We start from the raw sequence: 57,245 nt of genomic DNA, 5'->3' as shown, positions 1-57,245 counted from the left end.
TGGCCGCGGCACGCTCCGCGTTCGAGAGCTGGAGCCAGACGAGCGTGCAGGAGCGGCTCGATGTGCTCGGCCGGATCATGACCGAATATAAGGCGCGGATGCCCGACCTGGCGAAGGCGATGTCGCAGGAGATGGGCGCACCGATGGCGCTCGCCTCGATGGCACAGGCACCCACGGGCCTCGCGCATTTCTCGGCGACCGCCAAGGCGCTGGCGGCGTTCGAGTTCTCGGAAGTCATCGGCAAGGCGACCGTCGTGCACGAGCCGCTCGGCGTTGTCGCGATGATCACGCCGTGGAACTGGCCGCTGAACCAGATCTGCGCGAAGGTCGCTCCCGCGATCGCCGCGGGCGACACGATGATCCTGAAACCGTCCGAGGAAGCGCCGTCCTGCGCGGTGATCCTGGCGGAGATCATGGATGCGGCAGGCGTGCCGGCGGGCGTCTTCAACCTCGTCAACGGCGACGGGCCCGGCGTCGGCGCGGCACTCTGCGCGCATCGCGACGTCGACATGGTCAGCTTCACCGGCTCGACGCGGGCGGGCATCGCGGTCGCGCTGGCGGCAGCACCGACGGTCAAGCGCGTGCATCAGGAGCTTGGCGGAAAGGCGGCGAACCTCGTGCTGGAGGGATCCGATCTCGCCACCGTGCTGCCGCCGACGGTGGCGGGCGTGCTCGCCAATTCGGGGCAGAGCTGCATCGCGCCGACGCGGCTGCTGGTGCATGCGAGCCAGGTGGCCGAGGCGACCGCGATCGTGAAGTCGATGATGGAGCAGACCAAGGTCGGAGACCCCGCAGAGATGGGCCAGCATATCGGCCCGGTCGTCAACAAGGCGCAGTTCGACAAGATCCAGGGCCTGATCCAGTCGGCGATCGACGAAGGCGCGACGCTGGTGACGGGTGGCGTCGGGCGGCCGGACGGACGCAACGCGGGATATTATATCCAGCCGACGCTGTTCACCGACGTACGTCCCGACATGCGGATCGCCCAGGAGGAGACGTTCGGCCCGGTCGCGACGATCACGTCGTACGCCGATCAGAACGAGGGCATCCGCATCGCCAACGCGACCGAATACGGGCTGTCGGCGACGATCTCGGGCGATCCAGCGGCGGCGGCGAAGGTCGCGCCGAAATTACGCGCGGGGCTGGTGACGATAAACTCGTGGAGCCCGGACATCGGCGCGCCGTTCGGGGGGTATAAGCAGTCGGGTAACGGTCGCGAGAACGGCCGCTATGGCCTCACCGACTTCATGGAGGTGAAGACGATAACTGGCCTGCCGGGCGACGTTCGTGAAGGAAAGCCGGCGGAAGCTGGCGCCTAACGCCTGAAATCACCCGTCACCCTGACTTTCGTCAGGATGACGGGTGACTCAATGCACCGGCCAGACCGCGACGATCAGGGGGGTTCCAACCAGTAGCACGAGCAGCGACAGCGGTGCCCCCAGACGCGCGTAATCGCCGAACCTGTACCCGCCCGGACCCATCACCAGCGTGTTGCACTGGTGCCCGATCGGGGTCAGGAAATCGCACCCCGCGCCGACCGCGGTCGCCATCAGGAACGCCTCGGGCCGAAACCCGAGATCGCCGGCAAAGGTCGCGGCGATCGGTGCCATCACCAGCACCGTCGCGGCATTGTTGAGGAACGGCGTCACCGCCATTGCCGCCGCCAGGATCAGCGCGACCGCGCCCCAAGGCGGCAACGTCGCCGCGGTCGACGACAGCCACGTCGCGATCACCTCAGATGCGCCGGTCGTACGCAGCGAATCGCTGACCGGAATCAGCGCGCCGAGCATGATCAGGATCGGCCATTCGACATGATCATACGCCTCGCGCACCGGCAACACGCCGGTCGCCATGATCAGGCCCGCCGCCGCGAAGAACGCGACCGCCACCGGCACGTACCCCATCGCCGTCGCGCTCATCGCCACCGCGAGGATGGCGATCGGCAGCCACGTCCGCTTCGACAGGCCGAGCCGCAATTCGCGCTGCGCCAGCGGAAGGCACCCGAGATCGCGGAGCTTGCTCGGCAGTTGCTCGAGCGGCCCCTGCAACACCAGCACGTCGCCGGCGCGCAATTCGGTGTTGGCGAGGCGACGCGACAGATGCTCGCCCTGTCGCGAGATCGCGATCAGGTTGACACCGTAGCGCGCCTGCAACGCCAACCGCGCGGCGGTGCGCCCGACGAGTTGCGAGCCGACGTTGATCACCGCCTCGATCACGCCGACCTCGTCGTCGTCCGCCTCATCGGCCTTTTCGCGATCCTCGCCTTCCAGCTTCAGCCGGTCGCGTGCGATGACGCGTTCGAGCGCATCGGGATCGCCGCCGAGGATCAGCGTGTCGCCGGCGCGCAAATGCGTATTTTCGTGCGGCGCGCTGCGCATCCCGGCGCGCAGGATGCGGGTGATCGTCACCTCGTGGTCGTGGCGGTCGAGAAACGCATCGACCGTCTCGTCGACCGCGGGCGATGCGTCGGGGATCATCGCCTCGGTCACATAGCCCTTGATGTCGAGCGCCTCGCCCATCGTCGGCGCCGCACGCCGATCGCGCGGCAGCAGCCGATACGCGAACCGCAGGTAGACCAGCCCCATCAGCGTCAGGCCCAGCCCGACCGGCGCATAGTCGAACATGCCGAACGGCTGCCCGGTCATCTGTTCGCGCACGCGGCTGACGATGATGTTCGGCGACGTCCCGACCAACGTGATCAGCCCGCCGAGCAGCGACGCCGACGCCATCGGCATCAGGAATACCGAAGGCGACGTGTCGTTCTTCTTCGCCATCTGGAACGCGGCCGGCATCAGCATTGCCAGTGCGCCGATATTCTTGACCAGCGCGGAGGCGAACCCGACCGACGCGGTCAGTACGAGCAGTTGCGAGCGGACACGCGTCACCCGCTTGGCAATCTTGGCGAGCGCGAGTTCGATCACGCCGGAGCGTTGCACCGCCGCCGAGATCACCAGCGCCGAGCCGACGATGATGACGATGTCGTCCGAGAAGCCCTTGAACGCGTCCTTCGGGCTGACGATCCCGACCGCAATGCTGGCGAGCAAGGCCAGGATCGCGGTGACGTCGTACCGGAACCGACCCCAGATGAAGAGCGCCATCATGCCGATCAGCGTGGCGATCGAAAGATACTGGGGAAGGGTCATCGGGTCTCCGCGGATTGACCTGATGTAAGCGCGGGCTCGCGGCGGATGTTCCGCTCGCGCGCCCGCACCTTAGTCCAGGTTAGGACGAAGCCAGCGCTCTGCGGTCTTGAGGTCTGCGCCGCGTCGCACGGCATAGTCCTCGAGCTGGTCGCGACCGACGCGCGCGACGCCGAAATACTCGGCCTGCGGGTGGCCGAAATAGAAACCCGAGACGGCCGCGGTCGGGAACATCGCGAAGCTCTCGGTCAGTTCCAGCCCGGTCGCGGTCTCCGCGTCGAGCAGGTCGAACAGGATCGGCTTCAGGCTGTGGTCCGGGCAGGCGGGATAGCCCGGCGCCGGGCGGATGCCGCGATACTGTTCCTTGATCAGCGCGTCGTTGGTCAGCTGTTCCTCGGGCGCATAGCCCCACAGTTCCTGGCGGACATGCTTGTGGAGCCGTTCGGCGAACGCTTCGGCGAACCGGTCGGCCAGCGCCTTCAGCAGGATGTCGTTGTAGTCGTCATGCCCAGCCTTGAAGCGCGCGATGTGGTCGTCGATCCCGTGGATGCCGACCGCGAACCCCCCGAACCAGTCGTCTTGCGTGTCGACGAAATCAGCGAGGCACATGTTGGCGCGGCCTTCGCGCTTGGCGATCTGCTGGCGGAGCATGGGGAGCCTTACTTCTTCCCCCCCGCCCGCTTGCGGGAGGGGGTTTGGGGGTGGGCTCGCGCCATCCGCAGGCGTGCCGGTCGAGGAGAGCGCGAGCCCACCCCCGGCCCCTCCCGCTTGCGGGAGGGGGGAAGCGAGAACGACGACATCATCGCCTTCGCGGCGCGCCGGCCACAGTCCGACCACACCGCGCGGCGTCAGCCATTTCTCCGCGACGATCGTGTCGAGCATCGCCTGGGCATCCGCGTACAGCGCACTCGCGCTTTCGCCGACGACCTCGTCGGTCAGGATCGCCGGGAAGTTGCCCGCCAGTTCCCAGGCGCGGAAGAACGGCGTCCAGTCGATATACTCGCGAAGGTCGGTCAGGTCCCAGTCCGCGAACACGTGCACGCCGGGCTTCACCGGCGCTGGCGGCTTCATCGCGAAGTCTGCCACGAACCCGCGCTCCCGTGCCGTCGCCAGCGGCAAAAGCTCGCTCTGCCCCTTGTTGGCGCGCGAGATCCGCACCGCTTCGTACTCGTCCGCCGTCTTCGTCACGAAGTCGTCGCGGATCGTGTCGCTGACGAGCGTCGACGCGACACCCACCGCGCGACTGGCGTCGAGCACATGCACCACCGGCCCGTCATACGCCGGCGCGATTCGGAGCGCCGTATGCACCTTCGAGGTCGTCGCGCCGCCGATCAGCAGCGGCATCGTCATCCCCGCGCGCTTCATCTCCTCGGCGACCGTCACCATCTCGTCGAGCGACGGCGTGATCAGCCCGCTAAGCCCGATCATGTCCGCGTCGTTCTCGTTCGCGGCTTCGAGGATCTTCGACCACGGCACCATGACGCCGAGATCGACCACATCGAAGCCGTTGCACTGCAGCACCACGCCGACGATGTTCTTGCCGATGTCATGGACGTCACCCTTGACGGTCGCCATGATGATCTTGCCCTTGCCGCGCGCGCCGGGCTCCTTGGCCGCCTCGATATACGGCAGCAGATGGGCGACCGCCTTTTTCATCACGCGCGCCGACTTGACGACCTGCGGGAGGAACATCTTGCCGCTGCCGAACAGGTCGCCGACCACGTTCATGCCGTCCATCAGCGGGCCCTCGATCACCTCGATCGGGCGTCCGCCATTGCCGGCGATGATAAGCCGCGCTTCCTCGGTATCCTCGACGACGTGGAGATCGATGCCCTTGACCAGCGCATATTCGAGCCGCTTGTTGACGCCGAGCGAACGCCATTCCGCCGCCGCCTTCTCCGCCACCACGTCGGTGCCGCGATAGCGTTCGGCGAGCGCGACGAGGCGGTCGCCAGCTTCCGGGTCCTTGTTGAGCACGACGTCCTCGACCGCCTGGCGCAGTTCGGGATCGATGTCGTCGTAGATGTCGAGCTGGCCGGCGTTGACGATCGCCATGTCCATGCCCGCGGGGATCGCATAATACAGGAACACGCTGTGCATCGCGCGACGAACCGGCTCGTTGCCGCGGAACGAGAAGCTGAAGTTCGAGAGCCCGCCCGAGATATGGACGTGCGGACAGCGCGTCTTGATCTCCTTGCACGCCTCGATGAAGTCGATGCCGTAATTGTTATGCTCCTCGATCCCCGTCGCAACCGCGAACACGTTGGGATCGAAGATAATGTCCTCGGGCGGGAAGCCGATGCCGACGAGCAGTTTGTAGGCGCGCTCGCAGATCTCGACCTTCCGGTCCTTGGTGTCGGCCTGCCCGACCTCGTCGAACGCCATCACGACGACGGCAGCGCCGTACGCCATGCACTTCTTGGCCTGCGCCAGGAACTGCTCCTCGCCCTCCTTCATGCTGATCGAATTGACGATCGGCTTGCCCGAGACGCACTTCAGCCCTGCCTCGATCACGCTCCATTTCGAGCTGTCGACCATGAACGGGATGCGCGCGATGTCGGGTTCGGCGGCAATCAGTTTCAGGAACGTCGTCATCGCGTGATGCGCGTCGAGCAGCCCCTCGTCCATGTTGACGTCGAGCACCTGCGCGCCGCTTTCGACTTGCTGGCGCGCAACCTCGACCGCGGCGGGATAGTCGCCGGCCATGATCAGCTTCTTGAAGCGCGCCGAGCCGGTGACGTTGGTGCGTTCGCCGATGTTGACGAAAGAGGTGGAGGAGGTGGTGGTCATCTGTCTGGTTCTTCTAGCTCCCTCTCCCCTCCGGGGAGAGGGTTGGGGTGAGGGGTAGTTGGGGAGGGTAGCGTTTGCGGCGCCCCTCACCCCGGCCCTCTCCCCGACGGGGAGAGGGAGCGGTGGCCTAAGCCGCCATCGTGAATGGTTCGAGGCCGGCGAGCTTGGTCCGCACTTCCGGCCGCGCAACCGCGCGCGGTTCGAGCCCGCGCACACCGTCCGCCATCGCCTTAATATGCGCCGGCGTCGACCCGCAGCAGCCACCGAGCACGTTGACCTGCTTGGCCACCGCCCACTCGCCGACCAACCCGGCCGTCGTCTCGGGCATCTCGTCATATTCACCGAGTTCGTTGGGAAGCCCGGCGTTCGGATAGATCATGATCAGCGTATCGGCGATCGCCGACAGCGTCTTCACATGCGGCCGCAGCTGCTCCGCGCCGAACGAGCAGTTCAGCCCGATCGTGATCGGCTTCGCATGCCGGACCGCGTGCCAGAACGCCTCGACCGTATGCCCCGACAGGTTGCGCCCGCTAAGGTCGGTCAGCGTCATCGACAGCATGATCGGCACGTCTCGGCCCAGTTCATCGCCCGCCTCGATCGCGGCCATGATCCCGGCCTTGGCGTTCAGCGTATCGAACACCGTCTCGATCAGGATGAAGTCGACGCCGACCCCCTCGCCGCCCTCCAGCAGCGCGTCGATCTGTTCGCGGTACACGCCCTTGAGGTAATCGAAGTCGATCTCGCGGTAGCCGGGATCGTTGACGTCGGGCGACAGCGACAACGTCTTGTTGGTCGGCCCGATCGCACCGGCGACGAAGCGAGGACGGCCGTCCTTGGCTTCGTATTCGGTCACGAGACGCCGTGCGATCTTGGCGGACTCGACGTTGATCTCGCGCACCAGATGCTCGGCACCGTAGTCCGCCTGAGAGATCACGTTCGCGCTGAACGTGTTGGTCGACACGATGTCCGAGCCGGCATCGAGATACTCGCGGGTGATCGTCTCGGGCACTTCCGGCTTGGTGATCGCCAGGATGTCGTTGTTACCCTTCTGATCGTGGGTGAGCGTCAGGTCGCCCGCATAGGCCGCCTCGTCGAGCTCCCAGTTCTGGATCTCGGTCCCGAATGCGCCATCGGTGATCAGGATGCGCTTGGCAGCTTCCGCGTTGAAACGTTCACGTACATTCATCGTTTTCACTCCCCCCTCCCGCAAGCGGGAGGGGCTGGGGGTGGGCGCCCGCTATCCTCGGGCGGTAACGTTGGAGGCGAGCGCGAGCCCACCCCCGGCCCCTCCCGCGCGCGGGAGGGGAGAAGAATTACGCCGCAGCGACCTTCTCGCTCGGCTTCGCACGTACACCCAGCATGTGGCAGATCGCATACGCCAGCTCCGCACGGTTGAGCGTGTAGAAGTGGAAATCCTTCACGCCGCCCGCATACAGCCGCCGGCACATCTCCGCCGCGATCGTCGCCGCGACCAGTTGCCGCGCGGCGGGGTGATCGTCGAGCCCCTCGAACAGCCGGTCCATCCACGCCGGAATCTCCGCACCGCACAACCCCGCGAATTTCCGGGTCTGCGCGACGTTCGACACCGGCAGGATTCCCGGCAGGATCTGCGCCGTGATCCCCGCCGCCGCGACCCGGTCGCGAAACCGGAAATACGCCTCGGGCGAGAAGAAGAACTGCGTGATCGCGCGGGTCGCACCGGCGTCGATCTTGCGCTTCAGATTGTCAATATCCGCGTCATGCCCGCCCGATTCCGGATGGCATTCGGGATACGCCGCGACCGAAATCTCGAACGGGTGCAGCTTCCGCAGACCCGCCACCAACGCCGCCGCATTCTCATATCCGCCCGGATGCGCCTGATAGGGCTGGCCCAAGGTCGGCATGTCGCCACGCAGCGCGACGATGTGACGCACGCCTGCCGCCCAATATTCCTCGGCGACCTGATCGATCTCCGCCTTGGTCGCCTCGACACAGGTCAGGTGCGCGGCCGCGTTCATCGACGTCTCGCGTTGGATTCGCGCGACCGTCGCATGCGTCCGCTCGCGCGTGGACCCGCCCGCGCCATAGGTCACCGATACGAAGTCAGGGCCGAGCGGCTCCAGCGAACGGATCGCCTCCCAAAGCTGCGTCTCCATCTTCTCGGTCTTCGGTGGGAAGAATTCGAAGCTGATACCGACATCGCCGGCAAGATCCGCAAACAACGGTTCTTCGAGCGCGCGGCGCGCTTCTGCCAATTGGGGGATCGAAATGTTCGTCATGCCGCCTTCACCTCACGCAAGCTCGCGCCGATCTTCCGGCCGAGCCACAATTTCACCGTCAATTCACCGCCCTCGAGCGTCTCGATCCGCGCCGTCTGCAGACCCGCCGCCTCGAACCATGCCGCCATCTGCTCGTCCGCGAACCCGAGGCGCGTGTGCGCGTCGCGCACCCGCAGGTCCTCTCGGTCGTGGCTGGCGAAATCGGCGATCAGCAACCGGCCGGCCGGCGCAAGGACACGCGCGGCCTCGCTCACCGCGGCGCCGGGTTGCTGCGCGAAATGCAGGACATGGTGCAGGATCGCGACGTCCGCCGCAGCATCCGCCATCGGCAGCGCGTATAGGTCCGCCTGGCGCAGCTCGGCATGGGTCATGTCGTGCAACTTAGCCCGCGCCAGACGCAGCATCTCCGAACTCCGATCGATCCCGAGAGCCACGGTGGCCTGTCCGCCGAACAGCTCAAGCATCCGCCCGGTGCCCGTGCCGATATCGATCAACGTGCCCACCGGCGCGTCGCCGAGCACTGCTGCCATAGCCGCCTCGACCTCGCTGTCGGCGACATGCAGCGACCGGATGGCGTCCCACTCATCGGCATGCCCTTCGAACCAGGCCGCCGCACTCGCCGCACGGTCCGCGCGCACTGCCGCAAGCCGCGCCGCATCCGCCACCGCCCAATGATCCGGCTCGGCCTTCGCCCAGGCGTCGAGCGCGCCCGCGACCGGCTCGACCACGTCCGGCGCACCCAGTGCGACGAACACCCAGCTCCCCTCCTTGCGACGCTCGGCAAGCCCGGCATCGCAGAGGATCTTCACATGGCGGGAGACGCGGGGCTGGCTCTGCCCGAGCACCTGCGCGAGTTCGCCGACCGACAGCTCCATCCGCCGCAGCAGCGCTAGGATCCGCAACCGAGTCGCGTCCGCCAATGCACGGAAGATTTCGAGCGCCATCGTCATGACTCATCATATAAAGAAATCTTTATATGAGGTCAACGCGGGCGTAAGCGTTTGCAACTTACCGCATACCGTTCGATCGTGACGGATCGGAAACGCTTTATCCGCGTTCGATTGCGCTATGGGCCGGGAACTTGCTGGTCCACAAGACAACATCCACGGGAGTTGATACCTATGAAGAAGTTCCTGATCCCCGCCCTCGCCCTGACCGCCGGTCTCGCAGCCTGCAGCAACAACGCACAGGACCAGAGCGCACAGGCCGCCAACGCGATCGCCGCCGATGCGAGCGCCACCACTACCAACGCCGTCGACGACGTCAGCGCCGCCAGCGATCGCGCACTCGGTTCGGCCGAGCGCTCGCTCGACAACGCCGGCGCCAAGATCGACAACTCGACTGACCATCTCGACGTCAAGGCCGACCGTGCAGGCGACCGGATCGAAGCCGGTGCGGACCGCGCAGGCGCATCGATCGCCAACGGTGCCGACCGCGCCGCCGACGCAACCGGCAACGCACTGACCCGCGCCGGCAACGCGATCAAGGACTAAGCTTTGCCAAGGCGCCCCCCCTCCTCCGTCACCCCGGCGAATGCCGGGATCTTCCGGTTCTGGTCGCGACGACCTTTACGTAAAGATGCCCGCTTTCGTTGGCATGGCGGTGTGATGGTGGGGGCGCTGTTCGCTACTTCAGCGCTTGCGGCGTGCTCGCCCGCGAGCGAACCCGGCGCGGTCACCGCCGACGAAGCGCACCAGTTGAACGAAGCCGCCGCAATGCTCGATGCGAACAGCGTCGACCTGAACGCCGTGGCTACCGCTCCAAGCGATGCCGCGCCCGATACCGAAACACTCTCGAATCAAAGCGATCAGACCCGATGACCCTTCGCCGCCTCGGCTCGACCGATCTGAAGATCGCCCCCCTCGTCCTCGGCGGCAACGTTTTTGGTTGGACCGCCGACCGCGCGGCCAGCTTTGCCGTACTCGATGCGTTCGTTGCCGGTGGCGGGACGATGATCGATACCGCAGACGCTTATTCCGCATGGGTCGACGGTCACACGGGTGGCGAATCCGAGAGCATGATCGGCGAGTGGTTGAAGGTCAGCGGCAAGCGCGACGACGTGCTGATCGCGACCAAGGTCGGCATGCTTCCCGGAGAAGGCGGCGAGAAGCTCGCCCCGGCTCGCATCGCCGCCGCTGCGGACGCGTCGCTGAAGCGTCTCGGCACCGACCGCATCGACCTCTATTACGCACACCAGGACGACGACTCGGTCTCGCAGGACGCCGTGCTCGAAGCGTTCGGCAAGCTCGTCGACGCCGGCAAGGTCCGCGTCATCGGGGCGTCCAACTTCCACGCCGCACGCCTGAAGTCCGCGGTCGAGGCCGCGAAGACGTCGGACCTACCGCGCTATCACGTGCTCCAGCCCGAATATAACCTCGTCAGCCGCACCAAATTCGAGGGCGAATTGCAGGATTACTGCGTCACCGAGAACATCGGGGTGCTGCCCTATTACGGGCTCGCTTCGGGGTTCCTGACCGGCAAATACCGTAGCAAGGACGACCTAGGCCAGAGCGTCCGTGGCGGCAGGATGGGCGAACTGCTCGACGGCAAGGGCAAGGCCGTTCTCGACGCGATGGATTCGGTAGTCGAAGCCACCGGTGCGACGCACGCTCAAGTCGCGCTGGCATGGCTGATTGCTCAAGCCGGCGTCACGGCGTCGATCGCCAGCGCCACGAGCGTCAAGCAGATCGAGGACCTCCTGCCGGCAATGACCCTCGAACTGTCGAAGGACCAGATCGACGCCCTGACCGACGCGGGCGCCTGACCTAGTCGCCGGCGAACGTCAGTGCGGACGTCCTGCGTTCGCGCTCGTTGATCAGCAGCGCCCGCCCCGCTGGAGCGACCGAGCGCTGCGGGCAATCGTTGCGGAAACACGCGCGACAGCCAAGCCCGATCGGCATAGCCCGCCCCGCCAGATCGATCCCGCTCGCCGCCGCCAGCACGCCCGCCTGCGCCGCCGCGACGCCAAGCCCGATCGCGAACTCGGCATGCACCGCCCCGAACCGACTACCCTGAGGCGTCACTGTCCGCGCCATAGTGAGCCACCGCGCACCATCTTCCAGCTCGACCAGCTGCACCATCAGGCTGCCCGGCCGGTCGAACGCATGATGCAACCGCCACAACGGACAACGCCCGTCTGCCTCGACCAGCGCTGCGCCGCTCGCACCGGGATAGCGCTTCGAGGCTTGCCCCGCGCGATCGATCCGGATCATGAAGAACGGCAGGCCCCGCGCGCCGACTCGCTGTAACGTCGTCAGCCGGTGCGCGACCTGTTCGAACCCCGCGCCGAACCGCCGTTGCAACAGCTCGATGTCGTACCCGGTCGTTTCGCAGGCACGGAGGAAGCGGGCGTAGGGCATCATCAGCGCTGCGGCGAAATACCCTAGCAGGTGGCGGCGATACAGCCGTTCCGCCGCGCGGTCGATAAAGCCGGCGCCCTTGGCCAGCGCGTCGATCTCCGCCTTCGCCTCGATCTGGCCGAGCTGAAACGCGACGGCGAACGTCCGCGAGGCGGGGTCGAGCATCTCGCTGAGCTGCAACTGGCGCGCATGCAGGTCGAGCCGACGCAACATGTCCGGGAGCACGTCGGCGGGCAGGACGCGGATGGTGAGGCCGTGTCGTGACCGCAACCGCTCTGCGATCGCGCCGTACAGGTCGCCCGCACCGAGCCGCAGTTCGTCCGCCAGTGCTTCGGCAGCGGCGTCGAGATCGGCAAAATGATTGCGCCAGCGCTCGATCTCGCGGCGGACCAGCGTGACCGGATCGTCGCCCGCCTCGACCACCGCGCCGCCGCCGATCCGGTCGAACACGCGCGCGAACGCCGCCGCGCCGCCGGGGGCGCTCGCCAGCCACTCCTCTACTTCGTTACGGTCTATCTCGAGATCGGCGAACATCGGGTCCGCCAGCCGCCGCCGGATCGCATCCGCGCCGCCGCCGGGCTCGGCCGCGGAGAGCGATCGCGGATCGAAATCGAAGCTCTCCGCGAGCTTGATCAGCAACGTCGCGGAAATCGGCCGTTGGTTGCGCTCGACGAGATTGAGATAGCTGGGGCTGATCGCGAGCATGTCGGCCATCGCCGCCTGGGTAAGCCCCGCGCTGCGCCGCAAGCGCCGGATCGCGTGCCCCGCCAGCAATTTCCGTTCCGCCATTGCAGATCCTCCTGTCACGATGTTTACAGATCGACAGCCAATGCACAAGGCTGGCCGACACCGCGACGCTGGCACCGTGCGATGGGACATTCCAACTCACCCGCATCGGCCGCTATTACCGTTGCATCGCCTCTCTCGGTACGCAATCGTTGTAAAGAGAGAGACAAGCTCGCCATTCACGGAGGCACGCCATGCAGACCACGACCGAACAACCCCGCGCCCGCGCCGTCTTCTCGACCAACGACTTCGCATTGATGAAGGAAGTGCTCGGCGAGATGATCAGCAAGACCTCCATCGACGATGAGCGGCTGACGCGGATGAGTGCGTTGTACCACCGTCTCGGCCGGCTCGGTTAAACCCGTTCAAGAGTTTCCTGGGGAGGAAAGGTACCCGCCGATGGCTCGTCCATCGGCGGGTATTCCTTATTAAGATGACGGTGAACCCGTCGTAGCTCGTCATCCTGACGAAAGTCAGGATGACGGAGCGGGGGTGCCGGGTACGTCCGCCTACCAGAGCACCGTCGACCTCACGCCCGACTATGCATATCGCGCGGCGAAATGCCGGCCCCTTTCCAACCCCGCCCTCTCGTGTAGGACCGCGGGATGGCCAAGACACTGACCGCTCGCATCAAGGACGACATCGTCCTGTACGGCGCCCTCGCCGCCAATCTCGGGATCGGCGTGGCGAAATTCATCGCCGCCGGGCTGACCGGATCGTCCTCGATGCTGACCGAAGGTTTCCACTCGGTGGTCGACAGCGGCAATCAGGTCCTGCTGCTCTACGGCCAGCGCAAGGCCAAGCGTCCCGCCGACGAGGCGCACCCGTTCGGCTATGGTCGCGAGCTGTATTTCTGGGCCTTCGTCGTCGCGATCCTGATCTTTGCGATCGGCGCCGGCGTGTCGATCTTCGAAGGCTGGCGGCATATCCAGGACCCCGAACCATTGACGAGCCCGACGATCAACTATGTCGTGCTCGCGATCTCGTTCGCGCTCGAGGGCAGCAGCTGGACGATCGCGGTGCGTGAATTCTCGAGGACCAAGGGCGATATGGGCTGGTGGTCGGCGATCCACCGGTCGAAGGATCCGGCGGGCTTCATCGTGCTGTTCGAGGATTCCGCGGCGCTCGCGGGGCTCGTCATCGCCGGGATCGGCATCTGGGCCAGCCACGCGTTCAACGATCCGCGGATCGACGGCGCCGCGTCGATCGCGATCGGGCTGATCCTCGCATTGGTCGCGGTGCTGCTCGCGCGCGAATCGAAGGGCCTGCTGATCGGCGAGCGCGCCGACCCGGCGGTGATCGCCACGATCCGCGGCATCGTTGCCGCGCACCCCGCGATCGTCTCGGTCAACCATGTCCGCACGATCCACACCGCACCCGACAGCATCTTCGCGGCGATCAGCGCCGATTTCGACGATGCGGTGACGATGGGTGAAGGCGAGACCATGATCGAGGCGATGGAGACCCAATTGCGCGCAGCCGTTCCGACGCTGTCGTCAATCTATATCCGACCCGAAAAACGCGAGAACGCGACCTTGGCCGCCGTTTCTAAGACCGCGCCAGCGGAAGCCAAAACTACCATGCCACGCTGATCCAAATCAGACGTATCTCGCTGGCAACGCTGATACTTCGGCGATAGCATCGGCGCATGAGACACATGTTCCGCCTGATCGCCCTGTTCTGCCTGTGCGTCGGGTACGCGCTTCCCGCGCAGGCCGCCGTCACGATCACGTTCTGGAGCCACGAACTCGGCAACAGCTTTCCGCATACGTTCTTCACCTTGCGCGGCATACCCGATGGCGGCGGCGCGGCGGTCGATGCGAATGCCGGCTTCACCGCGAAATCGGTGTCGCCTGCATTGTTGATGGGCCCCGTTGCGGGGAAGCTCGATATCGCCAGGCCGACCTATATCGCCGGCAGCGACGCCCAGTTCTCGGTAGTGATGACCGACGCGCAATATTTCGACGTGTTGCGGCTGGTCGAGGCGTGGAGCGAAGGCAAGCCCGACAGCGTGTACCGTCTCGGCGACCATAATTGCGTACACTTCGTCAAGGAAGCGGCGCGGCTGGTAGGCCTGTCGGCGTTGGAACAGCCGAAACTGATGAAGAAGCCACGCTCGTATCTGAAGGCCGTGATGGCGGGAAACGGTGGCCGCGTTACCCCGGTTGGGATGCGGGGCGCAGCCTATCTGGCAAGCCTGCGCCCGATCGGATCGCCTGGCGTAGCGGGGCCCGCCGGGACCGTGCCCGAGATAGCAACGGCAACCGCTCCCTGACGCTGGCCGCCACCCGCTAAGTCGCGGGTACGAGTTCGACCACGTCGAGCAGCGATTCGAACTTGGGATACGGCAGCACCACGCGCCAGCGCTTTGCGGCGATCCGCTCGATCAGCCCGGCCATGTCGCGGTTCGCGTCGCGGCCATAGCGCAACGGTCGCGTCTCGTCGCCGAGCTCCATCGTCCCCAGGAAGATCGCTCGCGCGTCGGTGTCGGCAAAGACCGTGCCGACCGGGCGCTGCGATCCGTCGAGCTTGACGAGGCTGACCACGCGCTCGTCGTCGCCTTCGTCGCTCGCACCGATCCGGCACGCGAACCACCCAGAGATCGTGAAGGTCGGCCCGATGCCCGCGCGCGCGCCGAGCTTGTACGTGCGGCAACGATACGCACCCGCGGGCGGCAGCGGATCGACCAGCGATCGGTCCGGGTCGAAGAGCACCCGATCGCGCGCGACCTCCTGCCGATCAACCTGCGCCAGCGCATCGACCCACGCCGTACGCCAACCGCGCAGCCGGGCGCGATCCGCGGGGGTGGCCACCCGGCGCCAATCCAGGCTGGACTGCGCCCGATCGGCGCTCGCGCTCCCGGCACCGACGACGGTCGATCCGCAAGCCATCACCATCATGCACGCAGTTCCGACCCAGGTTCGCATCGTCTCATGTCCCGTTGGCATACCCGGAGTTATGCGCGTATCGCCTTGAACGGCAATGGTTTTCACGACCCGAGCGCCCTGGCTGCTCATGCCGCGGTCCATCCGCCATCCATCGACAGGTTCGCGCCGGTGATCGCCTTTGCCTCGTCCCGGCACAGGAACAGCGCGAACGCCGCGACCTGTTCGGGCGTGACGAATTCCTTGGTCGGTTGCGCCGCCAGCAGCACGTCGTTCATGACCTGGTCGCGCGTCATCCCGCGTGCCGCCATCGTGTCGGGAATCTGGTTCTCGACCAGCGGCGTCCAGACATAGCCTGGCGAGATGCAGTTGACCGTGATCCCGTCGGTCGCGGTCTCCAGCGCGATCGTCTTGGTCAGGCCGGCGATCGCGTGCTTGGCCATGACGTAGGCGGACTTGTTCGGGCTCGCGACCAGCGAATGCGCCGACGCGGTCGAGATGATCCGCCCCCAGCCCTTCGCGCGCATGTGCGGCACCGCGGCACGCATCATGTGCCACGCAGACGACAGGTTGATCGCGATGATCGCGTCGAACTTGTCGACGGGGAAGTCGGCGATCCCCGCGACATGCTGGATACCCGCGTTGTTGACGACGATGTCGACGCTGCCGGTCTCGGCCGCCGCGCGCGCGACCATCGCGGCGATCTGGTCGGGCTTGGTCATGTCGGCCGGATCGTACAGCGCCGCCGCCCCGCTGACATCCGCCAACGCCGCCCGCTCTCGCTCGATCGCGTCGGCATCGCCGAAGCCGTTGAGCATCACCGCCGCGCCTTCGGCCGCGAACGCCTTGGCGTAGGCGAGCCCGATACCCGACGTCGATCCGGTGATGATCGCGGTCTTGCCCTTCAGGAACATGCGCACTCCCTCGCGTATCTCGTTCGGCCGATACAATGACCTTGCAACCCTAGCGCCACCTTGCGCATTTCGTTCCCAATCAGAAACGAAAAGGGGCATATCATGCGGCTCGACGACTACGATCCGAACATCAACGTCGAGGACCAGCGCGGCTCGGGCGGCGGAGGCGGCGGCTTCGGCGGCGGCGGAGGCCTACTGATGGGGCTGTTGCCGATGATCGGCAGCCGCTTCGGATGCGGTGGGATCGTCGTCGTGCTGATCCTGATGGCGGTGTTCGGCGGCATGGGCGGCCTCGGCGGGCTGCTCGGCGGCGGACAGTCCTCGGCGCCGACGACGCAAGGCGGATCGCCGCGTGCCGGCACCGATACGGCATCGAGCTGCAACCTGACGCCTGAGAGCAAGGCGGCGTGCAACGCGTTCAGCTCGGCCGACAACACCTGGGAGGCGATCTTCCAGAAGAACGGCCAGCGATTCGAAGCACCCAAGCTGGTGTTCTTTGACGGCAACGGCCGTTCGGGCTGTGGCGCAGCGCAGTCGGCGATGGGGCCGTTCTATTGCCCGACCGACCAGGGCATCTACCTCGACACGAGCTTCTTCAACGAGCTGTCGACTCGCTTCAAGGCAGAGGGCGACTTCGCGCAGGATTACGTGATCGCGCACGAGTTCGGCCATCATATCCAGAAGCTGCTCGGCACCAACGCGCAGGTCCAGCAGGCGCAGCGGCAGGCGAGCGAGACCGAGGGCAACGCGCTGTCGGTTCGGCTGGAGCTCCAGGCGGATTGCTATGCCGGCGTGTGGGCGGCGGCGAACAAGTCGCGGCTCGAGGCGGGCGATATCCAGGAGGGGATGACCGCCGCGCAGGCGATCGGCGACGATACGCTGCAGAAGGAAACGCAGGGTCGCGTCGTACCGGACAGCTTCACCCACGGGACGTCGGCACAGCGCCAGTCGTGGCTGAAGCGCGGTCTGGACAGCGGCGATCCGCAGCAGTGCGACACGTTCTCGGGTTCGATCTGAGCTGATTGCGTTCGGTTACCCTGTTCCCCCGCGAAAGCGGGGGGCCAGGAACCACGAACGAGCGCTGCTTGATCCTGGGCTCCCGCCTTCGCGGGAGAACAGTCTAGACAGCGCTACACATCAGGCGACCGTCACGCCCTTCCAGAACGCGTACCGGCCTTCGATCTCGGCCGCGGCGGACTTGGGGTCGGGATAATACCAGACCGCGTCGACGTTCCGCTTTCCGTCGACGACCAGCGTCTTGTAGCTCGCGACACCCTTCCACGGGCAGTTCGAGTGCGTAGGGCTGTCCTCCAGCAACGACGGATCGATGCTGTCCGCGGGAAAATAATGATTGCCCTCGACGACGACGGTATCGTTCGATCGCGCAATCTCGTGGCCATTCCATGTAGCGACAGGCATATCAGTCTCCTTTAGGCGCGCCCCAGCCCCGCCGCCTCATACGCCTCGGGCTTGAACCCGACCAGCAGCGTCTTGCCGGTGTCTAACACGGGCCGCTTGATCATGGACGGCTGCGCAAGCATCAACGCCACGGCCTTGTCCGCGTCGAGATCGGCGCGCTCCGCCTCGGGTAGCTTCCGGAAAGTCGTGCCGGCACGGTTCAGCACCGTCTCCCAGCCCACCTGATCGATCCAGTCGCCCAGATGCGCCGCATCGATTCCTGCACTCTTGTAGTCGTGGAACACATAAGCGACGCCGTGCGCGTCCAGCCACGTCCGCGCCTTCTTGATCGTGTCGCAATTCTTGATGCCGAACATCGTGATCGTCAAAATGGCCTCCTGTGTCGTCGCGTCCGCCGAGCAGTCTACCCCGCCCTGCCCGCGTAGATCATGCGTGCGTCGCGCTTGAACGCCGCGCCGCTATCCTCGCGGCTGTAGAACATGTGCCCGCCGGGATAGACGTTGAGCTTCACGCGCTCTGCCGCGCCGAAGCTCGGCATCTGGTCGACGATCAGCCGCGAGGCGAAGAACGGGCAGGACAGGTCGTCCCAGCCGTGGACGATCATCACCGCCATCTTCGGATCGTTGGCGATCGCTTTCCGCAGGTCGGTGACCGGCGTGTCGTCGGGCTTGCCGCGATCCCACGCCTCGTTCACCGCATAGGATAGCGCGTGATAGCGCGCGTCGGTCTTCCACCCGACGACACGCGTGACGAAATCGACCATCGCGCTGGTCGTCGGTGCGATCAGCGCGTCGAGAATCGGGTCGTTCGACTGGCGCTGCGCGGACCAGGGAAACGGATCGAACGCGGTCACGTTCGAATCATAGACGCTGCCGATGGTCCCGTCCGCGCGGTGGATCTCGCGCAGGAACGTCGCGGAATCGACTCGCCCGCCCATCCGCTGCACCAGCGCCGGATCAAGTCCGGTCAGGCGGCTGACATTGGCGACGAGCCGCGAAACCGCCTGCGGATCGGTCCGTCCTCGCAGCAGATCGGTCGCGAACGCCCCTCGCGTGTACGCCTCGACGTCGACCATGGCCGCGGGAGTAAGCTGATGCTGTTGCTCGAGATGCGCCGCCGCCATCGACGGTAGGTCGATCATCCACGGCAACGGCGAGAGCGCAGTCGCGCCGTCGCCGGAGGCGGGGTCGAGGTAGGGCGAGACCATGACGATCCCGTTGACCCCGACGCCGATCTGCGACTGAAGCTCGTACGCGATCCGCGGCGCGCGGTAGCCGCCATAACTTTCGCCCATCACGTATTTCGGCGAGCGCAACCGCCCGGCCTTCACGAGCCAGTCGTAGACGACCTTGGACAGATATTTGATGTCGGGGTCGTTGGCGTAGAACGCCTTCTTCGTCTTCTCCTCGTCGACCAGGCTGCGGCTGAACCCCGTGCCGACCGGGTCGATGAAGACCAAATCAGTGAAGTCGAGCCAGCTGTTCGGGTTGTCGGTGGTGATCGGCGCGTCGGAGGGCGCGTTGCCTTGCGCGCCGAACTGGACGCGCTTGGGCCCGACCGCGCCGAGGTTGAGATACACCGACGACGCACCGGGACCGCCGTTGAAGGCGAAGGTGACGGGCCGGTTGGTGGCGCCGTCTCCCTTGCCGGAACCGGTCGCGACATAAGATGTGTAGACGACCTGGCCGATCTCCTTGCCCTTGTCGTCGCGTACCGGGATCGTGCCGATGGTGGCGTCGTACGCGATGCTCCGGCCGCCGATCGTCGCCGACTGGCGTACCGTCTTGTCCGCGGGCAGCGGCGGGAACCTGACCTCGTCGTCGACCTTCTTCTCGACCGTCGAGGTTTCTTTCTTGTCCTGTGCCGCGATCGGCGTGGCGAGCAAGCTGGTTGCGGCCAGCGCGATGACGAGGCGCGCGATCACTTGGCCGCCCCGCCGCCAGCAGCGATCCAGGCGTCGATCTTGCGTTCGAGCACCGGCATCGGCAGCGATCCGGTGTCGAGCACCTGAGCATGGAAATGGCGTGGATCGAACTTCGCGCCGAGCGCCGCCTGAGCCTTCGCCTTGGTCCGCGCGATCGTCAGCTGGCCGATCTTGTAGGCGAGTGCCTGGCCCGGAATCGCGATGTAGCGCTCGACCTCGGCGGTCGCGTCGGTCCGCGCCATCGGCGAATTCGCGAGCATGTAGGCGATCGCCTGATCGCGGGTCCAACCCTTGGCGTGGATGCCGCTGTCGACGACCAGTCGCATCGCGCGCAGCATCTCGTCGTTCAGCCCGCCCATCCGCTGATACGGATCGGTTTCCATGCCGAGCTCCTTCCACAGGCTCTCCGCGTAGAGCGCCCAGCCCTCAACATAGGCGGTGTTGCCGCCGAACCGCATGAAGGCGGGCAGCGCGGTATTCTCCTGCGCGAGGCTGATCTGAAAATGATGCCCCGGCACGCCCTCGTGGAGGAACAGCGTCTCCATCTCCCACATGTAGCGCGAGGGCAGATCGTAGCTGTTGTAATAGAACACGCCCGGACGCGATCCGTCCGGCGTGCCACCCTCGTACGAGCCGCCCGCCGCGGTCTTCTCCTTGAATGCCGGGACCGGCCGGATTTCCAGCGCGGTCTTGGGCGTCAGTGAGAATTGCTCGGGAATCCGCTGATAGATGCGCTTCTCGATCGCCTGATAGCCATTGCGCAACTGGGCGACCGAACGCGGCTGGAACTGCGGATCGGTGCGCAGGAACGTGAAGAACGCAGGCAGGTCGCCGTTGAACCCGACCGCCTGCTTCTGCGCCTCCATCCCCTTCAAAATCCGCGTGACCTCCGAAAGGCCGAGCCGGTGAACTTCCTCGGCGGTCATCGGCAAGGTCGTGCGCTGCTGGATCAGATAGGTGTAATAGGCGTCGCCGCCGGGCAGCGCGGACAGGCCCACCGTGTCGCGCGCGACCGGCAGATACGTGTTGGCGAGGAAGTCGCGCATCCGCCGGTGCGCGGGCGTGATGACGTCGCGGATCTGCGCCGCATACGCTGCCTTCAACCGCGTCTGATCTGCCGCCGGGATCGTCGCGGGGAAGGTCTTCACCGGGCCGTAGAACGTCGAACCCTCGACGCCTTCCGCGATCAGATTGTCGAACTCATGGATCATGTTGGTCACGACCAGCTTGGGCTGGACGATCCTGTCCTTCATCCCCTGCTGGAATAGAACGATCGCACGGTCGAGCACCGCCGCATATTGCGCGTTGCGCTTCAGGTTGTTCTCATAGTCGGCGAGCGTCTTGAACGGTGCCGCGCCCTTCCCTGACGCGAAGTCCGGATAGAAGGTCTGGAACCCCTGGAAATGGTCGATTGGCAGGTCGCGCTGGACCTTGAGGATGGCGGGCGCGTAGCCGGCGAGGTCGGTCTCGTTGCGCGTCTTGAACACGTCATACGCGATCTGATCGGTCGCGGTCAGCTTCGTCCGGTCGATCGTCTTGAGCGCGGCAAGGTCATGCTCGATCGCCGCGCGCTCGGCCGCCAGATAGGCATCGGTCAGATAGTCGCCGAGCCGGTCTGCGTAGCGCAGGTCGCCACGGAAGATCGCCTCGACCGGATTGCGCTTCAGGCTTGCTTCGTCGCTGTCGTAGAACAACCGCTTGAGACGGGCATCGTCCGCGCTTTCACCGGGTAGCGCGACCGGCGGGGGCAATGCCTGCGCCGTCGCGGCGGCGGCGAGCGTGGTGGACAACAGGGCAGCGATCACCAATTTAACCGACAACAGGCGTTCCTTCGAATACGACGACACGGGGGTAGATCGCGACGGATATGCCCGCAAGCATCCGCCAGCAGAATGCGACCTTTGCCGAAGCGTTCTGGCCGCCGCGTATTCGCTGGCAACAGCTTTTGGCGCGTTTCGCGGTGCAAGCCGGTGGCGCGATGCGGCCTCGGCGTTTATCGGTGTGCCATGACGCATCCATTCTACGCGATCCATCGTCACGGCTTCATCCGGGTCGCCGCCGCGACGCCGCGGGCGTCGGTGGGGGATACCGGCGCGAACGCCGAGGCGACGATTGCCCTGGCGCGGGAGGCGGATGCCAGGGGCGTCGACCTCGTCGTGTTCCCGGAACTGAACCTTACCTCCTATGCGATCGACGACCTGCATCTGCAGACCGCGCAGCAGCGCGCGACGCTGGCGACGATCGCGACGGTCGTCGCGGCGACCGCGACGCTGAGGCCGGTGTTGCTGGTCGGTGCGGCGCTGGTGCGGAACGGGCGGCTGTATAATTGCGCGCTGGCGATCGCGCGGGGCAAGGTTCTCGGCGTGGTCCCCAAGACGTTCCTGCCCAACTACCGCGAGTTCTACGAGAAGCGCTGGTTCGCAAGCGGGGCGGGTCTCACCGGGCTTACGATCACGCTCGACGGCAAAGAAATACCCTTTGGGACCGATCTGATCTTCGCCGCGCGCGACCTGCCCGGCTTCGTGTTCCATGCGGAAATCTGCGAGGATTATTGGGCCCCCACCCCGCCCTCGACCGCGGGTGCGCTCGCCGGGGCGCTGATCTGCTGCAATCTGTCCGCGTCGAATATCGTCATCGGCAAGGCGCGCGAGCGGGCGACGCTCGCCGCCGCGCAATCGGCGCGTGCGGTCTGCGCCTATGTCTATTCCGCCGCGGGACCGGGCGAAAGCACCACCGAAGTCGCGTGGGATGGCCAGGGCCTGATCCACGAACTCGGCGAGCAGATCGCGGAATCGCAGCGGTTCGCGACCGAGCCCGAGCTGGTCGTCGCAGATGTGGACTGCGAACGCATCACGCAGGAACGTCTCCGCTTCGGGACGTTCAACGATGCCGCTGTGTTCGCGGGCAACCCCGAGACCCGTTTCCGCCGGATCGCGTTCGATCACGCGTCGGTGCTCGCAGACGGCGGCTTGGAACGTGCCGTCCGTCGCTTCCCGTTCGTGCCCAACGACCCGTCACGCCGGGACGACGATTGCTACGAAGCGTTCAACATCCAGGTGGAGGCACTGTCGAAGCGGCTTATCTCCGCTCACGCGGAGACGATCGTCATCGGCGTATCCGGCGGGCTCGACTCGACCCACGCGCTGATCGTCGCGGCGAAGGCGATGGACCGGCTGGGACGCCCCCGCAGCGCGATCCTCGGCTTCACCATGCCCGGTTTTGCGACCGGCGAAGGGACCAAGGCGAACGCGTGGGCGCTGATGCGCGCGCTGGGTATCACGGCGGAGGAGATCGACATCCGCCCCGCCGCCACCCGCATGCTGGAGGATATCGGCCATCCCTTTTCCGAGGGCGAGCCCGTCTACGACATCACGTTCGAAAACGTGCAGGCGGGGCTGCGCACCGATTACCTTTTCCGCCTTGCCAACCAGCGCCGCGGGATCGTGCTCGGCACCGGCGATCTGAGCGAGATGGCGCTCGGCTGGTGCACCTACGGCGTCGGCGATCAGATGAGCCATTACGCGGTCAACGCGGGCGTGCCCAAGACGCTGATCCAGTTCCTGATCCGCTGGTGCATCCGCACCGACCAATACGACGCGGCCACCGACGCGATCCTGTCGACGATCCTCGCGCAGGAAATCTCGCCCGAGCTCGTGCCCGCGGGCGCGGATGGCGCATTGCAGAGCACCGAGTCGATGATCGGGCCGTATGCGCTGAACGATTTCTTCGCGCATTACGTGATCCGCCACGGCCTCGCGCCGTCGAAGATCGCGTTTCTCGCGTGGCACGCATGGCGCGATGCGAGCGTCGGTGCATGGCCGAAGGACCTGCCCGCCGACGCACGAGTCGCCTACGATCTGCCGACGATCCGCCACTGGCTGGAAAAATTCCTGTTCCGGTTCTTCGCCACGAGCCAGTTCAAGAGGTCCGCCATGCCCAACGGGCCGAAGGTCTCGGCGGGCGGCGCGCTGTCGCCCCGTGGCGACTGGCGTGCGCCATCGGATGGGACCGGAACGATCTGGATCGACGAATTGCGTTCAAGCGTTCCCTAGTCCGCGTCGCGCCACCTTGCATAAATCGGCCGTTCGGCGCATTGTGAAAATCCTATGACACTGGCTCCACCGGATGGATCGCGCGATCGCCGGATCGAGATCCCATCTAACCTTTGGCTGATTCACCCGGCGGGCCGTGCGCTCTTGCCGTTCGCGCTGGCGCGTGGAATTTCGGCCAATGCGGTGTCGGTCGCCGGACTTTGCCTCGGAGGTGCCGCGGCAATCGCCTATGCGCAGTGGGATAACTGGGCGTTCGCCGTCGTCGGTCTGTTGCTGTCGTTGGGCTGGTTGATCGCCGACGGACTCGACGGGATGGTGGCGCGCGCGACCAAGACCGCGAGCCCGCTCGGGCGGATGCTGGACGGGCTGTGCGATCACGGCGTGTTTGCGCTGATATACACCGCGCTGGCGATCACCGTCGACACGCCCGAGGGCTGGATTCTCGCCTTTGCCGCCGGTGGTGCGCACGCGGTGCAGTCGAACATGTACGAAGGCGAACGCTCCCGCTTCCATCGCCGGGTCAAGGGCGTGGCGCTCGATGCGCCGCCCGTGCCGACCGGCAATGCGCTCGTCCGCTTCTATGACGGTATCGCCAGCAGCATCGACCGGATCGCCATGCCGTTCGAGCGCACGCTCGGCCAATCGGCCGATCCGGTCGCGTTCGGTGCCCGTTACGGCGTCCGGGCCGCCGCACCGTTGCGCCTCATGGCCTTGCTTACCGCGAACGTCCGCGTATGGGCGATCTTCGTCGCCTGCTTCGCAGGCAATCCACGCATCTTCTGGTGGTTCGAGATCGTCGCTCTGACGCTCGTCGCCATCGTCGGGCTCGTCTGGCACCGTCGTGTCGAACGCGCTTTCGTCCATAGCACAACGTCGCGACCAAAGACCGCGTCGCGCATGCATCTTTCGTAAGGAACAGGGTCAGTAATGAATAGCATTCGGATCGCCGTGGTCGGCATCGGCAACTGCGCGAGCTCGCTCGTCCAGGGTCTCGAGCATTATCGCGAGGGGGCAAACGACCAGGTTGGCCTGATGCATTTCGACATGGGTGGCTACAAGCCGAGCGACATCAAGGTCGTCGCGGCGTGGGACGTCGATCGTCGCAAGGTCGGCAAGGACGTCGCCGAGGCGATCTTCGCCAAGCCGAACTGCACCGCGGTGTTCGCACCGAACGTCGGCAACACCGGCACGATCGTGAAGATGGGCAAGAAACTGGACGGCGTCGCCGACCACATGGCCGACTTCAAGGACGACCGCACGTTCCTGCTCGCCGACGCCGCCGAGCCGACCCGTGAAGAGGTCATCGCCGACCTGAAGGCATCGGGCGCCGACGTGCTGATGAACTATCTGCCGGTCGGTAGCCAGGAAGCCACCGAATTCTACGCCGAATGCGCGATCGAAGCGGGCGTGGCGTTCGTCAACAACATCCCCGTGTTCATCGCCTCCAACCCCGTCTGGGCGAAAAAGTTCGAAGACGCCGGCGTGGCGATCATCGGCGACGACATCAAGGCGCAACTCGGCGCGACGATCGTCCACCGCGTGCTGACCGACCTGTTCGCCAAGCGCGGCGTGAAGCTGGATCGCACCTACCAGCTGAACACCGGCGGCAACACCGACTTCCTCAACATGTCGAACCATCGCCGTCTCGAGTCGAAGAAGATTTCGAAGACCGAAGCGGTCCAGTCGGTCGCGGCCGAGCGCATGGACGACGACAACGTCCATATCGGCCCGTCGGATTACGTGCCCTGGCAGAACGACAACAAGGTCTGCTTCCTGCGCATGGAAGGCCAGTTGTTCGGCGGCGTGCCGATGAACCTCGAACTGCGTCTCTCGGTCGAGGACAGCCCCAACTCGGCGGGTGTCGCGATCGACATGATCCGCTGCGCCAAGATCGCCAAGGATCGCGGCATCGCCGGCGTAATCGACCCTGCCTCGGCCTATTTCTGCAAGCACCCGCGCACGCAGATGACCGACGATCTCGCACAGATCGAAGTCGAGCGGTTCATCAAGGCCGCCTGACATGATCAATACGCCCCGGATTCAAACGGCGATCATCCTCGCCGCCGGGGAAGGCAGCCGCCTTCGCAGCTCCGCCCCGTACAAGCCGCTCTGCGCGGTGGCGGGGCGGCCGCTGATCGCACATGCGCTCGAAGGGCTGGCCGAGGCCGGCCTTTCGCGCGCGATCGTCACGGTCAGCTACGGGCGCGAGGCGATCGAAGCGTATCTCGCGAGCCGGAGCTGGCCGCTGGCGGTCGAGACGGTTCTCGCCGATCACCGCGAGCCCAACGGCGTTTCGGTGCTGGCCGCGCGCGATGCGCTGGCCGGCAGCGAAGCGATCCTCGCAATGTGCGACCACCTCGTCAGCCCCGAAATCTATGCCCGCATGGCGAAGGCCGGAGCAGGCGGTGGCCTTCGCCTCGGCATCGACCGGCGTCTCGGCCACGACTGGGTCGACCCGGCGGACGTCACCTGCGTCGCGACCGAAGGCGACCGCATCGTTGCGATCGGCAAGGGCCTCGAACCGCACGATTGCTACGACACCGGCGTCTTCGCGATCGGCCCTGCGCTGTCGGATGCGCTGGCGACGTTGGCGAGCCCCTCGCTCACCGAGGGCGTCCGCCTGCTCGCCGCGCAGGGCCTCGCCCGCATCGTTGATTGCAGCGACATCGACTGGATCGACGTCGACGACGCCCCTGCGCTCGCCAAGGCCGAGGCGTGGATGGCGACCAAGGCAGACGCTGTAGCGGCTTAGTTAAAAAGAGATGGGCGCTCGCATCATCGGCCCATTTTCAAGCGAGCTTGGCTTTACCACCCTCCCGTCATCCTGACGAAAGTCAGGATCCAGAGTTACGAGCGGCGGCACTGTTGCACCCTGGATCCTGACTTTCGTCAGGATGACAGTGAGAGTGAATGTTCCAGTCACGGGGATCGGGAGTCGATCCCGACCGGCCCCTATGCGGCCTCCTCGACCCGTGGATCGACGATATCCAACGTCGCGCACGTGCCCGCCGCGGCGTTCTCGATCGTCACCGTCCCGCGCAGCTGCCGCGCGAGGCTGCCAATCATCCGCATCCCCAGGCTCTTGCGCGACGCCGCCGTCAGATCGAAATCGGTCGGCAATCCGCCACCCTCGTCCGACACCGTCAGGACGATCCGCCCATCGCCGCTGCGGACGGTGATCAGGATCACGCCACCGTCCTCGCCATAGGCGTATTTGATCGCGTTGGTGACGAGTTCGGTGACCAGCAGGCCGACCGGGATCGCCACGTCCGCGCTGATCAGGATGGGTTCGATATCGCAGTCGATCCGGTGGTTGAGCGACTGCTCCCCCAGCCCGCTCGCGATGCCGCAAACCAGGTCGTTCAGCGCGACGATACCGACCTGATCGCCGCGCCACAGCTGATCATGCGTCTGCGCGATCGCCGTGATCCGCGCCTGCGCATCGCCGAGCAGCCGCCGGATTCGCGGATCGTCGTCCTCCTGCATCTGAAGGTTGAGCATCGCCGACACCAGCGCGAGGCTGTTCTTTACCCGGTGGCTGGCCTCCCGCGTCAGCAACTCCTGATGCTCCATCGCCTCGCTCAGCCGCTGTTCCGCCTGCTGCCGCTCGATCGCCACGCCGATGAGGTTGGCGAACCCCTGCATGAACGCGAAGTCCGCGGGCTCGAACTGGCCCTCGTCCGGACTGTCGACCTCGAGCACGCCGAAGCGCTTGCCCGACGTCTCGACCAGCACGTTGATTGCGCGGCGGATATTGTGCTGCGCCATGAATTCCGGCGTCCGGAAGCGCTGTTCGTTCTCCAGATGGTTCGAGATCACCGGCTGGCCGGTTTCCAGCGCAAATCCCGCCGGCGATCCGAGATCGGTCCGCATCTCGGTCGAGCCCACCACGCCCGGCGCCCAGCCGACGCCGGCGCGCACCAGCAAGGTGTCGCGCTCCGGCCGATATTCGAGGAACTTGCAGTATTTCGATCGCATCCCTTCGCCGCATAGCTCGGTCGCGCGTTGCAGCATCGGGTCCAGATCGCGCGCGCGCAGCGCCTCGATCCCGAAATCGGCCAGTATCGATTGTTGGCGAAGACGATATTCAAGCTCGCCTGCGACCGGAGGAGTATCTCCGCCGGGCGAAGGTTCGACGACTGCCACTTTGAACTCCACTCTGTTGCGTACGCCTTGGGCGCGCGTGCCGATCGTGCTACGGCAACACCATGACCGAGATGGTACCTCTTACCACCGTACCGCTTCCCGTAAAGCTTCGGGTCGAGGACTATCTCATGTTAGACGCCGCCGGCGCGTTCGAGGATTACGGCAAGACGGAGCTGCTCGACGGGGAAATCGTCTACATGAACGCTCAGCATCGCCCGCATGCCCGGATCAAGTCGCGGCTTCATATCCTGCTGGCAACGGCCTTACGGAACGCAGGCGGCAAATTCGAGGCGTTGGTCGAAGGGTCGGTTGCGATGCCGCCCCACAATGTCCCCGAACCCGATATCGCCGTGACCGCCGAGCCGGAGGGCGAAGGCCTCATCCCGCTCGCCTCGCTCGCACTGGTGATCGAGATCGCCGACACGACGCTTCGCAACGACCTCGGCCGCAAGCGCAAGATCTACGCGCGGGAGGGCATTGCAGAATATTGGGTGCTCGATGTCCGTGCCCGGGTGATCCACCAGATGTGGGCCCCGATCGAAGACCGCTTCACGCAGATGCGCGAGGTCTCGTTCGACACAGGCATTGGGGCTGCGACGATCTCGGGTCTGACGGTAGAGACAGCGACGCTTTGACGCACGGCCGTCGCAGGCCAATCCCGTCCGGCGAGCACGATGCTTGCAAACTCTTCCGTAACTTCGGACGTGTTCGGTAGCTGTCGCAGGCGGACAAATATGCGCTTGTGCATGCGACGCTACCCTTGCCGTGTTCTCCCGCGAAGGCGGGAGCCCAGTCTGGGTCCCCGCCTTCGCGGGGAAACAAGGTTCTCAGGTCGGCGAGGGATAGCATTGGCGGTCGCCATTCGCATGACGACCGCGCTCCCTCAGCGCGTCAGCTTCTTGTACGCCAGTCGCGTCGGCCGATCCGCCGCGTCACCCATGCGGCGACGCTTATCCTCCTCGTACGACGCGTAGTTGCCCTCGAACCACTCGACATGGCTATCGCCCTCAAATGCGAGGATGTGCGTCGCGAGGCGATCGAGGAAGAAGCGGTCATGGCTGATGACCACCGCGCAACCCGCGAACGTCTCCAGCGCCTCCTCCAGCGCACGCAGCGTCTCGACGTCGAGATCGTTGGTCGGCTCATCGAGCAGGAGGACGTTGCCACCCTCCTTGAGCATCTTGGCCATGTGCACGCGGTTGCGCTCACCGCCCGACAGCTGGCCGACCTTCTTCTGCTGGTCCGGCCCGCGGAAGTTGAACGCGCCGACATACGCCCGCGTGCCCATCTCCTGCTTGCCGAAACGGAAGATCTCGAGCTCGTCGGAGATTTCCTGCCAGACGTTCTTGTTCGGATCGAGATCGTCGCGGCTCTGGTCGACATAACCGAGCTTCACGGTCGAGCCGACCTCGATCGTGCCCTCGTCGGGCGTTTCCTGGCCGGTGATGAGCTTGAACAAGGTCGACTTGCCCGCGCCGTTGGGGCCGATCACGCCGACGATGCCGCCGGGGGGCAGCGTGAAGTCGAGACCGTCGAACAACAGCTTGTCGCCGTACGACTTGGTCAGGCCCTTCGCCTCGATCACCTTGCCGCCAAGACGCGCGGGCAGCTGGATCAGGATCGCAGCCTTGCCGGCGACCCGGTTCTCCTGTTTCTCCATCAGTTCGTCGAACGCGCGGATACGGGCCTTGGACTTGGTCTGGCGCGCCTTGGGGGTCTGGCGCATCCACGCCAGCTCGTCGGCGATCGCCTTCTGCTTGCCCTGTTCCTCGCGCTCTTCCTGGCTCAGGCGCAGCGCCTTCTTCTCCAGATAGCCCGAATAGTTGCTTTCGTAGGTGTAATAGCGCCCGCGATCGAGCTCGAGCACCCAGTTGACGACGTTGTCGAGGAAGTAGCGGTCATGCGTCACGAGGATGACGTTGCCGGTATATTCCTTGAGGTAGTTCTCCAGCCACGACACGCTTTCGGCGTCGAGATGGTTGGTAGGCTCATCGAGCAGCAGGATCTGCGGCTTTTCCAGCAACAGCTTGCAGAGCGCGACGCGGCGCTTCTCACCGCCCGAGAGGTTGACGACCGAGGCATCGCCCGGCGGGCAGCGCAGCGCTTCCATCGCCTGTTCGAGCTGGCTGTCGAGCGCCCAACCGTCGACCGCGTCGATCTTCGCCTGAAGCTCGCCCATCTCCTCCATCAACGCGTCGAAATCGGTGTCGTCCTGCGGATCGCCCATCTCGGCCGAGATCGCGTTGAACCGGTCGACCAGATCCGCGACCGGGCGTACGCCGTCCTTGACGTTGCCGATCACGTCCTTGGTCGGATCGAGCTGCGGCTCCTGCGCCAGATAGCCGACGTTGACGCCTTCCGCCGCCCAGGCTTCGCCGGTGAAATCAGGGTCCATGCCGGCCATGATCTTCATCAGCGTCGACTTGCCCGAGCCGTTGGGGCCGATGATCGCGATCTTCGCCGACGGAATGAACTGCAGGTGGATGTTGTTGAGAACGGGCTTGTTGGCACCGGGGAAGGTCTTCGACAGACCCTTCATGACGTAGGTATACTGGACGGCCATGTGGGTGCCGAGCTCCGTTCTGAATAAGGGCGGGATTTGACGTGCGCAGATAGCGATGCGGCGGGCCGTTGGCAAACGGGGAGCGCCGACATACGCTGCCCCGATGATGAAACGCACCCTGCTCGCGGCGCTGGCCGCCTCCGCCCTCACCTCTCCTCTGTCGGCGCAGCGTGCCGCCGCCCCGGCGACCACGGTCGACGCGAAGGTCGCCGCGCTGCGCGACAAGGCGCTGACCGACGACACCGCGTACAAGATCGTTGCGGGGATCACGACCGAGGTCGGCCCGCGGATGACCGGCACCGAGGCGGCACCGCGGGCGCGGGCCTGGTCGGTCGCCAAGCTGAAGGCGCTGGGGTTCAAGAATGTGCGGGTAGAGCCGTACCAACTGCCGGTCTGGTCGCGTGGCACGGAAAGTGGAGAACTGGTGGCGCCCTATACGCAGACGCTGCATCTGGTCGGTCTCGGTAACTCGGGCTCGACGCCGCCTGACGGGCTGACCCTGCCGATCGCGTATTTCCCGACGTACAATGATTTGGCGCTCGCTGCCGAAGGCAGCCTGAAGGGCAAGATCGCATTCGTGTCGAACGCGATGCAGCCGACCCAGGACGGATCGAGCTATGGATCGCAGGGCACCGCGCGCTTCGTCGGGCCCAACGTCGCCGCGAAGAAGGGCGCGGCGGCGATCGTGATCCGCTCGATCGGCACCGATCACGGCCGCGGGCCGCACGCCGGCAACACCAATTTCGAAGCCGGCGTGACGCCGATCCCCGCAGCGGCGCTGTCGGTCGCGGACGCCGAGCATGTCGAGCGGCTGGTGAAGCTCGGCAAGCCGGTGACGCTGAAGCTGGTGCTCGAAGACAAGCAGGTCGGAATGCGCGCATCCGGCAACGTCGTCGCCGAGGTTCCGGGTACCGATCCCAAGGCAGGGATCGTGCTGGTCGGTGGCCATCTCGACAGCTGGGATCTCGGCACCGGCGCGATCGATGACGGCGCCGGCATCGCGATCACTGCAGCTGCCGCCAAGATCGTGATGGACAGCGGCCAGCGCCCACGCCGCACGATCCGCGTCGTCTGGTTCGGCGACGAGGAGAGCGGTGGGTTCGGCGGGATCGCCTACGCCAAGGCGCATGCTGGAGAACGTCACGCGACCGCCGCCGAATCGGACTTCGGTGCAGATCGGGTCTGGCGGTTCGAGAGCAGCCTGCCCGCCGCCGCCAAGCCTATCGAGGACCGCCTAGCCGTCGCGCTCGCGCCACTCGGGATCATTCGCGGTGCCGATGCGCCCCACGGCGGGACCGATGTCGGCCCGACGATCGCGACAGGCGTTGCCGGGATCGACCTCAACCAGTCGGGCCTGCGCTACTTCGACTATCATCACACGCCCGAGGATACGCTGGAACGGATCGATCCCGAACAGCTTCGCCAGAACGTCGCGGCATGGACCGCGATGATCGCGACGGTAGCCAATGCACCCGAGGAAATCGGTCCGATCGTGCCCGGAAAGTGACCAGTTGCAGCAACCGATCTGTCATCGTTCTGCCGCAAAGCTTGCGGAGAGATGAATTTAGCGGATTGACCGCCCGCCGGGGTCCGCTATTTGACGTGACTTCGCGACGGCAATCGGGTCGGCCGCGAGTGAAACTATGCTTGGGAGCATTCGAATGAAGAAGATCGTTCTGATCGCTGCTGCCGCCGGCCTGATGTCCGTCGCAGCCTGCAGCAAGTCGCCAGAAGCCGCCGCCGTAGAGAACAACGCGGACATGCTGGCTGACAACATGGAAATGCAGGCTGACAACATGGACGCAATGGCGGACAACACCTCGAACGGCGTCGCAACCGACGTTCTCGAGAACGCTGCTGACAACATGAACGCAGCTGCCGACAACGTCCGTGACGCTGCCGACGAGAAGACCGACAACATGAACTAAAACCCTGTCGGGCGTTTACGCTCGACGGCGTTTTATTGTCGGAAAGGGCGCTCCTTCGGGAGCGCCCTTTTTTCTTTGTGTCTTTTGCTTTGCGCCCTTTTGCCGGCTGGGCGCTTGCGCTAACGCGGGCGACGGTGGGGCCTGTAGCTCAACGGTTAGAGCTGGCCGCTCATAACGGCTAGGTTGCGGGTTCGATTCCTGCCGGGCCCACCAACCTCCTCCCGCGCATCACCCCGGACCGCCGGCATGGACCGGTTCGTCACGATACGGGGCCTACAGGCGCTATAGCGTCACCACCGACAGCGGGCGCGCTGCGGCCTTGGTCAGCGTGTTGCGCAGCGGCAGGGTGAAGGGTGCCGCCTCGATCTCGAAGACATCCCCCTCGCGCGTCGCCACACCGTCTGCGAACGACAACGTCGCCGTCCCGAAGAAATGGACGTGAACGTCGCCGGGGCGGCGGAACAGATCATATTTGAAATGATGCGCCTCGAGATTGGCGATCGTGTGCGACATGTTCGCCTCGCCCGACAGGAACGGCTTTTCCCACAGCAGCGCGCCGTCGCGGTGGATGCGGCTCGCACCCTCGATATGCTCGGGCGGCGTGCCGACGAGCAGTTCGGGGCCCAGCGCCGCCTGACGCAGCTTCGAGTGTGCCAGCCACAGGTAATTATGTCGTTCGGTCACATGGTCGCTGAATTCGTTGGCGAGGCACAGGCCGAGCCGGAACGGCGTACCGTCGGGACCGATCAGGTAGATCCCCGCGAGTTCGGGTTCCTCCCCGCCATCCTCGGCGAAATCCGGCATCGTCAGCGCAGCGCCCGGCGCGACCAGCCCAGAGCCATCGCCCTTGTAGAACCATTCGGGCTGCTGGCCGCGCTGGCCAGGCGCTGGCTTGCCGCCCTCGACACCCTCGAGGAACATCCGCATCGAATCCGTCTGCGTCGCCGCATCGGCCGCCGCGCGGTGCATCTTGTCGCGCCCCTCGGCCGAGCCGAGATGCGTGAGGCCGGTCCCGGTCATCACCAGATGCGCCGGATCGACATGGTCGATCGGCGACAACAGCCGCCCGGCATCGAGTTCGGCTGCGATGTCGACGGTTGCGCCGGTCCCGCAGGACGCCACCGCCGCCGCAAGGTCGCTGCCGTCCGCGATCGCCTTGGCAGCGAGTGCGCGGACGCTGTCGACACCCTTCACGAACATCGCACCCTCCGCCGTGGCGGCGATCACCGACCGCGTACCGTCGGCGCCGAGATGCTGCAGCAAACGTAACGTCATCACTCTCTCCTCACGGACCTAATTGCCGACGGTACGCCGACCAGTCCTAGATCATCAAATATCATATAATTAAACGTGATGTTCGAGTCGGACATATCGGGCTCCAACTAGACGGTCCTGCACGCAATAATCCGCCGTGAGGATGCCACTCATACCAGCCAGCGCCCCCATCCCGCGATCACGCGATCGTCTGGCCGGGCACCTGGTCCGGCAGCGGATCGGTAACCTTCGATCCCCACACCGCATAGAACAGGACATAGAGCTCGCACGCTGCGGTCAGCAGGAACGAGATCTGCAAGCCATAGGTATCCGCAAGCCAGCCCTGCACGATCACCAGCGCACCGCCGGCGATCGCCATGATCAGCAGCCCCGACCCTTCCTCGGTCAGCGGCCCCAGGCCCTTGATGCCGAGGGTGAAGATCGTCGGGAACATGATCGAATGGAACAGGCCGACCGAAATGAGCGCCCACATCGCGACGTGACCGGTGGTGAAGGTGGCGATCAGCATCACGACGCACGCGCCGACGCTTGCGAACGCCAGCACGCGTTCGGCAGGCACGGTGCGCATGACGTAGCTGCCGACGAGTCGGCCGACCATCATGCCGCCCCACAGGATGAACAGGTAATGCGATGCCTGTTCGTGGCTGAGATTGCCGATCTCCGGCTGGCTGACGAAGTTGATGAAGAGGTTGGCGACGCCGATCTCGGCGATCAGGTAGATGAAGATCGCCGGGATGCCGAACACGAGGTTGCGGTGCGACCAGAGCGACAGGCCTTTGCGCGCGTCCTTGGCGGAGCGCTGCGTCGCCGATCCCATCGCCGGCAGCGGGAACCGGGCGATCACGACCGCCAGCAGGACGAGCACGCCCGCGACGATCAGATAGGGCAGCACAACCGACTGCGCATCGGCAAGTCGCTCGGCGGCAGTCAGCGTTGCGGTGGAGCCCGCCGCCGCGGTACCCGAGGTCGAGCGACCCAGGATCAGATAGCCGCCGAACAAGGGCGCCAGCGTCGCACCGGCCGAGTTGAACGCCTGCACCAGGTTCAGCCGTGACGAGGCGGTCTCGGGCGGGCCGACGACTGCGACATACGGGTTTGCCGCGACCTGCAGCAGCGTGATCCCGCTGGCGATGATGAACAATGCGACCAGCGTGACGCCGTAGGACGGGATCCGCGCGGCCGGCACCATCAGCAGCGCGCCACCCGCCATCAGCGCGAGGCCGAACACCATCGACTTCTGATAGCCGACCCGTTCGATGAGCTTGGCGGAGGGGATCGACGCGAAGAAATAGGCGATGAACCAGACGCTCTCGATCAGCGTCGTCTGTGTGTAGCTCAGGTCGAACACGCTGCGCAGATGCGGCAGCAGCGTGTTGTTGATGACCGTGATGAAGCCCCACATGAAGAACAGGCTGGCGAGCAACGTCAACGCCGAGCGGTAACTTGGCCCCGCCTGTTGCGTCCCCTGGCCGGTATGCCCGGTATGTACGTGCGTCGGCTGTATCGGCATCGCCATGATCGTCCATCCTCCGTGCCAGGTCGGCGACCGATCGACAGTCTTTTACCGCATGGCTTGCTCAGAAATATATTGTCGGACTATATACGACAACAAGGCGCGTCAACGGCGTCGGACGATTAAGGATGGGAACCGGAATGCGCGGACTGGGGAAGACGGGGATCATCGTGGCGACGTTACTGGCCGTTGTGCCGACACAGGCCGCGCACGCCGCCGATGCGAGGCGATCGCCGGCCGGTACTTTGCAGGACGGCACCGCGATCGAGGCGATCACGCTCAGCAACGCGCACGGCGTATCCGCGCGCATCCTGTCCTACGGTGCGACGCTGCAGTCGCTGATGGGTCCCGACCGGGCGGGCAAGATCGCCGACGTCATGCTGGGCTATGACGACTTGGCCTCCTATGTCGATCACCCCAATTTCTTCGGCGTAACGGTCGGCCGTTTCGCCAATCGCATCGCCGGCGGCCGCTTCACACTCGACGGCAAGGCCTATCAGTTGCTGCTGAACGACAAGGTCAACTCGCTACACGGCGGCACCAAGGGCTTCGACAAGGTCGCGTGGAAGGTATTGTCCGTGAAGAGCGGCCCGACCGCGACGCTGGTGCTGGGCCGCCGCAGCCCCGATGGCGAATCCGGCTATCCCGGCAATCTCGACGTCACCGTCACCTACACGCTCGACGAAGCAGGGAATCTTGGCATCGCGTACGACGCCAAGACCGACAAGCCCACGGTCGTCAACATGACCAACCACGCGATCTTCGATCTCGGCGGCGAAGGCTCGGCGGTCGGCACCTACGCCCACCGGCTGACGATCCCCGCCAAGGCGATCACCCCGGTCGACGACAAGCTAATCCCGACCGGCGCCCTGCAACCCGTCGCCGGCACGGTGTTCGATTTCCGCGGCGGCCGCATCGTCGGCGACGGCATCCGCGACGGCCGCGACCAGCAGATCCGCTACGGCCACGGCTATGATCACAACTTCGCGCTCGACAAGGGGCTGACCGCCAAGCCCGAACTGGCCGCGCGGCTCGAGGATCCGGCATCGGGCCGCGTTCTCGAAGTGCTCACGACCGAGCCCGGCGTGCAGTTCTACACCGGCAACTTCCTTGACGGGACGTTCGTCGGCAAGCACGGCCATCTCTACCGGATGGGTGACGGGATCGCGCTCGAACCACAGAAATTCCCGGACGCCCCTAACAAGCCCAACTTCGTCTCCGCCCGCGTCGATCCGGGCAAGCCGTATCATCACGCGATGATCTACCGCCTCTCCGTCGCCCGCTGACACCAGAAAGCTCCCGATGACCGACATGCCAAAACTTCCACAGAAGCTCCGGAGCCGCGCGTGGTTCGACAACCCCGAGAATATCGACATGACCGCGCTCTATCTCGAGCGCTATCTGAACTTCGGGCTTAGCCTGGAGGAACTGCGTTCGGGCAGGCCGATCATCGGCATCGCCCAGACCGGCAGCGATCTGAGTCCGTGCAACCGCCACCACCTCGTGCTCGCCGAGCGCCTGCGCGAAGGCATTCGTGAAGCCGGCGGCATCGCGCTCGAATTCCCGGTCCATCCGATCCAGGAAACCGGCAAGCGCCCGACCGCAGGGCTGGATCGCAACCTCGCCTATCTCGCGCTGGTCGAAGTGCTCTACGGCTATCCGCTCGACGGCGTCGTGCTGACGATCGGCTGCGACAAGACCACGCCGGCGTGCCTTATGGCGGCTGCGACGGTCAACATCCCGGCGATCGCGCTGTCGGTAGGGCCGATGCTCAACGGCTGGCACAAGGGCGAGCGCACCGGTTCGGGCACGATCGTGTGGAAGGCGCGCGAACTGCTCGCGACCGGCGCGATCGACGACGAGGGCTTCATCAAGCTGGTCGCGTCGTCGGCGCCGTCGACCGGCTATTGCAACACGATGGGTACCGCGACGACGATGAACAGCCTGGCCGAGGCGCTCGGCATGCAGTTGCCCGGCTCGGCCGCGATCCCCGCGCCGTACCGTGACCGCCAGGAAGTCGCGTATCGCACCGGCAAGCGGATCGTCGACATGGTCGCCGAGGACCTGAAGCCTTCGGACATCCTGACCAAGGACGCGTTCCATAACGCGATCGTCGTCAATTCGGCGATCGGCGGCTCGACCAACGCGCCGATCCACCTTGCCGCGATCGCGCGCCATATCGGCGTCGACCTGCCGATCGACGACTGGCAGACGCACGGCCACAAGGTGCCGCTGATGGTCAACCTCCAGCCCGCCGGCGAGTATCTCGGCGAGGATTATTATCATGCCGGCGGCGTTCCAGCGGTGGTCGCCGAATTGATGAAGCAGGGCCTGATCCACGAAGACGCGATGACCGCCAACGGCAAGACGATGGGCGACAATTGCCGCGATGCGACGATCGAGGACGAGCGGGTCATTCGCCCCTTCGCGACGCCGCTGCTCCAGGACGCGGGCTTCATCGTGTTGCGCGGCAACCTGTTCGACAGCGCGATCATGAAGACCAGCGTAATCTCGCCGGAATTCCGCGCGCGCTATCTCAGCAACCCCGACGATCCCGAAGCCTTCGAAGGCCCGGCGGTCGTGTTCGACGGCCCCGAGGATTATCACGCGCGGATCGACGATCCCGCGGTCGGCATCACCACCGACACGTTGCTGTTCATGCGCGGCGCCGGCCCGATCGGCTATCCGGGTGCCGCCGAAGTCGTCAACATGCGCCCGCCCGCCTATCTGATTCGCGAGGGCGTCCATGCGCTGCCGTGCATCGGCGACGGCCGCCAGTCGGGTACATCGGGATCGCCGTCGATCCTCAACGCCTCGCCCGAAGCCGCGGCAATGGGCGGTCTCGCGCTGATACGCACTGGCGACCGGGTCCGCATCGATCTCGCCAAGGGGACCGCCGACGTCCTGATCTCCGCCGAGGAACTGGCCGAACGGCGCCGGACGCTCACCGCCGCTGGCGGCTATGCCTATCCCGGCTCGCAGACGCCGTGGCAGGAAATCCAGCGCGCCACCGTCGGGCAGATGCAGACCGGCGCGATCCTGGAAGGTGCCGAGAAATACCAGCGCATCGCGCAGACTATGGGCCTCCCCCGCGACAACCACTGATCGGGCTATATTCCTTCCCCCCTCCCTGAAAGGGAGGGGTCGGGGGTGGGTCGGCTTCCGCATCAAGGAACGCCGGCGGTACAAGCGGGCCTACCCACCCCCAGCCCCTCCCTGCCAGGGAGGGGAGCCTGCATCGTTCGGGGCTAAGCCACGGCATATCGATCCGCTCCAACCCCAGCGAAACGCGTAATCTTACCGATTGCCCAAGACCTTCGCCGATGCGACACGATGCCATGGGGCACGGACAAGATCGACGGTGAAACGGGTCACGATACGCGACGTCGCGACCGCCAGCGGAACGTCGATCAAGACCGTCAGCCGCGTCCTCAACAAGGAACGCTATGTCGGCGCCGACACGCGCGAGAGGGTCGAGCGCGCGGTTGCGGACCTGAACTTCCGCCCCAGTTTCGCGGCCCGCTCGCTCGCCGGGCATCGCTCGTTCCAGGTCGCCCTGGTCTGCGACAACCCCAGCCCGGCCTATGTCTATGCGATGCAGCAGGGAATCCGCGACCGGTGCGAGGTCGACGGGGTCCGGGTGCTGACCCAGCCTTACGACCGCGGGTCGCCGCGTCTGCTCGCCGATCTCGACGCGTTGATCGCCACGAGCGGTCCCGACGGGATCATCCTGACGCCGCCCCTGTCGGATAACGACGAGGTCCTGGCGCTGCTTGCGGCGCGCGCGATCCCCTTCGTCCGCGTATCGCCCGGAACGCGGGCAGGTCTCGCGCCGGCGACGTTCATCGACAACGTCACTGCCGCGCACGAACTAACCGCGCACCTGCTGGCGCGCGGTCACCGCCGGATCGCACACATCGCCGGCCCGCGCGACTATGCGACGAGTGCGCAACGCCGCGCCGGCTACGAGGCTGCGCTTCTGCAGGCCGGCATCGCACCCGATACCGATCTGATCGTCGCCGGCCGTTACGACTTCGCCAGCGGTGCGGAGGCCACCGAAGCGTTGCTAGCGCTCCCCTCCCCGCCGACCGCGATCTTCGCGGGGTCGGACGAGATGGCGGCAGGCGCGCTGATGGTCGCGCATCGCCACGGCCTGGCCATTCCCGGCGACATCGCGATCGCCGGATTCGGCGACGACGCGCTCGCGAGCTATGTCTGGCCGCCGCTGACGACGGTACGCCAGCCCGTCCGCGACCTCGCCTGGCAGGCGGCGGACCTTTTGCTAAGCCGTGCGGAGCCGGACGAACTTCGTGCGGTGGCGCATGCGCTGGTGGTCCGCGCCTCGACCTAGCCGATCAGCAGTTCCGCCGCCGCGAGCGACAGCACGAACGCGGTTACGGTCGCCGCCAGAATCACCAGCAACGGCCGCGGCCCCGCCTTCAGCAACTGCGCCATCGGTGAACGGATCGCTGTCGCCGTCACCGCCGCCGCCAGCAGCCCGGTCGCCAGTGCCTCGGCGCCGCCGATCACCACGGTTGGAATGACGCCCAGCGAATTGACCCCGGCGAGAACGAAGAAGCCGACGACGAACCACGGGATGCCGACGCCCTTCCCCGCCGTCCCGCGCGGCAGGAACAGTGCGACGATCGCCAGCACCGGCGCCAGCAGCGCAACGCGGGTCAGCTTGACGATCGCCGCGATCTGGCCTGCGCCTTCCGAATAGGAATAGCCCGCGCCGAGCGCCTGTGCGACGTCATGGATCGACGCGCCGAGCAGGAACCCCGCACGCAGATCCGACATTCCGAGCGCATGCGCAGCAAGCGGGTAAAGCACCATCGCGGTCGCGCTCATCGCCGAAATGCCCACCAGCACCAATGTCAGTTGCGCCTGGCTCGCGCGGCGCTCGCCGAGCAACGTCGCCAGCGCCAGCGCCGCGGACGCGCCACAGATCGCGACCGCGCCGCCCGCCAGCGTCCCGAACGCAGTGTCGTAGCCAAACCGGCGCGCGGCGAGGATACCGACGCCCATCGTCGCCGCGACGATCGCCAGCACCGCCAGCAGCGCCACCGGCCCCAGCGCGGCGATCTGCCCGAAGGTGATCCGCACGCCGACCAGCACGATGCCCCACCGCAGCAACGACCGCGAGGCGAAGGCGAGCCCCGGCGTCAGCCGCGCATCCGCCGACAGGAAATTGAGCGCGAGCCCGATCAGCAGTGCCATCAACGTCAGCGGCGCACCGTAGCGATCGGCGAGGAACCCGGCGGCCAGCGTACCCGCGGCGACGACCGTCAGGCCGGGCGCAAAACTGCGCCACGTTACCTGCGGACTCGGCTCCAGGTCGCCGTAGAGATCGGCGGCGGCAGGCGGCGGACGATGCGGAGCGACTCCAGGAGTTGCACGAGCGTTCATGCGACAAAGGTCTAGCGTGATCGAACGCGCTATGACAACGCTATCGGAAAGACGGATTCAGGAGAGACTATGGCTGCCGATCGCAAGCGCTGGATCATCGTCGCGCTCGTCTTCGTGGCGATCATGCTGAACTATGTCGACCGCCAGATTCTGTCGCTGCTGAAGCCGACGCTGGAGGCCGAGTTCCATTGGTCGGACCAGGATTACGCCAACATGCTCTCGGCGTTCCAGGTCGCTGCTGCCGTCGCGTTTCTCGGCACCGGCTGGTTCATCGACCGGGTCGGGCTGAAGCTCGGCTTCGCGCTCGGCGTCGCGGTATGGAGCCTCGCAGGCATGGCGCATGCGGTCGTCAGCAGCGTCGGCGGGTTCATCGCCGCGCGCGTCGTGCTGGGGGGTGCGGAATCGATCGGGACGCCCGCCGCGGTCAAATCGGCAGCAACCTACTTCACGCAGCGCGAACGTTCGATCGCGCTCGGGATCGGCAACACCGCGCCGAATATCGGTGCGGTGATCACGCCGCTGGTCGTGCCCGCGCTCGCCGTCGCCTATGGCTGGCGCGCGGCGTTCCTCGCGGCGGGTGCGCTCGGGCTGGTCTGGGTCGTGGTGTGGTTTTCGGTACGGATTCCTGCGGTCGCCGAGAGCAGCGTGCGGCCTGCGCCGATCCGCTGGGGCGACCTGTTTAAGCGTCGCGAAACCGCTGCGATCGCGATCGCCAAAGTGCTGTCGGATCAGGTCTGGTTCTTCATGCTCGCCTGGCTCCCAGACCTGTTCCACCGGATGTTCGGCCTGCCGCAAGGCACCGTCGGGCTGCCCGTCGCGCTGGCCTATGCGATGGCGGCGGCGGGCGCGCTGACCGGTGGCTGGCTACCGACGCGGCTGATGGCGTGCGGCTGGAGCGTCGATCGCGCGCGCAAGGGGACGATGATGCTCTACGCACTGCTCGTCCTGCCCGTGACGTTGGTTCTGGTGGTCGACGATGCCTGGTCGGCGGCGCTGCTGCTCGGCCTGGGGCTGTTCGCGCATCAGGGGTTTTCGACCAACGTCTTCGCGCTCGCCACCGATATCGTGCCCGCACGCGCGGTGGGTTCGACGATCGGGATCGCGGCGTTCTGCGGCAACATGTGGTCGATCGTGCTGATCCAGCTTGCCGCGGTGTCGTTGGCGGCGGGCTATGGCTACGGCCCGCTGCTCGCCGTCTGTTCGGTGTCGTACCTGCTCGCGCTGGGAATGGTGCAGTTGATCATCCCCACCATCGTGGCGGTGCCGGATGACGGGTCGGACGTCGTGGTGATCGCGCACTGACGCCCGACCCGCCGTCCGACCCTGGCGGTCAGAAGTTGATCCGCCCGGTGACGCCATAGTAGCGGTCCGCGTCGCGCGGGATAATGTAGCGATAGGCGCCGCCGGGCCCGCCGCTCGTGATCGCCGAGGCAAAGCTCGTGTCGAACACGTTCTTGACCGCGAAAGTGACGCGGAACAGGTCGTCGCGTTGGACGATCCCCGCCGACAGGTCGAGCAGGCCGTAGCCCTTGATCGTCGTCGCCTCGCGGATCGCCGCACTCGCGTCGAGCTGCGAGATCTGCTTCGATTGGTAGCTGCTCTGCGCCCCCAGCGCCAAGTCGATCGCCCCACCGGTACGATAGCGATAGTCCGCGCCGAGCGACCCCTTCCATTTCGGCGCATAGCCGAGCGGCGTGCCCGATGGCACCACGCCCGTCGTCACGCCGTTGGTCGGGACATTGAACTGATCGATGTGCGCGTCGGTATAGGCGAGCCCGCCCGAAAAGCTGAGGTCGCGAACCGGCTGGAACACCAGATCCAGTTCGCCGCCGCGCGTCGAAACCTCGCCTGCATTGGTGAACCGCGTGACCAACACGCCCGCGACGATGTCGGGATTGTTCGCCTGGAAATTATGGTATTTGGCGTAATAGGCGGCGAGATTGACGACGAGTTTACCGCCGAACAGCGTGTTCTTCAGGCCCAGTTCGTAGCTGTCGGCGGTCTCGGGATCGATCACGTTCGTGCCGGTCGCGGTCAGATTGTAGAAGATGTTGAACGCCGGCCCCTTATACCCGCGCGAATAGGTAGCGTAGGCGGTCGACTGCCGGACGATGTCGAACTGCATCCCGCCCTTGCCCGACCAGTTGTCGTTCGTCGTCTTGCCGGTGAACGGCCCAAAGCTCGGCTGAATCCCTGGCCCCGCCAGCTGCGTCACGCGGCTGTGGAAGACATCGAGCTGGTCGGCGGTGTAGCGCACGCCGCCGATCAACCGCAGCCGATCCGTCAGGTTCAGCGTCGACTGGCCGAAGAAGGCGAGGTTCTTGAACGTCGAGCCGAACACCGCGGTGCCCTGCGGCCGCGTCACCGTCAGCCCCGGCGTATTGCACGGCGTCAGTACGCTCGGCGTCGGCGTCGCGGTGCAGACGATGTCCGATCGGGTGAAGCTCCGCTCGGTATAGGCGCGCGAATAGAACGCGCCGACGACGTAGCTGAAGAACTGGTTCGCGGGTGACGTGATCCGCAATTCCTGCGTGATCGTGTTGCTGACCTGCGGCCCCACATCGTGCAGCTGGTTGAACCCGACATAAGCTTGCGGCAACCAGTCGCCGTCGCGGATCTCCTCATTGTCGTATTCGCGATACGAGCCGATGTACGTGATCGTCTGGTTGCCGAGCGTCCAGTCGGCCTGGCCCGAGACGCCCCAGCTTTTTTCGTTCGACCGCGTCACCAGATCCTGGTCGATCAGCCGCGACTTGTCGCCCCGGGGCGTCGGCAGGACGCTGGCCGAAAGGCCCGTCGGCACGGTGCCGATCACTTCGGCGCAGCAATTGTCCTTGCTCCGGCGGTAATCGGCGATCAACGTGAGGGTCAGGTCGGGCGTCGGATCGGCGACGACGATCCCGCGCACGCCGTAATGCTCATAGCCGTTCACGCGGTCGCCGCCCTGCGCGAGGTTGCGGATATTGCCGTCGTAATGGCCGTAAAAACCCGTGATCCGGCTCTTGATGATCCCCGAGATCGGCAGGTCGACTGCGCCGCGCACGCGATATTCGCTGCCGTTGCTGTAATAGCCGCCCTCGACATAGCCGCCGAAATCGTTGCCGGGCCGCTTGGTGACGATGTTGATCACGCCCGCGCTGGTGTTCTTGCCGAACAGCGTGCCCTGCGGCCCGCGCAAGACCTCGATCCGGTCGACGTCGATCAGGTCGCTGAACGCCTCCCCGGCGCGACTGTAGACCACGCCGTCGACCACCGTGGAGATCGAAGGCTCGCCCGCAATCGAGAAGGTCGACGTGCCGACCCCGCGCAGGAACAGCGACTGGTTAATCGCGGTGCCCGATTTGCGGAAGTTCAGCGTCGGCACGAGATATTGCGCGCTTTCGAGATTGGTGCCGCCCTTCGCGCTGATCGCATCGCCCGAAATCACCGACACCGCGACCGGCACGTCCTGCAACCGCTCGGACCGCTTCTGCGCGGTGACGACGATGTCGCCAGGCTGGTTCTGCGCGCCGGTAGCCGGTGCCGCAGCCTCGGCAGGCGGCGCAGGTTCACTTGCACCGGTTGGGGCGGCGGTCGGCGGGGCGGCCGGCGCCTGCTGCGCGAATGCGGGCGCGGCGATCGCCAACGCGATCAGGCCGACGCCCGTCAACAATCCCGTGTTCATCTCTGCTCTCCCTTTTCCTACCTGTTCGATAGGTTATATTTGAAATCCCGCTCTGTCGTCGGCGGTTCGTCTTTGGTCCGGGCAAGGCCCGCTATCGTCAAAAAAACCCGGCGCCATAACCGGCGCCGAAAGTTCGGCCTTAGAACCCCAGCTCACGCATCTCCACGACGCGGTGTTCGCGCGCACTGATCTCGGCGGCGGTGCCGATCGCGACCGCCATCAGCCCGTCGCGCGCGGTGACCTCGACCGGCCCCTCGCCGCGCACCGCCGCGATGAACTTCTGATGCTCGTAATAGGTCGATCCGTGATGGCTGCCGGCGTCGAGTGCGAGCGGGTCGACCTCGACGATGCGGCGCGTCACCTGCTTCGGGTTGCGGAAACCCACGCGCGGCGACCGGACCAGCGCGCCCTCGGGGATCAGCACCTCGAGCCGCGCCGCGTCGCCGACCGCGGCGATCTCCTCTTGGTTCTCGGCACCGTCGGCGAACATCGACAGATCGAGCATCGCGCGCACGCCGTTGGCGAAATCGATCGTGGTATAGCTGTTGTCGATGATGTCGGGGCGCGCGCCGTCGTACAGTTCGTCGAGATGGTTCACGTCCATCGCGCCCGAGCAATAGACGCGGACCGCCTCCGACCGCGTGATCAGCCGCATCAGATCGAAGAAATGGCAGCATTTCTCGACCATCGTGCCGCCTGTGTTGCGCGCGAAGCGGTTCCAGTCGCCGACCTTGGGCAGGAATGGAAAGCGGTGTTCGCGGATCGACAGCATCTTGAGCGCGCCGATCGTGCCGCCATGAACCTCGTCGATGAATGCGGCGGCGGGCGGCATGTAGCGATATTCCATCGCCGTCCAGAACGGTGCGTCGCTCGCCTCGGCCTGGTCGACGATCCAGCGCGCGTCGTCGATCGTCGTCGCCAGCGGCTTTTCGCACAGGATCGCGATCCCCTCGCCGAACAGCGGGGTCAGCACGTCGCGGTGCGTGTTGTTCGGGCTCGCGACGATCACCGCATCGACCAGCCCGCTGGCGGCCAGCGCCTTGGAGTCCGCAAACGCCGCGACCCCGGCGGAACGCTCGGGCCCCAGCGCATCGCGCGCCCAGCTCAGCGACGCCTCGGTCGGATCGGCAATCGCGGTCACCACCGCGCCGGGCGTGATGGCGAGGTTGGCGAGATGCTCGACCCCCATCATGCCGGTGCCTACCAACCCGTAACGGACTTGCTCAACCGGCATTCGTATCCCTATCATGACAACGATGTCTGATATCCATCTTACACCTGATTCGCGTCCCCTCGGCAAGAGCGGAATCCTCGTCTCACCGGTCGCGTGGGGCATGTGGCGGTTCGCCGGCAACACGCTCGACGAAGGTCGCGCATTGATCGAGGCCGCGTTCGATGCCGGGATCACGTTGTTCGACACCGCCGACATCTACGGGTTCGACGGCAGCGGCGGGTTCGGCGATGCGGAAACGTTGCTCGGACGAATCTTCGCCGCCTCCCCCGGGTTGCGCGATCGCATGGTGCTCACGACCAAGGGCGGCATCACCCCGCCGGTGCCGTATGATTCGAGCCGCGACTATCTCATGGCCGCGCTCGATGCGTCGCTCGCGCGGATGCAGGTCGACCATGTCGATCTCTACCAGATCCACCGTCCCGACATTCTCGCGCATCCGCACGAAGTGGCCCGCACGCTCGAGGACATGGTATCGTCGGGCAAGGTGCGCAGCATCGGCGTATCCAATTACACGCCTGCACAGACCGCGACGCTCGCATCGTTCCTGAAGGACGTGCCGCTTGCGACGCAGCAGCCCGAATTTTCGCCGCTGTTCCTTGATCCGATGACCAACGGGCTGTTCGATCAGGCTATCGAGCGCGATATCGCTGTCCTCGCGTGGTCGCCGCTCGGCGGTGGGCGGATCGCGAAGCCGACGACGCCGCACGAGACTGCCGTTGCCGCCGCGCTGGACGCGGTCGCCACCAAGTTCGGGGTCAGCCGGTCGACGGCCACCTATAGCTGGATCATGGCGCACCCGGCGCGCGCGATCCCGATCGTCGGCACGCAGAACGCCGGCCGGATCGCCGAACTGCGCGACGTCTTCAAGATCCACTGGTCGCGCGACGACTGGTACGCGGTGCTGACCGCCGCGCGCGGGGAGCCGCTGCCATGACGGCGGGCCCTTGCGAGGTTTCGTGGTTCTCCGCGCTCTGCGACGACGACTATGAGTTTCTCGGGCAGCCCGACCCTGCGCTTGCGTCGAGCTGGGAACATTGCCGCGACATCGTTATGCAGGCCGAGACCGGCGGGTTCGACAATGTCCTGCTTCCGTCCGGCTATGCGCTGGGGATCGACACCACTGCGTTCGCCGCGGGGATCGCCGCGCTGACCACGCGTATCAAGCTGCTGATGGCGGTGCGCGTCGGTGAATCCTGGCCGCCGCAACTCGCGCGCCAGATCGCAACGATCGACCGGATGACCGGCGGGCGGCTGACGATCAACATCATCTCGTCCGACATGCCGGGCGAGACGCTCGGCTCGGCACCGCGCTATGCACGCACGGTCGAGGCGATGCATATCCTCAAGACTCTGCTCAACGGCGAACCGCTCGATCACCAGGGCGAGTTCTGGCAGCTGAAGGTCGATCCGCCGCGTGTCCGCACGGTGTCGGGCAAGGCACCTTTGCTGTATTTCGGCGGCCTGTCGCCCGACGCGCGCGATGCCGCGGCCAAGGGTTGCGACGTGTTCCTGATGTGGCCCGACAAGAAGGAAACGGTCGCCGCGATCATCGCCGACATGACCGCGCGCGCCGCCGCGTATGGCCGCACGCTGCGCTTCGGCTACCGCGCGCACGTCATCGTCCGCGATACCGAGGCCGAAGCACGTACCGATGCCGATCGCCTGCTGTCGAAACTTGACGCGCAACAGGGTGCAGAGATCCGCGCGAAATCGCTCGACTCCACGTCGGCCGGCGTTGCTGCGCAGGCGGCGCTGCGCGAGACCGCGGCCGACGACGGCTATGCCGAGGAGAATTTGTGGACCGGCGTCGGTCGTGCGCGTTCTGGCTGTGGTGCGGCGATCGTTGGTGATCCCGATCAGGTGCTCGCGAAGCTGCGCATGTATCAGGACATGGGGATCGAAGCGTTCATCCTGTCGGGCTACCCGCACGCGTCCGAGGCTGACCTGTTCGCCCGCCACGTCCTGCCCCGGATCGATCACGCGCCCCTGACGTGATGATCGCGCGTGTAACGGCTTGGCCGACACCGACATTTATACCCGGTCAAATGGTAGTTTCGGATCGTTCGCCGCTGACGAAATAGCCTTAAGTAATGCGCCACTCCAACACGGGCGGTGGCGATGACGGACCTGCATGACGGCGGCGGTATGACCGCGCCTGACGATTATCTCGATGACGACGCGACCTACTTTCGCACGCGTGCGGCATGGCATCGGACCCGCGCATCGGCCGCGCAGGATGTCCCGACACGCAATCTGCACAGGAAATTCGCGAGCCTGTACGAAGCGCGCTCGCTGTCCTGAGCTGGTACAAACAGCTCAGTATTCCGGATAAAAATACCAGGAACCATAGAGTTAGGACCGGGTTTATTCGCCTGATCCGATAGCGCGTCGCTTTCCGGAAAATTCCTGGAGCGTTGCTCATGAAGCGCATGTTCGCGATTCCCGAGGTTTCGACCTCGCACAGAACGCCGCCTGCCGCACCGCTCCGCGAACGCGACACGTCAGCCTAATAGCGGCGCTATCCTGTCGTACGGATCTATCTCCGCATGGCCATTTCGTCAGTGCCTGACGCCATGACCGGCCGCGCGAATCGCGGCCTCTCCGATCAAAGGACACGAGCATGAACAAGGACGAATTCCAGGGCGGTGCCCGCTATGTCGGCGGCAAGATCGAGAAGACGGTCGGCGATACCGTGAACAGCACCGACTGGAAGGTCGACGGCGTCGTCGATCAGGTCGCCGGTGGTGCGCAGAACTTGTACGGTCGCGCCAAGTCGGCGATCGAGGACGTCGTCGACGGCGCCCCCGAACTCGCCGACAAGCTCGGCAGCGAGGCGCGTCATGCTGCGGACCGTACCGCCGAGGCAGCCCGCCGGGGTGCGCTGACCGCACAGGGCTCCGCCAAGGATGCGCCGCTGCTGTGGGCACTCGGTGCAGCCGCGATCGGCTACGGCCTCGCCTGGTTCGTTCACGGACCGCGCGACTAAGCCGATGCCCCCGGTCCCGATCCTCAAATCGCTCCGCGACTCCGCCGATCTGCGCCACTTGCGTCAGATCATCACGGGGCTCGACGAGGGTGTGATTCTGGTCGATCCCGATCAGTCGATCCTGTGGGCGAACGCTGCGGCGCTTGCGATGCACGGGGTCGACGCGGTCGAGGAGATCGGGGCCACGGTCGACGACTACCGGGCACGGTTCCAGTTGCGCTATCGCAACAACCACCGGTTGAACGGCGCCGACTATCCGATCGAGCGGGTCGTCTCGGGCGAGGCGTTCTCGCAGGTCGTGGTCGAGGTCGCGGTCGCCGGCGACGACGACCCCCGCTGGGTCCATCAGGTCCGAAGCCTGGTTCTGACCGACGACGACGACGCTCCCGAATGCCTTGTGCTGATCATTCAGGACGTGTCGGCGCAATTCGAGGCGGAGGATCGGTTCGAACAGTCCTTCAACGCGAACCCCGCCCCGGCGGTGATCTGCCGGTTGAGCGACTTGCGCTTCGTCAAGGTCAACCAGGGGTTCGCCGACATGACGGGGCATGACCGCGCGGAGGTCTTGTCGCGCACCGTCTACGACATCGACGTGCTCGAGCGCGCGGAGAAGCGCGACCTGGCGAAGCAGCGGCTGTCCGAAGGTCGCACGATCCCGCAGATGGAGGCCGAACTCGCTCTCCCGGACGGCACGACCAAGCTCGTCATCGTCGCAGGTCAGCCGATTGACATGGGTGATCAGCCCTGCATGTTGTTCACGTTCGCCGACCTCGAACCCCGTCGCAAGGCCGAGACCGCGCTTCGCCAAAGCGAGGAACGGTTCATGCGGACCTTCTCGCTGGCACCCGTCGCGCTGGCGATCGGTTCGCTCGATGGACATCGGCTTTGCGACGTGAACGAGGCTTTCACCGCGCTCACCGGCTATACATCGCATGAGATCATCGGCCGCCCCCTCGGCGAGGTCGGGCTGTGGGAAACGCCCGCGATCCGGACTGCGATCGAATCGGATATCGATGCCGGCACTGCCATTCGCGATCGGGAAACGCGTATCCGGGAAAAGGACGGCGACGTCCTCGACTGCATGATTTCGGCAGAGCCCATTAATCTCGGCGACGAGCCCTGCGTGTTGTGGGCGATGCGCGACATCAGCACGCGCAAGGCCTCCGAACGCGAACTGGTCAACGCAATCGAAGCGGTCATGAAGGATACGAGCTGGCTCAGCCGCTCGATCATGGAAAAGCTCGCCAGGCTCAGGGCGCCGGATACCGTTCCGGCTGGCGTCGGGCTCGACGAACTGACGCCGCGCGAGCGCGAGGTGCTGGCACTGATCTGCCGCGGTCTCGACGACAAGTCGATCGCCCGCACCCTGGACGTCTCGGGCAATACCGTGCGCAATCACGTCGCGCGGATCTATTCCAAGATCGGCGTCAATCGCCGCAACGCCGCTGCTGCGTGGGCGCGCGCGCGTGGGTTCGACGGCGATTCGATGCCGACGCCACAGCGTTCCGCCACGCCCGCCAAGGAGATGGCAGCATGACCAGCAAGAAAGACGACGCTCGGGTTCGGCAAGCCAAAGGCTCCGTGCAGGAAGCCATCGGCAAGATCATCGGCGACGTCGCTGTCGAAAAGGAAGGCTCTCGTGAAAGCGAGGCCGGCGCCAAACAGGCAGGCCCCAAGGCCCCCGTCGACCGGACCGACAAGACCTAAGCATCCCCCGACACGATTTTATATAACAGGAGTGAACATGGCTATCCACACGACATCCGGCGTTCTGCCGGAACATGACGCGCATTTCTTAAAGACGCCTACCCGCATCTCGTGGGGCGCGATCTTTGCGGGCGTTGTGATCGCAATCGCGGTCCAGCTCGTCCTTGGGATCCTCGGCACGGGCATTGGCCTGAGCCTCGTCGATCCGGTCGAAGGCACGACGCCGGGCGCAGCGGGTTTCGGGATCGGCGCAGGGATCTACTGGGTCATCACGACGGTCATCGCTCTGGGCGCGGGCGGCTATTCGGCCGCGCGTCTGGCTGGTGTGCATGATCGGTTCGACGGTCTGGTCCACGGCTTGGTCGTATGGGGCGTGACGCTCATACTGACCCTGTACCTGCTGACCTCGGCGGTCGGTGGCATCATCGGGGGTGCATTCCGCACGGTCGGCTCGGTCGCGACCGCAGCCGGCACCGGTATCGGCGCCGCTGCCCCCAAGGTTGCCGACGTCGCCGGCGTCGACACGGGCGATGTGCGCGAGGAAGCATCCGCGTATCTGTCGGACGCACCGTCCGATCCCGCGCAGATGACCCCCGAACAGGCTCAGAAGGAAATCGCCAAGGAACTGCCGGCACTCGCCCGCGGTGGCCAGGACGGCGCGCAGGCTGAAGGCCGCATCGTCGATATCGTTGCCGCTCAGCGCAAGATCGGCCGTCCCGAGGCCCAGGCCCAGGTGACGCGCGCCAAGGCGCAGTTCGTGAAGACCGAGGACAACGCGGTCCAAACCGCCAAGTCCACCGCAGACAAGGCCGCCGGTGCAGCCGCCGGAACGTCCTTCATGGTCGTGATCGCGCTGCTGATCGGTGCCGCTGCCGCAGGCTTCGGTGCAACCGCAGCGACGCGCCGCCGCGTCTGATATCGTCGCGTCTGATATCAACGGGGACGCTATCGGCTTGCCGGTAGCGTCCCCGCTCGCGTTTTCAGTCAATGACGGATTCGAAGGCCGTCTCGACCGACTTGTCCGGCACCTTATCGGCCGATCGCAACATGTTATGGAAGATGTCATGGTTAAACCAACGGTCGACGAACGTCTCCTTCAGAACGCGATCGAGCGCGCGTTGGCGATAGCCGATGCCCAAGGCAATAATCTGGTTGCAGCCCTGCTGGCCGAAGCACTCGATGCCGCAGGCGGCAGTGAGCAGGACTGAGCTACTGCGGCCTTGCCGAGGCTGCGCACGTCGAAAATCGGTAGACGCCAAAACCCTGCCTTAGTCCACGATCGTTTATGTAAGCGACAGCTCGCCATCGGAGGAAGTAAACCGAAGCTGAACGAGCCTATTCAGCTTTCCGCGATCGGTGTTGGTTATAGTCAACGCGGCGGAACACTCTCCACCGTCATCGTTCGATGAAAAGATGTTCATACCGGAACTTACGATACCCAAATCGTCTTTCCGGAATCGGCTTACGCGATGCAAGGATGTGCGAAGATGGCAAGCAAGGCTTCGACGCACCCTGGGGAACGGCACGACCGCGATGCCGGTCGCGCGAAGACCGCTCTTCAATCGCTCAATTTCTTCATGGCCGACATGCAAGCGGGCATCGGCCCGTTCCTGGGCGTGTTCCTTCAGCAACGCGGATGGTCGACCGGTCCGATCGGCACGGTGATGACCGCGGGCGGCGTCGCGGGCATGATCATGACGGTCCCCGCTGGCGCATTCATCGACCACACCGAGAAGAAGCGGATGGTGGTGATCGTCACCGGCATCTGCACGGTGATGGCGTCGTTCCTGATCCTGCTTTCGCAATCCGCATGGGTCGTCACCGTCAGCCAGGTCGCGACGGCGATCGCCGGCGCCGCGATCGGCCCCGCGGTCGCGGGCATGACGCTCGGCGTCGTCCGCCAGCGCGGGTTCAACGCGCAGAACGGCCGCAACCAGGCCTGGAACCACGCGGGCAACATGATCGGCGCGGGACTGTCCGGCTATCTCGGCTGGAAATTCGGGATGCCTGCGATCTTCTATCTCGCCGCGGTGTTCGGCGTGCTCGCGATCGCGAGCGTCCTGATGATCCCCGAAAAGGCGATCGACCACCGCGCCGCGCGCGGTCTCGAAGCCGCCGACGACGATACCGGGAGCGAAGGAGAAAGCGGCAAGGCGGAAGGCTTCAAGGCGCTGCTCCGCAACAAGCCGATGCTGATCCTGGCGGCCGCCCTCGCCTGTTTTCATCTCGGCAATGGCGCGATGCTGCCGTTATACGGGCTGGCGGTGGTCGGTGCGGGCAAGGGCAACGCCGCACTCTTCACCGCGGAGACCGTCGTCGTCGCGCAGGCGGTGATGATCGTCGCGTCGTTGCTGGCGATGCGGATGTCAGCGGGCAAGGGCTATTGGCTGGTGCTGCTGATCTCGTTCGCCGCGCTGCCGTTGCGCGGGTTCCTTGCCGGCACCTTCATCGAACATTGGGGCGTCTGGCCGGTCCAGGCGCTCGACGGGATCGGCGCGGGATTGCAGAGCGTCGCGGTGCCGGGACTCGTGGCGTGCCTGCTCGACGGCACCGGCCGCGTGAACGTCGGCCAGGGTGCGGTGATGACCGTGCAGGGCGTCGGTGCCTCGCTCAGCCCGGCGATCGGCGGATGGCTCGCGCAGGAACTCGGTTACAACATCGCCTTCTATATCCTCGGTAGCTTCGCGATCGTCAGCGTTGCGCTTTGGGTGGGTTTCGCGGGAACCTTGCGCCCCGCCTGTGCGGGATCACGGTCGCAGCATAAGGAACAAACGGCATGACGCCCTCGCTCACCTGGGTCCATATCGGCGATCTCCACATGGACGAGGCTAACGGCTGGCAGAGCCGCGACCGGCTCGCCGCGATCGTCGCCGAGATCAACGCGCATATCGGCGACACGGCCGATTTCGTCTATCTGCCCGGCGACAACGCGAACCACGCGACCGCCGAGCAATACCGCATCATCACCGACACGCTCGCGCCGCTGTCGCTCCCCTACCGCGTCATCCCCGGCGATCATGATTTCGAACTCGGCGATCTCGCCAATTACGACGCGGCGTTCCCTAAGTCCAACCGGCCCGAGGCGGAGGTCATCGCCGGCCATCGCTGCATCTTTCTCGACATCATTTCGGCCGGCGCGGGCGGTCCCGACTTCCGGCTGACGATGCACCATCGCAACCGCCTGCTCGAGGAACTCGCGCGCGCCGAAGCCGAGGGCCAGACCCCGGTCGTCTTCATGCACGCCTATCCCGGCGATCTCGCCGCCGATGGCGAGGACATCGCCCGCACACTGGCCGACGCGCGAGTCGCGTTCGTCGACACCGGCCACACGCATTACAACGAACTGCTCAACGACGGCCGCGTGATCTACGGCGCGACCCGCTCGACCGGCGAAATCGAGGAAGGCGATGGCAGGCCCGGCTTCTCGATCACGACGATCCACGGTCGCGTGCCGAGCTGGCGGTTCAAGGAAACCGGCGGCGATTGGCCGTTCGTCCAGATCGTCGCACCCGCCGACCTCCGCCTCGTCACGCGCCCCGCCGATCCGACGCAGGTCCCCCGCCCCGGCGAGGTCGAGATCGTCGCCAAGCTGTTCGGCGCCACCGCCGACCCCGTCACGATCTCGGTCGATGACGCCGCCGCACAACCGATGATCCCGACTCCCGGCACCGCATTCTGGACGGCCCGAGTCCCGCTCGACACAGGACTGCACCGCGTGGAAGTTTCCGTCGGCACGGATCGCGACGTGATCGACATTCTGGTCCGCGGCGAAAAGGACATTCCCCGTCGCGGCATGCCGATCGCGCCGGGACGCGATATCCACAGTATCGGCCCCTGGCCCGAACACGGTATCGAAGCGTCGAGGCTCGGTCCCAACAAGAACGGAAAGCATTGGTGATACTGGCGACGGGCGCGACATGGGGAATTTGCGCCGCCTCGACCGCCGCGGTGATCGCGCGGCCGTTCCGCTGGCCCGAGGCGATCTGGGCGGTCGCCGGTGCGGTGCTGCTGCTGCTGTTCGGCCTGATGCCCTTCCCCGCGGCGCTGCAGGCGGTCGCAAAGGGCATGGACGTCTATCTATTCCTGATCGGCATGATGCTGCTCAGCGAAACGGCGCGCGCGGAAGGGCTGTTCGACTGGGTCGCGGCCACCGCGGCGATCCATGCCAAGGGATCGCGCGCGCGCCTGTTCGCGCTGGTCTACGTCACGGGAATCGTCACCACGACGTTCCTGTCCAACGATGCGACCGCGGTCGTGCTGACCCCGGCGGTGTATGCTGCGGCGAAGAAGGCGAAGGCGGACCCCCTGCCCCTCCTGTTCGCCTGCGCGCTGATCGCCAACGCGGCGAGCTTCGTGCTGCCGATCTCCAACCCCGCCAATCTGGTCCTGTATGGTGGCAAGATGCCGCCGCTCGGCCAGTGGTTCGCCTCGTTCGCGCTGCCGTCGCTCGCCTCGATCCTCGTCACCTTCCTCGTCCTGCGCTGGCTCGAGCGCAAGCGACTGGCGGGCGAGTGCGTCAGCGATGTCGAGCGCACGCCGCTGACCGCCGGCGGCAAGGCCGCGTTCGTCGGGATCGTCGCGACCGCAGTCGTCTTGCTGGTCGTCTCCGCGCTCGACATGGAACTGGGCCTGCCGACCGCGATCGCCGGGATCGTCACGACGCTGGCGGTATCGGCGATCGCGAAGTCGTCGCCGCTGAAACTTGCGCGTGAAATTTCTTGGAGCGTGCTGCCGCTCGTCGCCGGCCTATTCGTGCTGGTCGAGGCGCTCGACCTGACCGGCGTGATCGGGCAGGTCGCGCAGGCCGTCCGGAGCCTGTCCGTCGATCCCGCGCACGGCGCGGCGGTGTCGGGGACGATCCTCGCCTTCGGGTCCAACCTGATGAACAACCTCCCCGCCGGCCTGGTCGCGAGCACCGCCGTCGCGCAGGCGCATCCGCCGCGCCTGATCGTCGACGGCCTGCTGATCGGCGTCGATCTCGGCCCGAACCTGTCGATCACCGGCAGTCTCGCGACGATCCTGTGGTTGCAGGCGATTCGCCGCGAAGGCGAGGATGTCGGCTTCTGGCGCTTCCTGAAGGTCGGCGCGGTCGCGATGCCGCTTGCGTTGCTCGCCGCGCTCGGCACGCGTATCGCGCTCGGATGACCCGCACCCGCCCCTGGCGCAAAGTCCTGATCGCGCTGTTCGTCGCCGTCGTGGCGTTTACCGGCTATCACGCGGTCCGCACCGTCAGCGACGCGATCTACTGGAACGCGCACCGTGACGAGCCGATCGAACGCTGGATGACGATCGGCTATGTCGCGCATTCCTATCACGTGCCCCCGCACATCCTGCATCAGGCGCTGAACCTGCAACCCGCCCCCGACCACCGCACGCTCGGCCGAATCGCGCGACAGAGCGGCCGGACGATGACGCAGGTCGAGGCGAAACTCACCTATGCGATCGTCCATGCGCGCCCGCCCTATCCGCCGCCCGGCCCGCCGCCGCGGTCGTTCCAGCCTGCGCCGTCGCCCAAACCGTGACGGAACAACTCCTCGAACTGCTGACCACCTACGGCCTGCCCGCGCTGTTCGGCGCGATGGTGCTCGCCGCCGCGGGCATGCCGTTCCCGAGTTCGCTCACGCTGGTCGCGATGGGATCGTTCGTCGCGCAGGGCGAGCTGTCATTCTGGCCGGTGGTGTTCGCTGGCACTACCGGTGCGATCGTCGGCGACCAGATCGGCTATGCGTTCGGTCGCTACGGCGGGCGCCCGCTGCTCGCGGCGGTGACGCGGCGGATCGGCGGCGCGGAGAAGGTCGAGCAGGCCGAAGCCTATTCTCGCAAATGGGCGGGCTGGGGCATCTTCTTCAGCCGCTGGTTGATCGGCCCGCTCGGCCCGTGGATCAACGTCACGAGCGGCCTGACGGAATATCCGTGGGGACGGTTCATCGCGCTCGACGTCGCGGGCGAATTCCTGTGGCTGCTGATCTACGTCTCGCTTGGCCGCGCGTTCAGCGATCAGGTCCAGACGATCGCGAGCCTGCTCGGCAACCTCACCTGGGTCATCGTCGGGGTGTTGGTCGCCGGCCTGCTCGGCTGGAAGCTGTTCGCAAAATCGTCGAATAGCGAGACCGCCCCGGAATCCGACGAACGGACCGCAACGAAGCAGTGATGCTGGCATGATGTGGAGCGGGTGAAGGGAATCGAACCCTCGTCACTTGCTTGGGAAGCAAAAGCTCTACCATTGAGCTACACCCGCATAGCCTTGAGATTACCGCGTAATGTCAGGCATCGGCGGTTGCTGTGCAGCACGCCGATGCCCCGCCTCTATCCGCTGCCCGTGGTCGGCGCAAGAGTCCCTTTCGCGCATGCGGCGGAGCGCTTTCCTGTTACGGTGAGGGTATGGACGAACTGACGCTCAGCGTGGTCGGCATCGACTTTCCCAATGCGGACCGGAGCAAGAGCAACCGGCGCATGGAACTGCTGCTCTGCGCGCCCGGCGAACCGGTCGACCTCCGCCGCGAGCCAAAGAACCCGCACGACGCCAACGCGGTGGCGGTCTTCAGCACCCGCGGCATCCAGATGGGCTATCTTTCCGCCGAGCGCGCACCGCTGATCGGCCGACGGATGCAGCAGGAGGAGCATGTCGCGGTGTTCCAGGCGCTGGTCGACAGCATGGGCTACGTCCGTATCCGGTTCGGCGGCGGGGTACCGACACTGCCGGACCCAGAAGCGCCCCCGCCTGCAAGGTCTCGCGCGGCAACGTTCGACCCGGACGCCTTCTACCCCGATCCCGAAGGACCCGAATGGGGCGCATGACCGCCGATCGGAGGGGGCGGACACGCACCAGAGGTCGTCGCCCCCTCCCCCTCCGTCGCTACCCGCCACCTCCCCCTTGCGGGGGAGGATACTCGAATAGCCCTAGATCGCCTGCCCGCTGACCGTCCGTCCGGTCGCTTCGAGATCGCGGGTCAGATCGGCAAGGCAGCGATCGACCAAAGCTTCGTCCGAACTCCGCACCACGAAGTTCGCGCCCGTCTTGCCATCGCGGAAGAACGGGTAACTGCCGATCGCGACGCCCTCATGCGTCTTCTCGGCATCGCGCAACAGGTCGGCGACCTCGCTTTCCGCGACCCAGCACCCGATCGTCTTCGACACTACCGGACGCCCGCCCTCGAGCGTTCCGGTCAGCGCGTCGAGCATGCCCGCAGTGATATGCGGGACGCCCGCCATGATGAAGATGTTGCCGATCTTGATCCCCGGCGCACCCGACACCTTGTTGTCTATCAGGTCCGCCCCGACAGGCACTCGCGC

General features: G+C 65.8%; 53 protein-coding genes and 2 tRNA genes (2 of these 55 running past the window's edge). 34 read left to right on the top strand and 21 right to left on the bottom strand.

Annotation, left to right across the window (positions count from 1 at the left end):
* Positions 1-1,319: the 3' portion of an aldehyde dehydrogenase family protein gene (locus U1707_RS16420; RefSeq protein ID WP_332801243.1), read on the top strand. It extends 142 nt beyond the left edge of the window; only the last 1,319 of its 1,461 coding nucleotides appear in the window; its start codon lies off the left edge, out of view; it ends in the stop codon at positions 1,317-1,319.
* Positions 1,320-1,367: 48 nt separating this feature from the next.
* On the opposite strand, the gene U1707_RS16415 is transcribed toward U1707_RS16420, so the two are convergent.
* The 5 genes from U1707_RS16415 to U1707_RS16395 form a co-directional block, all read right to left on the bottom strand.
* Complete coding sequence (locus U1707_RS16415) at positions 1,368-3,143, bottom strand: SLC13 family permease (protein WP_332801137.1); 1,776 nt, start codon at positions 3,141-3,143, stop codon at positions 1,368-1,370.
* A 69-nt stretch (positions 3,144-3,212) separates the two neighbouring features.
* Positions 3,213-5,930 (bottom strand): methionine synthase, encoded by a 2,718-nt coding sequence (gene metH / locus U1707_RS16410; protein ID WP_332801136.1) that lies wholly within the window; start codon positions 5,928-5,930, stop codon positions 3,213-3,215.
* A 127-nt stretch (positions 5,931-6,057) separates the two neighbouring features.
* Entirely contained in the window at positions 6,058-7,116 is a 1,059-nt protein-coding gene (locus U1707_RS16405) for a homocysteine S-methyltransferase family protein (protein WP_332801135.1), read from the bottom strand.
* Between the two features lie 127 nt (positions 7,117-7,243).
* Positions 7,244-8,188 carry a methylenetetrahydrofolate reductase gene (gene metF, locus U1707_RS16400; protein WP_332801134.1) on the bottom strand — a complete coding sequence of 315 codons (945 nt, stop codon included), beginning with the start codon at positions 8,186-8,188 and terminating at the stop codon, positions 7,244-7,246.
* Positions 8,185-9,138, bottom strand: a complete 954-nt coding sequence (locus U1707_RS16395; RefSeq protein ID WP_332801133.1) for an ArsR/SmtB family transcription factor — start codon at positions 9,136-9,138, stop codon at positions 8,185-8,187. Before U1707_RS16395 ends, metF begins: the two co-directional genes overlap by 4 nt.
* A 171-nt stretch (positions 9,139-9,309) precedes the next feature.
* On the opposite strand from U1707_RS16395, the gene U1707_RS16390 reads away from it, so the two are divergent.
* The 3 genes from U1707_RS16390 to U1707_RS16380 all read left to right on the top strand — a co-directional run bounded on the left by U1707_RS16390 (position 9,310) and on the right by U1707_RS16380 (position 10,952).
* A complete protein-coding gene (locus U1707_RS16390; protein WP_332801132.1) occupies positions 9,310-9,681 on the top strand; it encodes a hypothetical protein in 372 nt (123 codons plus the stop codon).
* A gap of 114 nt (positions 9,682-9,795) precedes the next feature.
* A complete protein-coding gene (locus U1707_RS16385) occupies positions 9,796-10,008 on the top strand; it encodes a hypothetical protein (protein ID WP_332801131.1) in 213 nt (70 codons plus the stop codon).
* Positions 10,005-10,952 carry an aldo/keto reductase gene (locus U1707_RS16380; protein ID WP_332801130.1) on the top strand — a complete coding sequence of 316 codons (948 nt, stop codon included), beginning with the start codon at positions 10,005-10,007 and terminating at the stop codon, positions 10,950-10,952. Before U1707_RS16385 ends, U1707_RS16380 begins: the two co-directional genes overlap by 4 nt.
* 1 nt (position 10,953) lies before the next feature.
* Here the strand turns inward: U1707_RS16380 and U1707_RS16375 are convergent, their stop codons facing one another.
* Positions 10,954-12,336, bottom strand: a complete 1,383-nt coding sequence (locus U1707_RS16375; RefSeq protein WP_332801129.1) for a helix-turn-helix domain-containing protein — start codon at positions 12,334-12,336, stop codon at positions 10,954-10,956.
* A gap of 191 nt (positions 12,337-12,527) precedes the next feature.
* Between U1707_RS16375 and U1707_RS16370 the strand changes: the two genes are divergently transcribed.
* The 3 genes from U1707_RS16370 (at position 12,528) to U1707_RS16360 (ending at position 14,608) form a co-directional block, all read left to right on the top strand.
* On the top strand, positions 12,528-12,692 hold the full coding sequence (locus U1707_RS16370) for a hypothetical protein (RefSeq protein ID WP_164913371.1): 165 nt from the start codon (positions 12,528-12,530) through the stop codon (positions 12,690-12,692).
* 246 nt (positions 12,693-12,938) lie between these two features.
* Positions 12,939-13,925 carry a cation diffusion facilitator family transporter gene (locus tag U1707_RS16365; RefSeq protein WP_332801128.1) on the top strand — a complete coding sequence of 329 codons (987 nt, stop codon included), beginning with the start codon at positions 12,939-12,941 and terminating at the stop codon, positions 13,923-13,925.
* A gap of 56 nt (positions 13,926-13,981) precedes the next feature.
* Positions 13,982-14,608: a hypothetical protein gene (locus tag U1707_RS16360; protein ID WP_332801127.1), complete on the top strand. Its 627-nt coding sequence runs from the start codon at positions 13,982-13,984 to the stop codon at positions 14,606-14,608.
* Positions 14,609-14,624: 16 nt separating this feature from the next.
* On the opposite strand, the gene U1707_RS16355 is transcribed toward U1707_RS16360, so the two are convergent.
* Together U1707_RS16355 and U1707_RS16350 are read right to left on the bottom strand one after the other, a co-directional pair.
* Positions 14,625-15,233, bottom strand: a complete 609-nt coding sequence (locus U1707_RS16355) for a DUF4893 domain-containing protein (protein WP_332801126.1) — start codon at positions 15,231-15,233, stop codon at positions 14,625-14,627.
* A 113-nt stretch (positions 15,234-15,346) separates the two neighbouring features.
* Entirely contained in the window at positions 15,347-16,132 is a 786-nt protein-coding gene (locus tag U1707_RS16350) for a 3-hydroxybutyrate dehydrogenase (RefSeq protein WP_332801125.1), read from the bottom strand.
* Between the two features lie 102 nt (positions 16,133-16,234).
* On the opposite strand from U1707_RS16350, the gene ypfJ reads away from it, so the two are divergent.
* Positions 16,235-17,149: a KPN_02809 family neutral zinc metallopeptidase gene (gene ypfJ / locus U1707_RS16345; protein ID WP_332801124.1), complete on the top strand. Its 915-nt coding sequence runs from the start codon at positions 16,235-16,237 to the stop codon at positions 17,147-17,149.
* Between the two features lie 120 nt (positions 17,150-17,269).
* Here the strand turns inward: ypfJ and U1707_RS16340 are convergent, their stop codons facing one another.
* From U1707_RS16340 to U1707_RS16325, 4 genes are read right to left on the bottom strand one after another with little or no spacing between them, the layout of a single operon-like run.
* A complete protein-coding gene (locus tag U1707_RS16340; protein WP_332801123.1) occupies positions 17,270-17,551 on the bottom strand; it encodes a DUF427 domain-containing protein in 282 nt (93 codons plus the stop codon).
* Positions 17,552-17,562: 11 nt separating this feature from the next.
* Positions 17,563-17,919, bottom strand: coding sequence for an ArsC family reductase (locus U1707_RS16335; RefSeq protein WP_332801122.1), 357 nt, complete (start codon positions 17,917-17,919; stop codon positions 17,563-17,565).
* Positions 17,920-17,954: 35 nt separating this feature from the next.
* Positions 17,955-19,475, bottom strand: a complete 1,521-nt coding sequence (locus U1707_RS16330) for a S10 family peptidase (RefSeq protein WP_332801121.1) — start codon at positions 19,473-19,475, stop codon at positions 17,955-17,957.
* Complete coding sequence (locus U1707_RS16325; protein ID WP_332801120.1) at positions 19,472-21,295, bottom strand: DUF885 domain-containing protein; 1,824 nt, start codon at positions 21,293-21,295, stop codon at positions 19,472-19,474. Before U1707_RS16325 ends, U1707_RS16330 begins: the two co-directional genes overlap by 4 nt.
* A 186-nt stretch (positions 21,296-21,481) precedes the next feature.
* Between U1707_RS16325 and U1707_RS16320 the strand changes: the two genes are divergently transcribed.
* The 4 genes from U1707_RS16320 to U1707_RS16305 are packed head-to-tail and all read left to right on the top strand — an operon-like array spanning position 21,482 to position 26,279.
* The gene (locus U1707_RS16320) at positions 21,482-23,527 is read left to right on the top strand and encodes an NAD(+) synthase (protein WP_332801119.1); all 2,046 of its coding nucleotides are present in this window, start codon (positions 21,482-21,484) and stop codon (positions 23,525-23,527) included.
* A gap of 54 nt (positions 23,528-23,581) precedes the next feature.
* On the top strand, positions 23,582-24,439 hold the full coding sequence (locus U1707_RS16315) for a CDP-alcohol phosphatidyltransferase family protein (RefSeq protein ID WP_332801118.1): 858 nt from the start codon (positions 23,582-23,584) through the stop codon (positions 24,437-24,439).
* 15 nt (positions 24,440-24,454) lie between these two features.
* A complete protein-coding gene (locus U1707_RS16310) occupies positions 24,455-25,546 on the top strand; it encodes an inositol-3-phosphate synthase (protein ID WP_332801117.1) in 1,092 nt (363 codons plus the stop codon).
* A 1-nt stretch (position 25,547) separates the two neighbouring features.
* Positions 25,548-26,279 carry a phosphocholine cytidylyltransferase family protein gene (locus tag U1707_RS16305; RefSeq protein ID WP_332801116.1) on the top strand — a complete coding sequence of 244 codons (732 nt, stop codon included), beginning with the start codon at positions 25,548-25,550 and terminating at the stop codon, positions 26,277-26,279.
* 200 nt (positions 26,280-26,479) lie between these two features.
* Here U1707_RS16305 and U1707_RS16300 read toward each other — a convergent pair whose 3' ends face one another.
* Entirely contained in the window at positions 26,480-27,673 is a 1,194-nt protein-coding gene (locus U1707_RS16300) for a sensor histidine kinase (RefSeq protein ID WP_332801115.1), read from the bottom strand.
* A 62-nt stretch (positions 27,674-27,735) separates the two neighbouring features.
* Here U1707_RS16300 and U1707_RS16295 point away from each other — a divergent pair, with 62 nt between their 5' ends.
* Positions 27,736-28,308, top strand: coding sequence for a Uma2 family endonuclease (locus U1707_RS16295; RefSeq protein ID WP_332801114.1), 573 nt, complete (start codon positions 27,736-27,738; stop codon positions 28,306-28,308).
* A 248-nt stretch (positions 28,309-28,556) separates the two neighbouring features.
* Here the strand turns inward: U1707_RS16295 and ettA are convergent, their stop codons facing one another.
* Positions 28,557-30,236 (bottom strand): energy-dependent translational throttle protein EttA, encoded by a 1,680-nt coding sequence (gene ettA / locus U1707_RS16290; protein ID WP_332801113.1) that lies wholly within the window; start codon positions 30,234-30,236, stop codon positions 28,557-28,559.
* Between the two features lie 103 nt (positions 30,237-30,339).
* Here ettA and U1707_RS16285 point away from each other — a divergent pair, with 103 nt between their 5' ends.
* The 3 genes from U1707_RS16285 to U1707_RS16275 all read left to right on the top strand — a co-directional run bounded on the left by U1707_RS16285 (position 30,340) and on the right by U1707_RS16275 (position 32,377).
* Positions 30,340-31,743 (top strand): M20/M25/M40 family metallo-hydrolase, encoded by a 1,404-nt coding sequence (locus tag U1707_RS16285; RefSeq protein ID WP_332801112.1) that lies wholly within the window; start codon positions 30,340-30,342, stop codon positions 31,741-31,743.
* A 154-nt stretch (positions 31,744-31,897) separates the two neighbouring features.
* Entirely contained in the window at positions 31,898-32,164 is a 267-nt protein-coding gene (locus tag U1707_RS16280) for a hypothetical protein (RefSeq protein ID WP_128453143.1), read from the top strand.
* 137 nt (positions 32,165-32,301) lie between these two features.
* A tRNA-Ile gene (locus U1707_RS16275) sits at positions 32,302-32,377 on the top strand.
* A gap of 69 nt (positions 32,378-32,446) precedes the next feature.
* Here the strand turns inward: U1707_RS16275 and araD1 are convergent.
* Together araD1 and U1707_RS16265 are read right to left on the bottom strand one after the other, a co-directional pair.
* On the bottom strand, positions 32,447-33,439 hold the full coding sequence (gene araD1, locus U1707_RS16270) for an AraD1 family protein (protein WP_332801111.1): 993 nt from the start codon (positions 33,437-33,439) through the stop codon (positions 32,447-32,449).
* A gap of 178 nt (positions 33,440-33,617) precedes the next feature.
* On the bottom strand, positions 33,618-34,955 hold the full coding sequence (locus U1707_RS16265; RefSeq protein WP_332801110.1) for a sugar MFS transporter: 1,338 nt from the start codon (positions 34,953-34,955) through the stop codon (positions 33,618-33,620).
* Between the two features lie 137 nt (positions 34,956-35,092).
* On the opposite strand from U1707_RS16265, the gene U1707_RS16260 reads away from it, so the two are divergent.
* From U1707_RS16260 to U1707_RS16250, 3 genes are all read left to right on the top strand, one after another.
* Positions 35,093-36,238, top strand: coding sequence for an aldose epimerase family protein (locus tag U1707_RS16260; protein ID WP_332801109.1), 1,146 nt, complete (start codon positions 35,093-35,095; stop codon positions 36,236-36,238).
* A 25-nt stretch (positions 36,239-36,263) separates the two neighbouring features.
* The gene (locus tag U1707_RS16255) at positions 36,264-38,057 is read left to right on the top strand and encodes an IlvD/Edd family dehydratase (RefSeq protein WP_443025720.1); all 1,794 of its coding nucleotides are present in this window, start codon (positions 36,264-36,266) and stop codon (positions 38,055-38,057) included.
* 256 nt (positions 38,058-38,313) lie between these two features.
* Entirely contained in the window at positions 38,314-39,303 is a 990-nt protein-coding gene (locus tag U1707_RS16250; protein WP_332801107.1) for a LacI family DNA-binding transcriptional regulator, read from the top strand.
* Here the strand turns inward: U1707_RS16250 and U1707_RS16245 are convergent.
* The gene (locus tag U1707_RS16245) at positions 39,300-40,361 is read right to left on the bottom strand and encodes a YeiH family protein (protein ID WP_332801106.1); all 1,062 of its coding nucleotides are present in this window, start codon (positions 40,359-40,361) and stop codon (positions 39,300-39,302) included. The genes U1707_RS16250 and U1707_RS16245 overlap by 4 nt on opposite strands.
* Positions 40,362-40,430: 69 nt before the next feature.
* On the opposite strand from U1707_RS16245, the gene U1707_RS16240 reads away from it, so the two are divergent.
* Positions 40,431-41,663 (top strand): MFS transporter, encoded by a 1,233-nt coding sequence (locus U1707_RS16240; protein WP_332801105.1) that lies wholly within the window; start codon positions 40,431-40,433, stop codon positions 41,661-41,663.
* 28 nt (positions 41,664-41,691) lie between these two features.
* Here U1707_RS16240 and U1707_RS16235 read toward each other — a convergent pair whose 3' ends face one another.
* On the bottom strand, positions 41,692-44,025 hold the full coding sequence (locus tag U1707_RS16235; RefSeq protein ID WP_332801104.1) for a TonB-dependent receptor: 2,334 nt from the start codon (positions 44,023-44,025) through the stop codon (positions 41,692-41,694).
* A 139-nt stretch (positions 44,026-44,164) separates the two neighbouring features.
* A complete protein-coding gene (locus U1707_RS16230) occupies positions 44,165-45,259 on the bottom strand; it encodes a Gfo/Idh/MocA family protein (RefSeq protein WP_332801103.1) in 1,095 nt (364 codons plus the stop codon).
* A 22-nt stretch (positions 45,260-45,281) separates the two neighbouring features.
* Between U1707_RS16230 and U1707_RS16225 the strand changes: the two genes are divergently transcribed.
* The 13 genes from U1707_RS16225 to U1707_RS16165 all read left to right on the top strand — a co-directional run bounded on the left by U1707_RS16225 (position 45,282) and on the right by U1707_RS16165 (position 56,103).
* Positions 45,282-46,193 (top strand): aldo/keto reductase, encoded by a 912-nt coding sequence (locus tag U1707_RS16225; RefSeq protein WP_332801242.1) that lies wholly within the window; start codon positions 45,282-45,284, stop codon positions 46,191-46,193.
* Positions 46,190-47,254 carry an LLM class flavin-dependent oxidoreductase gene (locus U1707_RS16220; RefSeq protein ID WP_332801102.1) on the top strand — a complete coding sequence of 355 codons (1,065 nt, stop codon included), beginning with the start codon at positions 46,190-46,192 and terminating at the stop codon, positions 47,252-47,254. The genes U1707_RS16225 and U1707_RS16220 overlap by 4 nt, the downstream gene beginning before the upstream one ends.
* Before the next feature lie 123 nt (positions 47,255-47,377).
* Positions 47,378-47,560 carry a hypothetical protein gene (locus tag U1707_RS16215; RefSeq protein WP_332801101.1) on the top strand — a complete coding sequence of 61 codons (183 nt, stop codon included), beginning with the start codon at positions 47,378-47,380 and terminating at the stop codon, positions 47,558-47,560.
* Between the two features lie 319 nt (positions 47,561-47,879).
* Positions 47,880-48,245 carry a CsbD family protein gene (locus U1707_RS16210; RefSeq protein WP_332801100.1) on the top strand — a complete coding sequence of 122 codons (366 nt, stop codon included), beginning with the start codon at positions 47,880-47,882 and terminating at the stop codon, positions 48,243-48,245.
* A 4-nt stretch (positions 48,246-48,249) separates the two neighbouring features.
* Positions 48,250-49,782, top strand: a complete 1,533-nt coding sequence (locus tag U1707_RS16205) for a PAS domain S-box protein (RefSeq protein ID WP_332801099.1) — start codon at positions 48,250-48,252, stop codon at positions 49,780-49,782.
* A complete protein-coding gene (locus U1707_RS16200; RefSeq protein ID WP_332801098.1) occupies positions 49,779-49,952 on the top strand; it encodes a hypothetical protein in 174 nt (57 codons plus the stop codon). Before U1707_RS16205 ends, U1707_RS16200 begins: the two co-directional genes overlap by 4 nt.
* A 37-nt stretch (positions 49,953-49,989) precedes the next feature.
* Positions 49,990-50,868 (top strand): hypothetical protein, encoded by an 879-nt coding sequence (locus U1707_RS16195; protein ID WP_332801097.1) that lies wholly within the window; start codon positions 49,990-49,992, stop codon positions 50,866-50,868.
* 148 nt (positions 50,869-51,016) lie between these two features.
* Positions 51,017-51,160 carry a hypothetical protein gene (locus U1707_RS16190; RefSeq protein WP_332801096.1) on the top strand — a complete coding sequence of 48 codons (144 nt, stop codon included), beginning with the start codon at positions 51,017-51,019 and terminating at the stop codon, positions 51,158-51,160.
* Between the two features lie 279 nt (positions 51,161-51,439).
* The gene (locus U1707_RS16185) at positions 51,440-52,732 is read left to right on the top strand and encodes an MFS transporter (RefSeq protein WP_332801095.1); all 1,293 of its coding nucleotides are present in this window, start codon (positions 51,440-51,442) and stop codon (positions 52,730-52,732) included.
* Positions 52,729-53,850 carry a metallophosphoesterase family protein gene (locus U1707_RS16180; RefSeq protein ID WP_332801094.1) on the top strand — a complete coding sequence of 374 codons (1,122 nt, stop codon included), beginning with the start codon at positions 52,729-52,731 and terminating at the stop codon, positions 53,848-53,850. The genes U1707_RS16185 and U1707_RS16180 overlap by 4 nt, the downstream gene beginning before the upstream one ends.
* On the top strand, positions 53,847-55,097 hold the full coding sequence (locus U1707_RS16175; RefSeq protein WP_332801093.1) for an arsenic transporter: 1,251 nt from the start codon (positions 53,847-53,849) through the stop codon (positions 55,095-55,097). Before U1707_RS16180 ends, U1707_RS16175 begins: the two co-directional genes overlap by 4 nt.
* Entirely contained in the window at positions 55,094-55,474 is a 381-nt protein-coding gene (locus tag U1707_RS16170; protein ID WP_332801092.1) for a hypothetical protein, read from the top strand. Before U1707_RS16175 ends, U1707_RS16170 begins: the two co-directional genes overlap by 4 nt.
* The gene (locus U1707_RS16165; protein ID WP_332801091.1) at positions 55,471-56,103 is read left to right on the top strand and encodes a DedA family protein; all 633 of its coding nucleotides are present in this window, start codon (positions 55,471-55,473) and stop codon (positions 56,101-56,103) included. Before U1707_RS16170 ends, U1707_RS16165 begins: the two co-directional genes overlap by 4 nt.
* Positions 56,104-56,116: 13 nt before the next feature.
* On the opposite strand, the gene U1707_RS16160 is transcribed toward U1707_RS16165, so the two are convergent.
* Positions 56,117-56,190: transfer RNA gene (locus U1707_RS16160), tRNA-Gly, on the bottom strand.
* A 143-nt stretch (positions 56,191-56,333) separates the two neighbouring features.
* Here U1707_RS16160 and U1707_RS16155 point away from each other — a divergent pair.
* Positions 56,334-56,750, top strand: a complete 417-nt coding sequence (locus U1707_RS16155; protein ID WP_332801090.1) for an HIRAN domain-containing protein — start codon at positions 56,334-56,336, stop codon at positions 56,748-56,750.
* Between the two features lie 102 nt (positions 56,751-56,852).
* On the opposite strand, the gene U1707_RS16150 is transcribed toward U1707_RS16155, so the two are convergent.
* On the bottom strand, positions 56,853-57,245 hold the 3' portion of the coding sequence (locus tag U1707_RS16150) for a competence/damage-inducible protein A (RefSeq protein WP_332801089.1). It continues 366 nt past the right edge of the window; 393 of the gene's 759 nt are visible here — the last part of the coding sequence; the start codon falls outside the window, past its right edge; it ends in the stop codon at positions 56,853-56,855.

It is taken from the genome of Sphingomonas sandaracina (genome assembly GCF_036663695.1).
Taxonomy (GTDB): Bacteria; Pseudomonadota; Alphaproteobacteria; order Sphingomonadales; family Sphingomonadaceae; genus Sphingomonas.
Note: the sequence above shows the minus strand (reverse complement) of the source record. Positions and strands in the feature narration are given on the sequence as shown.

Coding starts and splice junctions, on each gene's coding strand:
- U1707_RS16415 (WP_332801137.1), bottom strand. CDS start 3,143: ATGACCCTTCCCCAGTATCTTTCGATCGCCACGCTGATCGGCATGATG.
- metH (WP_332801136.1), bottom strand. CDS start 5,930: ATGACCACCACCTCCTCCACCTCTTTCGTCAACATCGGCGAACGCACC.
- U1707_RS16405 (WP_332801135.1), bottom strand. CDS start 7,116: ATGAATGTACGTGAACGTTTCAACGCGGAAGCTGCCAAGCGCATCCTG.
- metF (WP_332801134.1), bottom strand. CDS start 8,188: ATGACGAACATTTCGATCCCCCAATTGGCAGAAGCGCGCCGCGCGCTC.
- U1707_RS16395 (WP_332801133.1), bottom strand. CDS start 9,138: ATGACGATGGCGCTCGAAATCTTCCGTGCATTGGCGGACGCGACTCGG.
- U1707_RS16390 (WP_332801132.1), top strand. CDS start 9,310: ATGAAGAAGTTCCTGATCCCCGCCCTCGCCCTGACCGCCGGTCTCGCA.
- U1707_RS16385 (WP_332801131.1), top strand. CDS start 9,796: ATGGTGGGGGCGCTGTTCGCTACTTCAGCGCTTGCGGCGTGCTCGCCC.
- U1707_RS16380 (WP_332801130.1), top strand. CDS start 10,005: ATGACCCTTCGCCGCCTCGGCTCGACCGATCTGAAGATCGCCCCCCTC.
- U1707_RS16375 (WP_332801129.1), bottom strand. CDS start 12,336: ATGGCGGAACGGAAATTGCTGGCGGGGCACGCGATCCGGCGCTTGCGG.
- U1707_RS16370 (WP_164913371.1), top strand. CDS start 12,528: ATGCAGACCACGACCGAACAACCCCGCGCCCGCGCCGTCTTCTCGACC.
- U1707_RS16365 (WP_332801128.1), top strand. CDS start 12,939: ATGGCCAAGACACTGACCGCTCGCATCAAGGACGACATCGTCCTGTAC.
- U1707_RS16360 (WP_332801127.1), top strand. CDS start 13,982: ATGAGACACATGTTCCGCCTGATCGCCCTGTTCTGCCTGTGCGTCGGG.
- U1707_RS16355 (WP_332801126.1), bottom strand. CDS start 15,233: ATGATGGTGATGGCTTGCGGATCGACCGTCGTCGGTGCCGGGAGCGCG.
- U1707_RS16350 (WP_332801125.1), bottom strand. CDS start 16,132: ATGTTCCTGAAGGGCAAGACCGCGATCATCACCGGATCGACGTCGGGT.
- ypfJ (WP_332801124.1), top strand. CDS start 16,235: ATGCGGCTCGACGACTACGATCCGAACATCAACGTCGAGGACCAGCGC.
- U1707_RS16340 (WP_332801123.1), bottom strand. CDS start 17,551: ATGCCTGTCGCTACATGGAATGGCCACGAGATTGCGCGATCGAACGAT.
- U1707_RS16320 (WP_332801119.1), top strand. CDS start 21,482: ATGACGCATCCATTCTACGCGATCCATCGTCACGGCTTCATCCGGGTC.
- U1707_RS16315 (WP_332801118.1), top strand. CDS start 23,582: ATGACACTGGCTCCACCGGATGGATCGCGCGATCGCCGGATCGAGATC.
- U1707_RS16310 (WP_332801117.1), top strand. CDS start 24,455: ATGAATAGCATTCGGATCGCCGTGGTCGGCATCGGCAACTGCGCGAGC.
- U1707_RS16305 (WP_332801116.1), top strand. CDS start 25,548: ATGATCAATACGCCCCGGATTCAAACGGCGATCATCCTCGCCGCCGGG.
- U1707_RS16295 (WP_332801114.1), top strand. CDS start 27,736: ATGACCGAGATGGTACCTCTTACCACCGTACCGCTTCCCGTAAAGCTT.
- ettA (WP_332801113.1), bottom strand. CDS start 30,236: ATGGCCGTCCAGTATACCTACGTCATGAAGGGTCTGTCGAAGACCTTC.
- U1707_RS16285 (WP_332801112.1), top strand. CDS start 30,340: ATGATGAAACGCACCCTGCTCGCGGCGCTGGCCGCCTCCGCCCTCACC.
- U1707_RS16280 (WP_128453143.1), top strand. CDS start 31,898: ATGAAGAAGATCGTTCTGATCGCTGCTGCCGCCGGCCTGATGTCCGTC.
- araD1 (WP_332801111.1), bottom strand. CDS start 33,439: ATGACGTTACGTTTGCTGCAGCATCTCGGCGCCGACGGTACGCGGTCG.
- U1707_RS16265 (WP_332801110.1), bottom strand. CDS start 34,955: ATGGCGATGCCGATACAGCCGACGCACGTACATACCGGGCATACCGGC.
- U1707_RS16260 (WP_332801109.1), top strand. CDS start 35,093: ATGCGCGGACTGGGGAAGACGGGGATCATCGTGGCGACGTTACTGGCC.
- U1707_RS16255 (WP_443025720.1), top strand. CDS start 36,264: ATGCCAAAACTTCCACAGAAGCTCCGGAGCCGCGCGTGGTTCGACAAC.
- U1707_RS16245 (WP_332801106.1), bottom strand. CDS start 40,361: ATGAACGCTCGTGCAACTCCTGGAGTCGCTCCGCATCGTCCGCCGCCT.
- U1707_RS16240 (WP_332801105.1), top strand. CDS start 40,431: ATGGCTGCCGATCGCAAGCGCTGGATCATCGTCGCGCTCGTCTTCGTG.
- U1707_RS16235 (WP_332801104.1), bottom strand. CDS start 44,025: ATGAACACGGGATTGTTGACGGGCGTCGGCCTGATCGCGTTGGCGATC.
- U1707_RS16230 (WP_332801103.1), bottom strand. CDS start 45,259: ATGCCGGTTGAGCAAGTCCGTTACGGGTTGGTAGGCACCGGCATGATG.
- U1707_RS16225 (WP_332801242.1), top strand. CDS start 45,282: ATGTCTGATATCCATCTTACACCTGATTCGCGTCCCCTCGGCAAGAGC.
- U1707_RS16220 (WP_332801102.1), top strand. CDS start 46,190: ATGACGGCGGGCCCTTGCGAGGTTTCGTGGTTCTCCGCGCTCTGCGAC.
- U1707_RS16215 (WP_332801101.1), top strand. CDS start 47,378: ATGACGGACCTGCATGACGGCGGCGGTATGACCGCGCCTGACGATTAT.
- U1707_RS16210 (WP_332801100.1), top strand. CDS start 47,880: ATGAACAAGGACGAATTCCAGGGCGGTGCCCGCTATGTCGGCGGCAAG.
- U1707_RS16205 (WP_332801099.1), top strand. CDS start 48,250: ATGCCCCCGGTCCCGATCCTCAAATCGCTCCGCGACTCCGCCGATCTG.
- U1707_RS16200 (WP_332801098.1), top strand. CDS start 49,779: ATGACCAGCAAGAAAGACGACGCTCGGGTTCGGCAAGCCAAAGGCTCC.
- U1707_RS16195 (WP_332801097.1), top strand. CDS start 49,990: ATGGCTATCCACACGACATCCGGCGTTCTGCCGGAACATGACGCGCAT.
- U1707_RS16190 (WP_332801096.1), top strand. CDS start 51,017: ATGGTTAAACCAACGGTCGACGAACGTCTCCTTCAGAACGCGATCGAG.
- U1707_RS16185 (WP_332801095.1), top strand. CDS start 51,440: ATGGCAAGCAAGGCTTCGACGCACCCTGGGGAACGGCACGACCGCGAT.
- U1707_RS16180 (WP_332801094.1), top strand. CDS start 52,729: ATGACGCCCTCGCTCACCTGGGTCCATATCGGCGATCTCCACATGGAC.
- U1707_RS16170 (WP_332801092.1), top strand. CDS start 55,094: ATGACCCGCACCCGCCCCTGGCGCAAAGTCCTGATCGCGCTGTTCGTC.
- U1707_RS16155 (WP_332801090.1), top strand. CDS start 56,334: ATGGACGAACTGACGCTCAGCGTGGTCGGCATCGACTTTCCCAATGCG.